The sequence below is a fragment of the Streptomyces antioxidans genome (genome assembly GCF_000968685.2).
Lineage (GTDB): Bacteria > Actinomycetota > Actinomycetes > Streptomycetales > Streptomycetaceae > Streptomyces > Streptomyces antioxidans.
This window is the reverse complement of sequence record NZ_LAKD02000004.1, coordinates 230,687-285,784: the sequence shown is the minus strand read 5'-3', so window position 1 is coordinate 285,784 and position 55,098 is coordinate 230,687. Positions and strand designations below refer to the sequence as shown.

The 55,098-nt window shown below is 71.2% G+C and carries 55 protein-coding genes and 2 pseudogenes (2 of these 57 only partly in view); 18 read left to right on the top strand and 39 right to left on the bottom strand.

Going from position 1 to position 55,098, the window contains the following annotated elements:
* Positions 1 to 407, top strand: the 3' portion of a protein-coding gene (locus tag VT50_RS03775) for an SDR family oxidoreductase (RefSeq protein WP_046085756.1). 322 nt of this gene lie to the left of the window's left edge; the window shows 407 of its 729 coding nt (coding positions 323-729); its start codon lies beyond the left edge, outside the window; its stop codon occupies positions 405 to 407.
* Positions 408 to 420: 13 nt separating this feature from the next.
* Here the strand turns inward: VT50_RS03775 and VT50_RS03770 are convergent, their stop codons facing one another.
* The 5 genes from VT50_RS03770 to VT50_RS03750 form a co-directional block, all read right to left on the bottom strand.
* Positions 421 to 3,396 (bottom strand): glycoside hydrolase family 2 TIM barrel-domain containing protein, encoded by a 2,976-nt coding sequence (locus VT50_RS03770; RefSeq protein WP_046085757.1) that lies wholly within the window; start codon positions 3,394 to 3,396, stop codon positions 421 to 423.
* Positions 3,397 to 3,427: 31 nt separating this feature from the next.
* On the bottom strand, positions 3,428 to 6,160 hold the full coding sequence (locus VT50_RS03765) for a glycoside hydrolase family 38 N-terminal domain-containing protein (RefSeq protein ID WP_046085758.1): 2,733 nt from the start codon (positions 6,158 to 6,160) through the stop codon (positions 3,428 to 3,430).
* Positions 6,161 to 6,225: 65 nt separating this feature from the next.
* Complete coding sequence (locus VT50_RS03760; protein ID WP_046085759.1) at positions 6,226 to 7,083, bottom strand: carbohydrate ABC transporter permease; 858 nt, start codon at positions 7,081 to 7,083, stop codon at positions 6,226 to 6,228.
* Positions 7,080 to 8,027, bottom strand: a complete 948-nt coding sequence (locus tag VT50_RS03755; RefSeq protein WP_046085760.1) for a carbohydrate ABC transporter permease — start codon at positions 8,025 to 8,027, stop codon at positions 7,080 to 7,082. The genes VT50_RS03760 and VT50_RS03755 overlap by 4 nt, the downstream gene beginning before the upstream one ends.
* A gap of 7 nt (positions 8,028 to 8,034) precedes the next feature.
* Positions 8,035 to 9,366 (bottom strand): ABC transporter substrate-binding protein, encoded by a 1,332-nt coding sequence (locus VT50_RS03750; protein ID WP_046085761.1) that lies wholly within the window; start codon positions 9,364 to 9,366, stop codon positions 8,035 to 8,037.
* 262 nt (positions 9,367 to 9,628) lie between these two features.
* Between VT50_RS03750 and VT50_RS03745 the strand changes: the two genes are divergently transcribed.
* Positions 9,629 to 10,630: a LacI family DNA-binding transcriptional regulator gene (locus VT50_RS03745; protein ID WP_046085762.1), complete on the top strand. Its 1,002-nt coding sequence runs from the start codon at positions 9,629 to 9,631 to the stop codon at positions 10,628 to 10,630.
* Positions 10,631 to 10,697: 67 nt separating this feature from the next.
* On the opposite strand, the gene VT50_RS03740 is transcribed toward VT50_RS03745, so the two are convergent.
* On the bottom strand, positions 10,698 to 11,144 hold the full coding sequence (locus VT50_RS03740; RefSeq protein ID WP_046085763.1) for a MarR family winged helix-turn-helix transcriptional regulator: 447 nt from the start codon (positions 11,142 to 11,144) through the stop codon (positions 10,698 to 10,700).
* A gap of 101 nt (positions 11,145 to 11,245) precedes the next feature.
* Here VT50_RS03740 and VT50_RS03735 point away from each other — a divergent pair, with 101 nt between their 5' ends.
* From VT50_RS03735 to VT50_RS03725, 3 genes are all read left to right on the top strand, one after another.
* Positions 11,246 to 11,668, top strand: coding sequence for a nuclear transport factor 2 family protein (locus VT50_RS03735; RefSeq protein WP_046085764.1), 423 nt, complete (start codon positions 11,246 to 11,248; stop codon positions 11,666 to 11,668).
* Between the two features lie 210 nt (positions 11,669 to 11,878).
* Complete coding sequence (locus VT50_RS03730; RefSeq protein ID WP_046085765.1) at positions 11,879 to 12,163, top strand: hypothetical protein; 285 nt, start codon at positions 11,879 to 11,881, stop codon at positions 12,161 to 12,163.
* On the top strand, positions 12,160 to 12,450 hold the full coding sequence (locus VT50_RS03725) for a hypothetical protein (protein ID WP_046085766.1): 291 nt from the start codon (positions 12,160 to 12,162) through the stop codon (positions 12,448 to 12,450). The genes VT50_RS03730 and VT50_RS03725 overlap by 4 nt, the downstream gene beginning before the upstream one ends.
* 32 nt (positions 12,451 to 12,482) lie before the next feature.
* Here VT50_RS03725 and VT50_RS03720 read toward each other — a convergent pair whose 3' ends face one another.
* From VT50_RS03720 to VT50_RS03675, 10 genes are all read right to left on the bottom strand, one after another.
* Positions 12,483 to 13,442, bottom strand: a complete 960-nt coding sequence (locus VT50_RS03720; protein WP_046085767.1) for an alpha/beta hydrolase family protein — start codon at positions 13,440 to 13,442, stop codon at positions 12,483 to 12,485.
* Positions 13,443 to 13,607: 165 nt separating this feature from the next.
* Positions 13,608 to 13,964, bottom strand: a complete 357-nt coding sequence (locus tag VT50_RS03715; protein WP_046085768.1) for a hypothetical protein — start codon at positions 13,962 to 13,964, stop codon at positions 13,608 to 13,610.
* Complete coding sequence (locus VT50_RS03710; protein WP_046085782.1) at positions 13,961 to 14,350, bottom strand: hypothetical protein; 390 nt, start codon at positions 14,348 to 14,350, stop codon at positions 13,961 to 13,963. Before VT50_RS03710 ends, VT50_RS03715 begins: the two co-directional genes overlap by 4 nt.
* Positions 14,351 to 14,467: 117 nt before the next feature.
* Positions 14,468 to 15,265 (bottom strand): SDR family NAD(P)-dependent oxidoreductase, encoded by a 798-nt coding sequence (locus VT50_RS03705; RefSeq protein ID WP_046085769.1) that lies wholly within the window; start codon positions 15,263 to 15,265, stop codon positions 14,468 to 14,470.
* 8 nt (positions 15,266 to 15,273) lie between these two features.
* Positions 15,274 to 16,767 carry an aldehyde dehydrogenase family protein gene (locus VT50_RS03700; RefSeq protein WP_078840672.1) on the bottom strand — a complete coding sequence of 498 codons (1,494 nt, stop codon included), beginning with the start codon at positions 16,765 to 16,767 and terminating at the stop codon, positions 15,274 to 15,276.
* Positions 16,764 to 17,645: an ATP-binding cassette domain-containing protein gene (locus tag VT50_RS03695; protein ID WP_046085770.1), complete on the bottom strand. Its 882-nt coding sequence runs from the start codon at positions 17,643 to 17,645 to the stop codon at positions 16,764 to 16,766. The genes VT50_RS03700 and VT50_RS03695 overlap by 4 nt, the downstream gene beginning before the upstream one ends.
* On the bottom strand, positions 17,638 to 18,690 hold the full coding sequence (locus VT50_RS03690; protein WP_046085771.1) for an ABC transporter ATP-binding protein: 1,053 nt from the start codon (positions 18,688 to 18,690) through the stop codon (positions 17,638 to 17,640). Before VT50_RS03690 ends, VT50_RS03695 begins: the two co-directional genes overlap by 8 nt.
* Positions 18,687 to 19,565, bottom strand: coding sequence for an ABC transporter permease (locus VT50_RS03685; protein WP_240529028.1), 879 nt, complete (start codon positions 19,563 to 19,565; stop codon positions 18,687 to 18,689). The genes VT50_RS03690 and VT50_RS03685 overlap by 4 nt, the downstream gene beginning before the upstream one ends.
* Positions 19,562 to 20,512: an ABC transporter permease gene (locus VT50_RS03680; RefSeq protein ID WP_046085772.1), complete on the bottom strand. Its 951-nt coding sequence runs from the start codon at positions 20,510 to 20,512 to the stop codon at positions 19,562 to 19,564. Before VT50_RS03680 ends, VT50_RS03685 begins: the two co-directional genes overlap by 4 nt.
* 16 nt (positions 20,513 to 20,528) lie before the next feature.
* Positions 20,529 to 22,040, bottom strand: coding sequence for an ABC transporter substrate-binding protein (locus tag VT50_RS03675; protein WP_046085773.1), 1,512 nt, complete (start codon positions 22,038 to 22,040; stop codon positions 20,529 to 20,531).
* 156 nt (positions 22,041 to 22,196) lie between these two features.
* Between VT50_RS03675 and VT50_RS03670 the strand changes: the two genes are divergently transcribed.
* Complete coding sequence (locus VT50_RS03670; protein WP_206269334.1) at positions 22,197 to 23,657, top strand: amidase; 1,461 nt, start codon at positions 22,197 to 22,199, stop codon at positions 23,655 to 23,657.
* Positions 23,654 to 24,421 (top strand): FadR/GntR family transcriptional regulator, encoded by a 768-nt coding sequence (locus VT50_RS03665; protein WP_046085774.1) that lies wholly within the window; start codon positions 23,654 to 23,656, stop codon positions 24,419 to 24,421. The genes VT50_RS03670 and VT50_RS03665 overlap by 4 nt, the downstream gene beginning before the upstream one ends.
* A gap of 38 nt (positions 24,422 to 24,459) precedes the next feature.
* On the opposite strand, the gene VT50_RS03660 is transcribed toward VT50_RS03665, so the two are convergent.
* Both VT50_RS03660 and VT50_RS03655 read right to left on the bottom strand, forming a co-directional pair.
* Entirely contained in the window at positions 24,460 to 25,179 is a 720-nt protein-coding gene (locus VT50_RS03660) for an SDR family NAD(P)-dependent oxidoreductase (RefSeq protein ID WP_046085775.1), read from the bottom strand.
* On the bottom strand, positions 25,176 to 26,006 hold the full coding sequence (locus tag VT50_RS03655; protein WP_046085776.1) for a polysaccharide deacetylase family protein: 831 nt from the start codon (positions 26,004 to 26,006) through the stop codon (positions 25,176 to 25,178). Before VT50_RS03655 ends, VT50_RS03660 begins: the two co-directional genes overlap by 4 nt.
* A 125-nt stretch (positions 26,007 to 26,131) precedes the next feature.
* On the opposite strand from VT50_RS03655, the gene VT50_RS40915 reads away from it, so the two are divergent.
* Positions 26,132 to 26,893 carry a FadR/GntR family transcriptional regulator gene (locus VT50_RS40915; protein ID WP_079343758.1) on the top strand — a complete coding sequence of 254 codons (762 nt, stop codon included), beginning with the start codon at positions 26,132 to 26,134 and terminating at the stop codon, positions 26,891 to 26,893.
* A 20-nt stretch (positions 26,894 to 26,913) separates the two neighbouring features.
* Here VT50_RS40915 and VT50_RS03645 read toward each other — a convergent pair whose 3' ends face one another.
* From VT50_RS03645 to VT50_RS03635, 3 genes are all read right to left on the bottom strand, one after another.
* Complete coding sequence (locus VT50_RS03645; protein ID WP_046089066.1) at positions 26,914 to 28,329, bottom strand: amidase; 1,416 nt, start codon at positions 28,327 to 28,329, stop codon at positions 26,914 to 26,916.
* A gap of 74 nt (positions 28,330 to 28,403) precedes the next feature.
* Positions 28,404 to 29,174, bottom strand: coding sequence for an SDR family NAD(P)-dependent oxidoreductase (locus VT50_RS03640; protein WP_046089067.1), 771 nt, complete (start codon positions 29,172 to 29,174; stop codon positions 28,404 to 28,406).
* Entirely contained in the window at positions 29,171 to 30,493 is a 1,323-nt protein-coding gene (locus VT50_RS03635; RefSeq protein WP_046089068.1) for an MFS transporter, read from the bottom strand. Before VT50_RS03635 ends, VT50_RS03640 begins: the two co-directional genes overlap by 4 nt.
* Positions 30,494 to 30,764: 271 nt before the next feature.
* Here VT50_RS03635 and VT50_RS03630 point away from each other — a divergent pair, with 271 nt between their 5' ends.
* Positions 30,765 to 32,447, top strand: a complete 1,683-nt coding sequence (locus tag VT50_RS03630) for an alpha-keto acid decarboxylase family protein (RefSeq protein WP_053048745.1) — start codon at positions 30,765 to 30,767, stop codon at positions 32,445 to 32,447.
* A 40-nt stretch (positions 32,448 to 32,487) separates the two neighbouring features.
* Here the strand turns inward: VT50_RS03630 and VT50_RS03625 are convergent, their stop codons facing one another.
* Positions 32,488 to 32,877, bottom strand: coding sequence for a cupin domain-containing protein (locus tag VT50_RS03625; protein ID WP_046089070.1), 390 nt, complete (start codon positions 32,875 to 32,877; stop codon positions 32,488 to 32,490).
* Positions 32,878 to 32,888: 11 nt separating this feature from the next.
* Entirely contained in the window at positions 32,889 to 33,494 is a 606-nt protein-coding gene (locus VT50_RS03620) for a TetR/AcrR family transcriptional regulator (RefSeq protein ID WP_046089071.1), read from the bottom strand.
* A 135-nt stretch (positions 33,495 to 33,629) separates the two neighbouring features.
* Here VT50_RS03620 and VT50_RS03615 point away from each other — a divergent pair, with 135 nt between their 5' ends.
* Complete coding sequence (locus VT50_RS03615) at positions 33,630 to 34,076, top strand: anthrone oxygenase family protein (protein ID WP_046089072.1); 447 nt, start codon at positions 33,630 to 33,632, stop codon at positions 34,074 to 34,076.
* 242 nt (positions 34,077 to 34,318) lie between these two features.
* Here the strand turns inward: VT50_RS03615 and VT50_RS03610 are convergent, their stop codons facing one another.
* Together VT50_RS03610 and VT50_RS03605 are read right to left on the bottom strand one after the other, a co-directional pair.
* The gene (locus VT50_RS03610) at positions 34,319 to 35,488 is read right to left on the bottom strand and encodes an aminotransferase (RefSeq protein WP_046089073.1); all 1,170 of its coding nucleotides are present in this window, start codon (positions 35,486 to 35,488) and stop codon (positions 34,319 to 34,321) included.
* A 199-nt stretch (positions 35,489 to 35,687) separates the two neighbouring features.
* On the bottom strand, positions 35,688 to 36,452 hold the full coding sequence (locus VT50_RS03605) for an alpha/beta fold hydrolase (RefSeq protein WP_046089074.1): 765 nt from the start codon (positions 36,450 to 36,452) through the stop codon (positions 35,688 to 35,690).
* A 428-nt stretch (positions 36,453 to 36,880) separates the two neighbouring features.
* On the opposite strand from VT50_RS03605, the gene VT50_RS03600 reads away from it, so the two are divergent.
* Positions 36,881 to 37,174, top strand: a complete 294-nt coding sequence (locus VT50_RS03600) for a hypothetical protein (RefSeq protein WP_338058304.1) — start codon at positions 36,881 to 36,883, stop codon at positions 37,172 to 37,174.
* 43 nt (positions 37,175 to 37,217) lie between these two features.
* Here VT50_RS03600 and VT50_RS03595 read toward each other — a convergent pair.
* Together VT50_RS03595 and VT50_RS40200 are read right to left on the bottom strand one after the other, a co-directional pair.
* Positions 37,218 to 37,627 (bottom strand): annotated as a pseudogene (locus tag VT50_RS03595) (VOC family protein).
* 116 nt (positions 37,628 to 37,743) lie between these two features.
* A pseudogene (locus tag VT50_RS40200) lies at positions 37,744 to 37,907 on the bottom strand (helix-turn-helix domain-containing protein); the annotation flags it as partial.
* Positions 37,908 to 37,987: 80 nt separating this feature from the next.
* Between VT50_RS40200 and VT50_RS03590 the strand changes: the two are divergent.
* A complete protein-coding gene (locus VT50_RS03590; RefSeq protein ID WP_046089076.1) occupies positions 37,988 to 38,179 on the top strand; it encodes a hypothetical protein in 192 nt (63 codons plus the stop codon).
* Positions 38,176 to 39,153, top strand: coding sequence for a carbohydrate ABC transporter permease (locus VT50_RS03585; RefSeq protein ID WP_107424718.1), 978 nt, complete (start codon positions 38,176 to 38,178; stop codon positions 39,151 to 39,153). Before VT50_RS03590 ends, VT50_RS03585 begins: the two co-directional genes overlap by 4 nt.
* 4 nt (positions 39,154 to 39,157) lie before the next feature.
* Here the strand turns inward: VT50_RS03585 and VT50_RS03580 are convergent, their stop codons facing one another.
* Both VT50_RS03580 and VT50_RS03575 read right to left on the bottom strand, forming a co-directional pair.
* Positions 39,158 to 40,267 carry a mandelate racemase/muconate lactonizing enzyme family protein gene (locus tag VT50_RS03580; RefSeq protein WP_046089077.1) on the bottom strand — a complete coding sequence of 370 codons (1,110 nt, stop codon included), beginning with the start codon at positions 40,265 to 40,267 and terminating at the stop codon, positions 39,158 to 39,160.
* Positions 40,268 to 40,281: 14 nt separating this feature from the next.
* Positions 40,282 to 41,043: a creatininase family protein gene (locus VT50_RS03575; RefSeq protein ID WP_046089078.1), complete on the bottom strand. Its 762-nt coding sequence runs from the start codon at positions 41,041 to 41,043 to the stop codon at positions 40,282 to 40,284.
* A gap of 19 nt (positions 41,044 to 41,062) precedes the next feature.
* Between VT50_RS03575 and VT50_RS03570 the strand changes: the two genes are divergently transcribed.
* Complete coding sequence (locus tag VT50_RS03570) at positions 41,063 to 42,028, top strand: ROK family protein (RefSeq protein ID WP_078840905.1); 966 nt, start codon at positions 41,063 to 41,065, stop codon at positions 42,026 to 42,028.
* On the opposite strand, the gene VT50_RS03565 is transcribed toward VT50_RS03570, so the two are convergent.
* The 5 genes from VT50_RS03565 to VT50_RS03545 are packed head-to-tail and all read right to left on the bottom strand — an operon-like array spanning position 42,015 to position 47,005.
* Positions 42,015 to 42,869 carry an ATP-binding cassette domain-containing protein gene (locus VT50_RS03565; RefSeq protein ID WP_046089079.1) on the bottom strand — a complete coding sequence of 285 codons (855 nt, stop codon included), beginning with the start codon at positions 42,867 to 42,869 and terminating at the stop codon, positions 42,015 to 42,017. The two genes, VT50_RS03570 and VT50_RS03565, sit on opposite strands and share 14 nt — an antisense overlap.
* The gene (locus VT50_RS03560) at positions 42,866 to 43,675 is read right to left on the bottom strand and encodes an ATP-binding cassette domain-containing protein (RefSeq protein WP_075200487.1); all 810 of its coding nucleotides are present in this window, start codon (positions 43,673 to 43,675) and stop codon (positions 42,866 to 42,868) included. Before VT50_RS03560 ends, VT50_RS03565 begins: the two co-directional genes overlap by 4 nt.
* Entirely contained in the window at positions 43,672 to 44,508 is an 837-nt protein-coding gene (locus VT50_RS03555; RefSeq protein ID WP_046089080.1) for an ABC transporter permease, read from the bottom strand. The genes VT50_RS03560 and VT50_RS03555 overlap by 4 nt, the downstream gene beginning before the upstream one ends.
* The gene (locus VT50_RS03550) at positions 44,505 to 45,479 is read right to left on the bottom strand and encodes an ABC transporter permease (RefSeq protein WP_046089081.1); all 975 of its coding nucleotides are present in this window, start codon (positions 45,477 to 45,479) and stop codon (positions 44,505 to 44,507) included. The genes VT50_RS03555 and VT50_RS03550 overlap by 4 nt, the downstream gene beginning before the upstream one ends.
* Positions 45,476 to 47,005 (bottom strand): ABC transporter substrate-binding protein, encoded by a 1,530-nt coding sequence (locus VT50_RS03545; RefSeq protein WP_046089082.1) that lies wholly within the window; start codon positions 47,003 to 47,005, stop codon positions 45,476 to 45,478. The genes VT50_RS03550 and VT50_RS03545 overlap by 4 nt, the downstream gene beginning before the upstream one ends.
* A gap of 95 nt (positions 47,006 to 47,100) precedes the next feature.
* On the opposite strand from VT50_RS03545, the gene VT50_RS03540 reads away from it, so the two are divergent.
* Together VT50_RS03540 and VT50_RS03535 are read left to right on the top strand one after the other, a co-directional pair.
* Positions 47,101 to 47,934: an IclR family transcriptional regulator gene (locus tag VT50_RS03540; protein WP_046089083.1), complete on the top strand. Its 834-nt coding sequence runs from the start codon at positions 47,101 to 47,103 to the stop codon at positions 47,932 to 47,934.
* Entirely contained in the window at positions 47,931 to 49,115 is a 1,185-nt protein-coding gene (locus VT50_RS03535; protein ID WP_053048747.1) for a serine hydrolase domain-containing protein, read from the top strand. The genes VT50_RS03540 and VT50_RS03535 overlap by 4 nt, the downstream gene beginning before the upstream one ends.
* Before the next feature lie 13 nt (positions 49,116 to 49,128).
* Here VT50_RS03535 and phtC read toward each other — a convergent pair whose 3' ends face one another.
* Positions 49,129 to 49,854 (bottom strand): 3,4-dihydroxyphthalate decarboxylase, encoded by a 726-nt coding sequence (gene phtC, locus VT50_RS03530; protein ID WP_046089084.1) that lies wholly within the window; start codon positions 49,852 to 49,854, stop codon positions 49,129 to 49,131.
* Positions 49,851 to 50,843 (bottom strand): substrate-binding domain-containing protein, encoded by a 993-nt coding sequence (locus VT50_RS03525; RefSeq protein WP_046089085.1) that lies wholly within the window; start codon positions 50,841 to 50,843, stop codon positions 49,851 to 49,853. The genes phtC and VT50_RS03525 overlap by 4 nt, the downstream gene beginning before the upstream one ends.
* Before the next feature lie 141 nt (positions 50,844 to 50,984).
* On the opposite strand from VT50_RS03525, the gene VT50_RS03520 reads away from it, so the two are divergent.
* On the top strand, positions 50,985 to 51,746 hold the full coding sequence (locus VT50_RS03520; RefSeq protein WP_078840904.1) for a FadR/GntR family transcriptional regulator: 762 nt from the start codon (positions 50,985 to 50,987) through the stop codon (positions 51,744 to 51,746).
* Between the two features lie 216 nt (positions 51,747 to 51,962).
* Complete coding sequence (locus tag VT50_RS03515) at positions 51,963 to 52,961, top strand: cupin domain-containing protein (protein WP_046089086.1); 999 nt, start codon at positions 51,963 to 51,965, stop codon at positions 52,959 to 52,961.
* Between the two features lie 70 nt (positions 52,962 to 53,031).
* Here VT50_RS03515 and VT50_RS03510 read toward each other — a convergent pair whose 3' ends face one another.
* The 3 genes in view from VT50_RS03510 to VT50_RS03500 are tightly spaced (at most 38 nt apart) and all read right to left on the bottom strand, a layout consistent with a single transcriptional unit that may run on beyond the window.
* Positions 53,032 to 53,916, bottom strand: a complete 885-nt coding sequence (locus VT50_RS03510) for an AAA family ATPase (protein ID WP_046089866.1) — start codon at positions 53,914 to 53,916, stop codon at positions 53,032 to 53,034.
* A gap of 13 nt (positions 53,917 to 53,929) precedes the next feature.
* Entirely contained in the window at positions 53,930 to 54,997 is a 1,068-nt protein-coding gene (locus VT50_RS03505) for a cupin domain-containing protein (RefSeq protein WP_046089865.1), read from the bottom strand.
* A gap of 38 nt (positions 54,998 to 55,035) precedes the next feature.
* On the bottom strand, positions 55,036 to 55,098 hold the 3' end of the coding sequence (locus VT50_RS03500) for an MFS transporter (RefSeq protein ID WP_046089864.1). It continues 1,179 nt past the right edge of the window; only the last 63 of its 1,242 coding nucleotides appear in the window; its start codon lies off the right edge, out of view — the gene reads right to left on this strand; the stop codon is at positions 55,036 to 55,038.

The following is a 55,098-nucleotide window of genomic DNA, read 5'->3' as shown; positions in this document are numbered from 1 at the left end:
GTGCCAAGGTGCTCCAGGAGCACATCCTCGCGACCGGGCCGATCCCGTACTCGATCGTGCGGGCGACGCAGTTCATGGAGTTCATCGACGCGATCCTGTCCTGGACCGCCGACGGTGAGAGCGTCCGGCTGCCCGCCACGCCGATCCAGCCGATCGCCGCCGAGGACGTGGCCGCCGCGGTGGCGGACGTGGCCCAGGGTCCCCCGCTGCGCGGCATTCGCGATGTCGCGGGCCCCGAGGTCTTCCCCCTGGATGAGCTGGGCCGGATCACCCTGTCCCACAAGGGCGACAACCGCACCGTCGTCACCGACCCCACCGCGGGCATGTTCGGCGCCGTCAAGGGCGACGTCATCACCGACACGGGCGCCGACCTCGCCCCCACCCGCTATGCCGACTGGCTCTCCTGATGACGAATCGCTCCTAGCCCGCCGTGAGGCGAAGCCTGATCGTGCGCGCTTGCGGGCGGAGCGCGAACTCTGGGTGCACGTCGGGCCCACAGGCCCGTGAGCCGAGCCCGTGCTGGGCCGCGTCGATGATGAGGTGACTCGTCGTCGCTTCGGGAAGCTCAAAGGCATGCCGGGCTTGCGCGATCTGTTGGGGCGTGTGGCGGCTCAGGGTGTAGCCGGGGCGGCGGCCGTGCGCATCCGGGAGTGCGTCGAGGCGCAGTACCTTGGTTCCGCCGCTCGTCAGCGTCAGCCGGCGCAGTCCGGAGCGGTGCCCGCTCTCCTGGGGACGCCCGTAGTCGACCGTGAGGTCTTCGATGGTGGAGGAGAACCGGGACGTGCGTGCCGCGCGCAGACTGTCGGGGTAGGACTCGAGCGGGCCGAGACCGAACCACTCGGCGCCGTCGACGGCGGCATCGCCGTCGGGCAGGTCGAAGCGAATCCCGATCCGAGGCCACACGGCCGTCCAGCCACGGGACGGCTCGATCTCCACGCGCAGTTCCAGTTCGCCGTCTTCCAGGGACCAGACGGACTCGACCGTCACCGATGTGGCGGAGTTCGCCGAGGAGACCCTGTCGACGGTGCACAGGGCGTCCGCGGCGTGTGACACCGACAGGCGGCGGCTGGTCAGCCGGTCGAGTCCCGCGCGCCGCCACAGTTCGGCGTTGGCCACCCCGGGAGTGCTGGCGTCGCTCCCCTCGACCCCATCAGAGGGGCTTTCGTCGTTGTCCGTCGGGGCGCGGAACAGCTCCAACCGTGGGCCCGTCACCGCCCGGCCGGCGAGCCTGACCAGGGATCCGCTGATGAACTCGGCGATGCCGAGCGTCAGCGTTCCATCGCCCGGACGCCAGTCCTTCCGCGTGCGGACAGCGGGGACGGGACGGCGTACCGAGCGGTCCAGCTGGGCGCTCGCGACCACGTGCCCTTCCGGCGCCCAGGCGGTCGCGGCCGTCAGCACCGCGTCGATCGTGAGCCATGTCTCGGCGTCGGGCGACACGTCGATATGCGGCAGCTGGACCCGTTCCGACCCGCCCGCGGGGACGACGGGAACCTTCAACTCACCGCGGGCCACCGGGTTTCCGTCGTGTTCCACGCGCCAGCGGAAACGCAGATCGGAGGTGTCGGCCGAGTGCCGCAGATTGGAGATCGCGACCGTGTCCGCGTCGAAGGCGAAGCGGACCGGCTGGACGACCGCCTTGTACTCATGGAGGCTGGGCGTGGGGGCGTCGTCGCTCAACAGCATGCCGTCCATGACGAAGTTCCCGTCGTGCACCGCCTCCGCGAAGTCACCGCCGTAAGCGTAGTACGGCGTCCCCGCCGGGGTGGTGGCCAGGATGCCGTGGTCGCGCCACTCCCATACGAACCCGCCGTGCAGCCGTGGATACGTGTGCACGAGTGCTTCGTACCGGTCGAGGGCTCCCGGCCCGTTGCCCATGGCGTGTGCGTACTCGCACAGCAAGAACGGCTTGGCGCGCTGGCGCGCGCTCTGGGCCGGAGTGCAGTCGAGCAGCGGCGAGCGGGCGCCCGGGGCGCCGATCTCCTCGGTCTCGGCCACCGATGCGTACATCCGCGAGTAGATGTCGGTGTAGTCGCCGGTGTGGTCACCCTCGTAGTGCACGGGACGTTCGGCGTCGCGGGCGTGGACCCATGCCGACATCGCCGCGAGGTTGCTCCCCGTCCCCGCCTCGTTGCCGAGCGACCAGATCACGATGCTGGGATGGTTCTTGTCGCGTTCGACGGTGCGTTGGACGCGGTCCAGATAGGCCTCGCGCCATGCGGGGTCGTCGCTCGGATTGCCGGTCCAGCCGACCGTGTCGAAGCCGTGCGTCTCCAGATCGCATTCGAGGACGACCCAGAATCCGAGCTCGTCGGCGAGGTCCAGCAGCCGTGGATGCGGTGGGTAGTGGCTGGTGCGGATGGCGTTCACGTTGAACCGCTTCATGCGGGCCAGGTCGTCGCGGGCGTGTGCCTCGTCGAAGACACGGCCGCGCTCGGGATGGGCCTCGTGGCGATTCACCCCGTGGAACACCACGCGGCGGCCGTTGACCAGGAACTGATCCCCGCGGATCTCGACCGTGCGGAAGCCGACCCGCAGCGTGATGTGCTCCGCGGCCGAGGACACGGCGGCGTCATACAGACGGGGCCGCTCGGCCGACCACGGCTCCACGCCCGCGATGTCGAGGCGTTTCACCTCCGCTGCGGTGTTCCACACCTGTTCGACGCCGAGTTCGGGGATGCGCAGGGTGAGGGGGAACGCCGCCGGACCGGCGATGACTTCCGGGTCGAGTCGCCCCCGCCCGTTGTCAAAACCGGTCCGCAGCCAGACGTCCTCGATGGCTCCGGCCGGCCGGAGGAGGAGGGTGACATCGCGGAAGATGCCCGGCAGCCACCACTGGTCCTGGTCCTCGACGTAGCTGGCCGCCGACCACTGGTGCACGCGCACCGCCACGACGTTGTCGCCCGGGTGGACCGCGCCGGTCACGTCGAACTCATGGGCGAGCCGACTGCCGCTGGCGCTGCCGATCTCGACACCGTTCACCCACACCGTGAACAGCGATTCGACCCCGTCGAACCGCAGCACGACACCGCTCCCCTGCGACCAGCCCGAAGGCAGCGGGAAGTGGCGGCGGTAGTCGCCGGTGGGGTTCTCATCCGGAACGTGGGGAGGGTCGATCGGAAACGGGAACTGGATGTTTGTGTAGATCGGCCGGCCGTAGGCCCCGTCCCCCTGGAGCACCCAGTGCGAGGGCACCGGGATGCTGTCCCAACTGTGGTCGTCGAAGCCCTCGGCGGCGAAGTCCCGCGCCACCGATGCCGTGGGTGACAGACGGAAGCGCCAGGGCCCGTTCAGCGAGAGAGAAGGGGCGTCGGAGCGCAGCCACGAGCGTGCCGGGCGCAGCGCGCCACGCCCAGGTGTGATGTCCGAGACAGACGCGGAAGGCTTGGAAGTCAAGAGGTCACAACTTTCCTGCTGGCGTCGTTGATTACCTGAGCACGACGGTGCGGATTTCCCACGGTCCGAGGACGAGGTCGAGCCTGCCGCGCACCGGCTCCGGCCGAGAGACCGGCCGGCCGAGCAGGTCCACCGTGGTGGCTTCGGTGAACCCACCGGTGATGCCGACGTTCGACGCGGTGTCGCTCATCGCGGCCAATCGCACCTCGGTTCCGGTGCCGCGCGCGTCGTCGGTGACGCGGCGGATGCTTGAGACGTGCACATCGCGGCCATCGACCCGGATGCCGCTGGTGGCGGGCGGAAGCGGGCCCGTGCTGGGCGCGGTCCCGCGGGCGACGAGGGCGTCGTTGCGGAACTCCTCGGCCAGAGCCACCGCGTTCGCCCCCTGCCAGCCCGCCGCTGAGGGCACGATGGCGAAACGGCTCTCGATGCGCATGCCGAGATCCTGCGCGCCCGGTGCGGCGATTTCGCTCGCCGCGGGCTCGTCACGGAGCGGATGGATGTTGACGCTGATCGAACCGATGGCGCGCAGCAGGGTGATGGCGAGTGCGCGGCCGCCGTCGACGAGTTCGTATTCGCCGGTGTGGTCGAGCAGGACGGTGGCGGGGCCGGCCGAGACGAAGGAACTCGCCGGAAACGTCGGGATCGGGAACTCGCCCCAGCCGCCCTCGGCGGTGAGCCCGCGCCCGGTGACGGCGAACTGTCCAGCGGACGCGGAGGTGTCCACCGGCTGGGGCAGCGGAACGTGCAGGCGCAGCCGGTGGTCGGCGCTCTGGTTCAGGAACGAGGTGGACAGTCGGACGAACGGCTCGCCCGCGCGCACCTCCACCAGCGTGTCCACCGGCGTCTGGACGGTGTGGCCGCTGCGCAGATCCCGGTCGTGGGAGAGCGCGGCGGGCCAGTCATAGACGCGGGTGACCAGCATCCTGGAACGCAGCGGTCCGCTCTCGAGGAGTCGGACGGTGATCTTCGTCGGCTCCGATACGAGCACATCCCGGGCCGGGGGAGCGTAGTTGTAGCTGTCTCCACGGTCCCCACCGTCGACGAGGCGGCCGACCCCGGACAGGACGGTGCCGTCCGCCCCCGTCATATCCAGGGTGCCGTCGTCGGCGACCGCGACCTTGACCAGCCCGTTGGCCACGGTGTCGGCCGTGGCCGTCGCGGGAGCGAGGTGGGCCGTCGCCGGGACGCCGGACCGGCCGCCGGCCGTGACCCGGAAACTGGTCAGCCCGCCCGCGGGGACATCCACGGGCACCAGCGCGGTGGCCCGGGCCTCGGTCAGCGTCCGCACCCGCCACTCACCCGGATGCGCGGCCGCTGCGGCGGCCACCTCGCGGCGCAGGGTCAGCAGGTCGAACGGCCCGGCGGGCGCCTCGGCGAGGTGGAAGACGAGTGAGCCGGGGGCGATGTCGTAGTGGTCGATCAGACGGCCGAACAGCTCGCGGCGGTGGATGCGGCGCAGCACCCGTTCGAGCTGCGACGCGTCCAGACGTTCGTCGCTGAGGACGGTCGGGGCCTGGGAGATCAGCTGTACGGGATGCGTGGATCCGTCGGCCGCGGTCGAGACCAGCGCGGACTCTTCCCGCGGGACCATGACATCCACCTCGACCAGGGCCGTTCGCTCCCAGGGCAGGGGATTGGCCACCAGGAAGCCGTCGCCCGGCACCCGGGCGGCCGGCTCGGCGAGGGCCGCGTCCCGAACGGCACGAGCCGTCTGCGCGGCCTCGGCGAGCCGTGCCGCGACTTGGTCGCAGGTCTCGTCGGTGCCGGATCCGACCACCGAATCATGCGCGGTCGACTCGATGATCTTGTGCCAGGCGAGGGCGAGGAACGGCGCGTCATCGCGCCGGGTCCACAGTGCGTTCATCCGCTCGGCGTGGTCGATGGTGCGCTCGGCCACGGCCATCCGCTGCTTGAGCCCGAGCCGCACCGACAGCACACCGGGAAGGATGTTGCCGCGCACATGGCTGCGCAGCTCACCGGTGACGACCTCGGACACCTCGTCGCGCACATGCTCGCGGATGTACTCCTCGAGCGTCGCGACGGTGATGGCCCGCTCCGCGCTGGATGCCTGCCGAAGCCACGCGGCCAGGTGCGGATCGGGCGCGTTGTGGTCGGTTCCGGCCATGGCCAGCACCGGATCTCCACCCCATCGTTCGGCGGTCATCTGCGCGTACTCGCGCAGCGCGCGGCGGATCCTGTCGGGCACCAGCAGGACGTCGAGACCGTTGTCGTAACCGTCGAAGAGGAACTCGGTGCGCACCTCGGAGCCGTCGGGCGCACGCCAGCGAAAGGCGTGACCCGCGACGGAACCGGGAACGCCGCGCCACAGCGCCGCATGGCCGATCCCAGCACGCGCCAGGATCTGCGGCATCTGCGCGATGTGGCCGAACATGTCCGGGAGATAGCCGATGGACATCGCGCCGCCCAGCTCCTGTGCGGCCGCCCAGCCCAGCTGAAGGTTGCGCACGATGGTTTCGCCGGAGCAGAGGAACTCGTCGAGGAGGATGAGCCACGGGCCGATGGCGAGCCGGCCCTCGCTGACCAGGGCGCTGACGCGGGCGCGGTTTTCCGGCCGCATCTCCAGATAGTCCTCGATCGCGGCCATCTGCCCGTCAACGGTGAACCGGAAGTCCGGGTCGGCTTCGGCCGTTTCCAGCACCGTGTCCAGGGCGGTGACCAGCCGGTGCCGGAACACCTGGAACGGCTCATACCATTCGCGGTCCCAGTGGAAATGAGGCACGAAGACGGCGGAGTTGCGCATGGCGAGAGGGACCTTCTGACCTTCTGTGCTGGCGGGCGTGGGGGAGCGGGGAGCGGGGCGGGCGGTCATTTGAGCGAGCCGGCGGTGAGCCCGGTGCGCCAGAACCGCTGGAGGAGGATGAACACGATGATCACGGGCACGATCGACACCAGCGATCCAGTGATCACCGACTCCTGGAGCAGCGGGGCCCGGGCGGTCTGGCCGTTCCACTGGTACAGGCCGAGCGTGATCGGGAACAGCGACTCCTTCTGCAGCATCACCATCGGCAGGAAGAAGTTGTTCCAGATGGCCACGAACTGGAACAGGAAGATGGTGACCAAGGCCGGTGTCATCAGTCTGAACGCGACCGAGAAGAACGTCCGGAACTCGCTCGCACCGTCCAGGCGTGCCGATTCGATCAGCTCCTGCGGGACGGCGGCGTTCGCGAAGATGCGCGCGAGGTAGACACCGAACGGGCTGACGATGCTCGGCAGGAACACCGCGAGGTAGGTGTTGACGATGCCGGTCGCCGAGAACAGCAGGAACAGCGGCAGGGCGAGTGCGGTGGTGGGCACGAGGACGCCGCCGAGGACGACGGAGAACAGCACCTCCCGGCCGCGGAAGGGGAACTTGGCCAGTGCGTAGCCGCACAGCGCCGAGATCAGCGTTCCCACGGCCGCACCCAGCACCGCGTAGATCACGGTGTTGACGGCCCAGCGGCCGAAGATGCCGTCGCTCCGGGTGAACAGGACGCGGACGTTGTCGATCAGGTTGAAGTGGGAGAAGACCAGCCCGTTGGTGGAGGCGAGGTCGCCCTGCGGCTTCGTCGCCGCGACGATGAGGAAGTAGACCGGCAGCATGAAGTAGACGGCCAGCAGGCACATCAGGGCCGTCACGGCCGTCCGGCTGACGCGGCTTTCGCGGGAGATGGATGGGTTGCTCACAGCCCGGCCTTCTTCGAGGTCAGTCGCATGAACCCGAAGCTCAAGACGAAAGTGATGACGGCGATGACCACGGAGATCGCCGCGGCCTGCTGGTAGTTGTTCCCGGAGGCCACCGCGTAGGCGAGCATGTTCGGGGTGAACGTGCTCGAGATGTTCGAGGAGATCTGCCGGAGCACGGCCGGTTCCGCGTAGAGCTGAAGGGTGCCGATGATCGAGAACACCGTGGTCAGGACGATCGCCGGGGCGATGATGGGGACCTTGACGCGCCAGGCGATCGTCCACTGGCCCGCACCGTCCAGCTTCGCGGCCTCGTAGAGCTCCTGCGGGATGGCCTGCAGCGCCGCGTACATGATCAGCATGTTGTAGCCGGTCCACAGCCAGGTGGAGACGTTCGCCGCTGACCACAGCACGGCCCCCGGGCCGAGGAAGTCGGGCTGCCAGCCGAAGCTCTCGAACAGGTCGATGACCGGGCTGAGCTGTGGGGAGTACAGGTATGACCACATGATGGCGGCGATGACACCGGGCACGGCGTACGGCATGAACGCGGTGATCCGGAAGAACGCCTTGAGCCGCAGCAGGGGGGTGTCGAGCAGCAAGGCCATGATCAGCGCGATGAACAGCATCACGGGCACCTGAACCATGCCGAACAGCCCGATGCGGCCGATGCTGGCCCAGAACTCGGCGTTCTGGAACACCTGCGCATACTGCTCGAATCCGCCGAAGGTCGTGTACGAGGTCCCCCACTGGCCGCCGGTGCGGCGCACCACGCGCAAGCTCTGCCAGAGCGCGTAGCCGACGGGTGCCACGTAGAACAGCAGGAAGGGGAGGAAGAAGGGGGTCAGGAAGGCGGCGATGGTGCCCGCTCGGGGGCGGCCGCCGTTGCGCCGGCGGCGGCCCGGGGGCGACGACACCGCGCGGGGCACACGGGTTGAGATGTCGGTCATGTGGCAGTCACTTGCCCGCCGTGGCCGGGATCGCCTGGTCCTTCATCGACTTGAGCGCTGCCGCCTGGGCGGTGGAGAGGGCGTCGGTGAGCGAGCCGTCCCCGGCCGCGGCCTTGGCCATCGCGTCCTGTAGGGCCAGGTTCACGGTCTTCTGTGTGGGACCCCAGGCGAACTTGGTGTTGATCTTCTTGGACGAGCTAGCGAAGACGTCGAAGATCTTCTCGTTGTTGTAGTAGGCGACGCCCTGTGACAGCGCGGGAAGCCGCAGCCCGGCGTTGGCCGCCGGATAGAGGCCGCCCAGCTTGTTCTCCAGTGCGAGGGCCTTCGGGTCGGTGTTGAGCCAGGTGTTGAACTTGACCGACTCATACAGGTGGCGGCTGCCCTTCATGAAGGCCACCGTCGATCCGCCCCAGTCACCGGACGCGCCGTTCGCGCCCCACGTCGGCATGGGGACGATCGACCATTTGCCGGCCTGTTGGGGCAGGTTGTCGCGGAACATGCTGTAGCCCCAGGAGGCGCCGACATAGCTGGCGACCTGGTTCTTCTGGTACGCGGCGTACATCTGGGTCGATCCGTGGGCCAGATCGGTGCGCACGAGCTTGTCGGAGATCAGCTTCTGCCAGTACTCCGCGACCTGCTTGCTCCGGTCCGACTCGACGGTGACGTGCCACTTGTCGCCGGAGTAGCTGTACATCTCGGCGCTGTTCTGCCAGAGGAGGCCGTTGAACCATTCGGCGTTGTTCGGATCGAAGAACGTCATGCTGACGTCCGGGTTCGCCTTGTGCAGCTTCTTCGCGGCTGCCGCGTACTCGTCCCAGGTCTTGGGGATCGGGAGGCCGTACTTCTTGAAGATGTCGCTCCGTATGTAGAGCGCCATCGGGCCGGTGTCCTGCGGGAAGGCGAACACGCCGGTGCCGTCGAAGCTGGTCTGCGACCAGGTCCACGGAACGAACCGCGACTTGGCCGCGGTGGCGGCCGAGCAGGCGGAGGCGTCCACGAAGGCGTTCTGCGTACGCAGGCTGGGGAGTTGGTCGTAGCCGACCTGTGCCAGGTCCGGAGCCTTCCCCGCCTTGAGGGCGTTGCCCAGGGTGCCGTACTGGTCGTTGGAGATGTTCTTCATCTGGACCCGGATGTCCGGGTTGTTCTTGTTCCACAGGGCGACGACCTTGTCCATCCCCGGAACGGTGTTCCAGTACTGGAGGGTCACCTTCCCCTTCGCGGGCGTACAGGAGCCTGCGGATGCCGGATCGGAGTCGGCGGATGACGAACACCCGGCGAGTAGCGCGAGACTGAGGGCGGCGGCGGCCGCGAGGCGGGTGCGCGTGACTGTGGTGCTCATATTTTCCGTTCCAGAGAACGACTAGCTGCGGGTGCTAGGCGGGGGCCGGTGCTGACACCTCGGGCGGATGCCAACTGGTTGGAACATGGGACTGTGAGCGGTAACGTGAGCGCTCACGGGAGCGTTCACGGTGCTGTGAAGTGATTGGGAGTGTGCGCTTCGGCGCGGCCGAGTGTCAAGAAGGTCGCACCGCGTCTTCGGCCCCGGGCATACTCGGTGCGCCCGCGACGCGGCCGCGTCGACCACTACGCGGAGGTAAGTGATGGCGTCGTCGGAAACCGGCTCTCGCCGAGTGACGATCGATGATGTGGCACGGAGCGCCGGGGTGTCCCGGCAAACCGTGTCACGGGCGCTCAATGACAAGGGCGAGATCGGCGTTTCCACCAAGCAGCGCGTCCTTGATGCCGCGCTCGAGCTCGGATACCGGCCGAGCCGGTTCGCCAGGGGGCTCGTCCGGCAGGACGCGATCAGCGTCGGGCTGGTGATCCCCGATCTCCTCAATCCGTTCTTCACCGAGGTGGCCGCCGCCGCGCTGGACGCGGCACGGGCGCGTGGCTGGCACGTCGTCGTGTACGACACCGGTGACCGCGTCGAGGAGGAGCGGGGCACGCTCGAGGTGATCGCCTCCCAAGTGGACGCCGTAGTGGGGTACCTGAGGCAGCCGGAGGACGAGGTCGACAAGCTGATGCGGGGGCTCCCCGTGGTGCTCATCGACCGGGAGCGCCGCACCGAGCGGTTCAGTTCGATCCGGATCGACGGTGAGGGAGGCGTCCATGCCGCGATCCGGCATCTGGTCGACTCGGGCCACCGGCGCATCGGAATGCTCGATCATGCGGGCCGGTCCGAGCCGAGCATCCGCCACGACTGGTTCGTCAGCGCGATGTCCGCGTGCGGACTGGATGCCGGATCGGTCAGCCGGGCGGACCAGAGCGTTGAGGGCGGGGAGAGGGCGCTGAAGGCGCTGCTCACCGATCACCCCGCCACGACCGCCGTGTTCACCTTCAATGACATCATCGCCATCGGAGCGCTGCGCGCCGCCCGCCGACTGGGGCGGCGGGTTCCCCGCGACCTCGCTGTGATCGGCTTCGACGGCCTCAGGCTCGGCTCGCTCGTCGAGCCGCCGCTGTCCACCGTCGCTCTGGACACCCGGGGGCTCGGCGCGCTCGCCGTGGAGCAGACTGCCCGGCTGCTGGCCACGAGCAGTCCGCTCAGCGGGGATGAACTGGTGGTCAGGGCGGAACTCCGGCTGCGTGAATCCGCATAGACCGCAACCGCCTCCGCCGCGGCGGCCGTCGCTGCGGAGGCGGTCCGGGGCGGCCTTCGCGGCCGACCTATGCGGTGAAGGGTCCGTGGTCGAGGAAGCGGTGCAGCTGGCGGGCGAAGGTCTGCGCCTCGCCGGGCGGCCAGGACGCGAGGGAGTCCTCGATATGCGCGGCGAGGCGCTGCCGGGTGGTGTGGATCGCCGCCCGCCCGGCCTCGGTCAGGGCGAGCAGCGTGGCGCGCCGGTCGGCGGGGTCGGGCTCGCGGCGTAGTAGCCCGGCTTCCTCCAGGCGGGTCGCGCGGCGGGTGACGCCGGAGCGGTCCAGGCCGATCTCGTCGGCGAGGCCGGCGGCGCTGCGCGGCCCGGTGCGGGCGAGCCCGCTGAGCACGGGGTAGGTCACCTCGTCCACGGCCTCGCCCAGGCCCTCGGTCAGGCGTCGGTAGATCTGTTCACGGGTGCTGCGCTTGAGCAGCGTTCCCAGCGCGTCGGCGATCTCGTGTCCCACATCGTTCGGCATGGCTCCAAGAGTAGCGTGCGCGGCGCACGCAGTATGCGGTACGGTCTAAGTGCGTGCTCGACGCACGCAGTCTTCGACCTCTCAAACCGAAGGGCACCGTCATGGCCACTGCCACGTCCACCTCCACGCCCCCCTCCCGTACCGACATCGCCACCGCCCTCACCGACCTGCTCTTCACGCCCGGTCTCGAACTGGCCGAGGCCGCCGACCGGCACTTCGCCCCCGACTACCGCCAGCGCACCGATGGCCGCTGGGACGACCGTGGCGAGTTCCTGGCCCACATCGCCCACCTGCGCACGGTCGTGGCAGACGGATCGGTCCAGGTGCTCGACGAGCTCGCGCGGGGCGACCTGTACGCGGACCGCCATGTCGTCGACGTCGTCAAGACCGACGGCTCCACCGTGCGGACGGAGGTCTACCTCTTCGCCGAGTTCGCCCCTGACGGGCGGTTCCGCCGTATCGAGGAGACCACCCTCATGCTCGAGGGCGCCGACGCCGACCGGGACCTGGGCAGCGCTCGCTGACGCCGCGGGGCCCCGTACCGCCGCGGTGATACGGGGCCGCTGTCTCCCCGCGGGCGCACGGTGGCCGGGGCCGCCCGGAAGGCGGGCCACCGGCTACCCTGATCTCCCACTACGCCCCCAAGGGCACGCGTCCTGCGAGAGAATGACCTGAGCGAAGGCGTCTCGACCGGGAGCCGCACCGTCGCCGCGACGCGGAAAGGGAACTCGGAGATGAGCGCACAGCCCGAACACCCCACCGACCGCAGGATCCCGGCGATCCCGAACACGATCAACGGCATCGGCGACGCGCTGACCGGCGCGGGCCGGGCCCAGTTCTACGCCGAGGTGCTGGCCGCCGAAGAGGAGACCGTTCCGGGCGTCATGCGCAAGTGGTGGAAGGCGGCCATGCTCGACCGCGCCCCCGGCGCCGCGGAAAGCCGCTCCAACGCCGCCGTCGGCACCCGTCTGGTCTCCGTGGACGACCTCGCCGACCGGCTTGAGGGCATCACCCGATGAACCCCCGGCCGCGCGGCGGCTGGACGGCGTGGACCGAGGAGATCCCCGCCCGGACGCTGCTCGAGATGCCACCTGACCTCTCCAAGAAGGTGGTGAACTTCCTGAGCGCGCTCGCTCTCGAGGTCGGCGGCGCGATCGACCGCGGCCGGCAGCCCCCCGGCGACCCCATGGACGACCTGGGCTCCCGGTACAGCCTGCAGATCGGTGGCGAGCCGGTCGTCTTCGAATACCTCGTGCTCCCCGAACTCCGTGAGATCCGCGTCCCCGTACTGGTCTGGTTCCGCTGAACTCCCGTGGTGGGGCCGGGGGCTGACCCGGCCTACCTCGATTCGACCCGTCCGAGCGGGCTGGACGCGGAGGCCAGCGCGTCGTACGCCGTCTGCCACGCGGAATCGCCGGGGCTGAGCTGTGTGCGCAGATAGGCCGAGGTGAGCCGCTGGACCGCGGCCACCCGCTCGGGGCTTTCGTCGGTGGTCTCGGCGACGTCATAGCCGGAGACCCCGCCGAGCCCGTGCTCCGCGCCGAACAGCGTGAGCAGGGACTTGGGGCCGGGAGAGAGGACGTACGGATCGGTGTGCCACTCCGGGCCCCGGACCGTCAGATGGGCGGAAGCGTCCTTGTCGCCGGCGACCACGAGCGCGGGCGTGGCCATCTTGGAGAAGTCCGTGGTCAGGAAGAAGGGATAGTTCTCGGCCGTGGACTCGGTGAGGGCGTCGCCGCCCCGGCCGGGCGCGGCGAGCAGCACACCCGCCGTGATCCGGGGCTCGGTCAGGTCCACCTCCGTTCCGTCGTCCGGATCGGTGAGCCGCGCACCCAGCAGCAGGCTCGCGGTGTGTGCGCCCATCGAGTGCCCGGCCACGGCCACCTTGCTCCGGTCGAGGCGCCCGGCGAGCTGTGGAACGGCGGCCTCGATCGCGTCGAGTCGGTCGAGGACGTGCGTCATGTCCTCGGCCCGCGATCGCCAGAACAGCGGCGCGCCGGGGGTGCTGGGGTCCAGGCTCAGCGTCCGCGAGCTCAGATGGGTGGGCTGGATCACGGCGAAGCCGTGCGCGGCCCAGAAGTTGACGAGAGGGGCGTAGCCGTTGAGGGAGGAGAGGTGGTTCGAGTGGCCGTGGCCGTGGGAGAGGAGGATGACCGGCAGGTCGCTCCCGGTCACGGGCGCGGAGACGCGCACTTCCAGGTCCACGGCGCGGCCCGGGGCCGGCAGCGCCACCGGGCTGACCGAGAGGACGGGAGCGGGTGAGCCGAAGGCGTCGGCTGTGTATGTCGATTCATTCATGGCTTGCGCATGTCTCTTCGATGGCCTCTGCCGCCAGCCTTGTTCGGCTGGGGAGGGGAGGCGGTGAGGAAGGTCCGCTTCCGGGCAGCGCCGAAAACGGATCGTCGTTCCGATTAATGTACGGAGCGACGTTCCGTTTTGTCAAAGGGGGGACCGTGGGGCGGCTCAGGCGGCCATCCACGGAACACGGCAGACGTGGGGCGCACTGCCCTCCGGGCACAGCGCCTTGATCACCGCCTTGCGGACCGCCCGCCACGTCCGCAGGGAACACACCACATGGACGCGCAACTCGACCGGTTCCCGCGCGCCGCCGCTCTGACCCGGATGTTCCACCGCCCACTGCTCAGCCAGCAGGTCATACACATCGGCGGTCGTCAGCTCGCTCCCGGGAAAGGCGCGCACGACGGACGTACCGGCGATCCGGGCGCTCCGCGAACCCACCGCCGCCTCGACGAGTCCCCTGACCCACGCCAGCCCCTGCTCGTCCGCGTACACACCGAACCTCAGGGTGCGCGTCCTCAACGCGTCCCCCTACGGTCTTCCACGCCTGCGAACAGGGCCCAGCCGTCCAGCTCCCGCCTCGTGGGATCGTCGGGGCGCCATCCGCGGGCCCGTGCCTCGTCGAGCAGGGCCCTGGCGGTTCCGGGCTCGTGCAGATTCAGCCAGCCGCCCTCCGCGGTGCCGACCATTCCGGAGGCCGTCGGGAATCCGCCCGGCACCGTCCTGCCGGGGCCGCCGCGGAACGCGATGCGCAGTTCACCTCTCGCCCGGAACAGCCGGAGGACGAGGGTTTCGCAGCACTCAGTGTGCCGTCCGTCGTCCAGTGTGCGGTGGGTGTGGCGCAGGGACCACAGAAAGGTGTCCCCGCCGACGACCAGCCGCCGGGCCTTTGTGCCGTTGCGAGTCATCCGCGGATCGTAGCCGCAGTGTCCCCGGGGCAAGAAGTGTGTTTCCGCCCCCCGTACCACACCGGGGCCGTCGCCGTGGCTCGCCACCGCCGCGCGGATCCGCGCGGACGCCACCGGTCAGCTGGGCGGTGTGAAGCGTCCGTCGATCGCCGTCCAGCCGCCGTCCACGAAGAGCTGGCTCCCCGTGACGAAGGACGACGCGTCCGAGGCGAGGTAGACCACGGCGCCGGCCAGCTCCCCGGCCCGGGACCAGCGGCCCAGGGCGCTCTTGCTGGCGTAGGCCTCCGACCACTCCGGCACCGCCCTGATCTGCGCGGTCAGCGGGGTGTCCACGACGCCCGGGGCGATGCTGTTCACCCGCACGCCCGAGGGGCCCAGTTCGGCCGCCGCGGTCCGCAGCAGCTGGACGAGTCCGGCCTTGGTGGCCGCGTACACCCCCTGGCCCGGCTCGACGGCCACCGCGCGGATCGAGCTGAAGCCGATGATGCTTCCCCCGCCGCGTTCGGCCATGCCACGGCCGAACGCCCGCACCAGGTCGAAGGAGGCGCGCAGATTGAGCGCCACGACCCGCTCGAACTCCTCCGCCGTGTAGTCGAGCAGGAGCTTGCGCACATTCGTCGCGGCGGTGAAGACGAGCACGTCGACGGGGCCGAGCTCCTCCGCGGCACGCGTGACCGCCCCGCCGTCGAGCACATCGAGGGCGTACGCGGTGAGGCCGGGCCCCATCGACGCCGACTCCTCGGCCGCCGTCAGATCGCGGTCGGCGCACACCACCGCGGCGCCGTGGGCCGAGAGCGCCAGGGCGCTCTCGCGGCCGATTCCGCTGCCCGCGCCCACCACGACGGCCTTGCGGCCATCGAGCCGGAACAGCCGGGAGTACGCGTCCACCGCATCGGTGTGGTCCTGTGCTCGCACTGTGGTCCTCACGGCTTCTTCGTCGTCGGGCGGATCACTGCCATACGGGTCACGGTGAGCTCGTCGATGGCGAACCTCGGGCCCTCCCGTCCGGCCCCGGAGTCCTTCACACCGCCGTACGGCATGACATCGGACCGGAATCCGGGAACCTCGTTGATGACCACTCCGCCCACCTCCAGGCGGTCGACAGCGGTGAACGCCGTGTCGAGGGCGCTGGTGTAGACGCTCGCGTGCAGTCCGTAGCGCGAGTCGTTGACCAGGTCGAGGGCCGTGTCCAGATCGGGGACCGACCGCACCGCGACCACGGGGGCGAAGACCTCCTCGCTCCAGACGGGGAGGGCGCGGTCCACATCGAGTAGCACGGTGGGCTCGAGCACCCCGTCGGTGACACCTCCCCCGGCCACGAGCGAGGCCCCCGCCGCCACCGCCTCGTCCAGCCATGCGCGGACCCGCTCGGTCGACCGTGCGTCGATGAGCGCCGAGACGCGCGTCGCCGGATCGCGGGGGTCGCCCACGGCCACCTGGGTCACCCGCTCCGTCAGCCGGGCCATGAACTCCTCGCGCACGGCGTCCACCACGATGACCCGCTGCACGCTGATGCACGCCTGGCCCGACGCGTAGTACCCGCCGCGCACCACCGCGTCGGCGGCGGCCTCGAGGTCGGCGTCGGCGGCCACCACCAGGGCGGCGTTGGAGCCCAGTTCGAGCAGCACCTTGGTGGGTGCCGCGTCCCGGGCGATCCGGTGGCCCACGTTGGCGGAACCGGTGAAGGACACCGCACCGATCCGGCGGTCGGTGGTCAGCGCGGCACCCACCGCCGGGCCCCCGGTCACCAACTGGACCGTGGCGTGCGGCGCGTCGGCGGCGCCAAGGGCCTCGCGGAGGAGGTGCACCAGCCACAGGGTGGCCAGCGGCGTCTGCGGCGCGGGCTTGACGATGACCGGGCAGCCGGCCGCCAGGGACGGTGCGACCTTGTGCGCGGCGAGCAGCAGCGGGTAGTTGAACCCCGCGATGCCCACCACCACACCGATCGGCTTGCGGGTCCAGAAGCCGAGCAGCCCCTCGCCCGACGGCAGCAGGTCGAGCGGCACCGTCTCCCCGTGCAGCCGGGCCACCTCCTCGGCCGCCGTCAGCAGGGTCAGCAGGGTGCGGTCCACCTCGACGCGACAGTCCACCAGCGGCTTTCCGGTCTCCAGGACCAGCAGCCGCTCGAAGTCCGCGCGCCGGGCGGCGATGGCCTCGTGCGTGGCGAGCAGCGCGGCCCTGCGGATGTGCGAGGGGAGCCGTCCGACCCGGTCGCGGACCGCGAGGGCGGCGTCCACCGCCTGGTGGGCGAGACCGGTGTCCCCGACGGGGGCCCGGGCGATGAGCGTCCCGTCGTAGGGGAAGCGGACGTCCTCGGTGGCGGGTGCCCCGACCCAGCGGTCGCCGACGGGAAGGCCCTCGGGAAACTCCTTCCCCACGGGGGATTCGCCATCGGCGGGTTGGACGTGGGTGGTCACGGTCGCTGCTCCCGGTTGAGGTCGGCCGCCGACACTCCGGACAGTGCCCTGCCCAGGGTCGGAACGGCGGCGATCAGCCTGCGTGTGTAGGAATGCCGAGGGTCCTCGTACACCTGCTCCGTGGACCCGGTCTCCACGATCTGCCCGGCGTGCATGACCGCGACCCGGTCGCACACATGGCGGACCACGGACAGGTCGTGGGAGACGAAGACCAGCGTGAGGGACAGCTCGTCGACCAGGTCGGCGATGAGGTTGAGCACCTGGGCCCGTACGGAGACGTCCAGGGCGCTCACCGGCTCGTCGGCCACGATGATCTTCGGCCGGGGGGCGAGGGCGCGCGCGATCGAGATGCGCTGCCGCTGGCCACCGGAGAACTGGTGGGGATAGCGGTCCGCCGCGTCGGCCCGCAGGCCGACGGCCTCCAGCAACTCGGCCACCCGCTCCCGGCGGTTTCCGTGCCCCTGTGCCACCAGCGGCTCGGCCACGATGTCACCCACCCGCATCCGCGGATCCAGCGAACTCATCGGGTCCTGGAACACGAGCTGCAGCCGCTCGCGGACGAACGTGAGCCGTCTCTCCGGGAGCCCGGTGAGGTCCCGGCCGTCGATCGCGACACTGCCGCTGGTGGGACGGTCGAGCCCGGCCAGGATCCGCAGCAGGGTGGACTTCCCGCACCCCGACTCGCCCACGATGCCGAACCGCTGCCCCTGGGGGATGGCGAAGCTGACACCGCGCAGGGCGTGCACCGGCGGGCTGGCGCTGCGCAGTGAGGTACGCGGCCGTTGGTAGACGCGTGTGACGTCGTGGACGCTGATGGCCTCCGTGGGGCCGGTCCCCGGCTCGGGCGCGGGAGGGGCGCCGGTCGGCTGCTCAGCCACGGCCGGCCTCCTGGTTGGTGGGGGTGGTGGCGCCGGGAGCGGCGCTCCCGGGCACCGGGTGGAAGCAGGCGTAGCCGGAGTCCGGCCCGGTCGGGATCCATTCGGGTCTGGTGGCGCACACCTCGGTCGCGTGGTCGCACCTGTTCCTGAACACGCAGCCGGCGGGGAACCGGCCCGCCGGTGGAACGGATCCACGGATCGTGGCCAGCCGGCCGCGGTCGTCGACCACGGTCAGATCCGACGCCCCGATCAGGCCCTGGGTGTAGCGGTGCCGGGGGCGTGTGAACACCTCGCGGACCGGTCCCGACTCGACCAGCCGCCCGCCGTACATGACCATGACCCGCTCGCAGGCGGTGGCCACCACGGCCAGGTCGTGGGTGATGAAGAGCATCGCCGACCTGCGGTCCTGGACACCCCGCACGATCAGGTCGAGCACCCGCGCCTGCACCGTGACATCGAGCGCGGTGGTGGGTTCGTCGCACACCAGGAGCGCGGGGTCGTTCGCGAGGGCGATGGCCAGCACCACCCGCTGCCGCTGGCCCCCGGAGAACTGGTGCGGATAGGCCTGTGCGGCGGCGCCGGGGTCGGGAAGCCCCACCTGGGCCAGGAGTTCCACGGCGGCGGCACGGGCGGAGGCGCGGTCCGGCCTGGTCCGGTGGATCAGCAGCACCTCGGCGATCTGCCGCCCGACCCTCATCGTGGGGTTCAGGGCGGTCATGGGCTCCTGGAAGACCATGGCGATCTCCTTGCCCCGCACCCGGGACATCCGCGCCTCGTCGGCACCCACCAGATCGTGGTCGACTCCGGCGAGCCGTACCGAACCCGAGGCCCGCAGCCCCTCGGGCAGCAGGCCCATGACGCTCAGGGCGGTCAGCGACTTGCCCGACCCCGACTCACCGATCAGGCCGACCCGCTCACCCGCCCGGATGGTGAAGCCGACGTCTTCGACGAGCGTGCGGCCGCCCACCGTGACGTCGAGGTTCCGCACGGCGAGGACGTCGTCCTGTGTGGCGGCGGCCGGTGCCGTCCCGGGTGCCGGGGTCATCGGCGGTCCTCCAGCTTGGGGTCGAAACGGTCGCGCAGGCCGTCACCGAGCAGATTGAACCCGAGCACCGCCACCGCGATCGCGACGCCCGGGAAGACGGCGAGCCGCGGGGCGATCGACAGCAGCTCCTGGCTCTCCTGGAGCATCCGGCCCCAGGACGGGGTGGGGGGCGGGGTCCCGAAGCCCAGGAAGGACAGCGCGGCTTCGGCGAGTACGGCGATGGCGAAACCGACCGACGCCTGCACGATGACGAGACCGCTGACGTTGGGCAGTACGTGCCGCACGGCGATGGCGAACGGCCCGCGGCCCGCCGCGCGCGCGGCGATGACGTACTCGGTCCGCATGATCTGCAAGGTGCCGCCGCGGATCAGCCGGGCGAAATGGGGGATGGACGCGATACCGATGGCGACCATCGCGACCAGCGTCCCGGCGCCGTACACGGCCGCGAACATGATGGCCAGCAACAGCGCCGGGAAGGCGAGCAGCAGGTCGTTGCCGCGCATCAGCAGCTCGCCGCACCAGCGGGGCGCCATTCCGGCGACGATGCCGAGGGGCACACCGATCAGGGCGGCGACCCCCACCGCCACGAAGCCGACGAACAGCGTGGTGCGCGAGCCCACCAGGATCTGGCTGAACACATCGCGGCCGAACTTGTCCGTGCCGAACCAGTAGTCGGACGACGGCTCCTGCAGCCGCACCGAGGGATCCACCAGCGTCGGGTCGTGCGGGGTCCATACGAACGACAGCAGCGCCATGCCGATCACGGCCGCCACGATGAGACCGCCCACCAGGAGGCTGCCCGTGACCGGGCGGCGACGCTTGCGGTCCGCGGACACCGCGGAGGCGACGGTGGCCTCCCGCTCCTGAACACTCATGACCCACCTCCCCTGAGCCGTGGATCGATCAGCAGATAGACCATGTCCACCAGGAAGTTCACCAGCAGCACCGCCATTGCGATGATCATGACCACGTCCTGCACCACGATGAGGTCCCGGTTGGCGACGCTGTCCAGCAGCAGGCTGCCGAGCCCGGGGATGACGAAGACCCGCTCGATGACGACGGAGCCCACCAGCAGCGTGGCCAGCTGCAGGGCCAGGACGGTGACCACGGGCACCGCCGCGTTCCGCAGCCCGTGCCGCAGCAGGGCCCGCGTCGGGCGGAGCCCCTTGGCGCGGGCGGTGCGCAGATAGTCCTCCCGGAGCACATCGAGCACGGCGCTGCGCACATAGCGGGTGACCACCGCGGCCTGCACGATGCCGAGGGACAGCGCGGGCATCACCAGCTGTTTGAGGAACAGGACCGGATCCTGATCCGGAGGTGTCCAGCCGTTCGCCGGCAGCCACCCGAGCCCCACCGCGAACACGGTGATCAGGAGGATACCGGCGAGGAAGGCCGGGATGGCCACGCCGACTTGGGACAGGGCCGAGAGGACCAGCCCGGACGGCTTGCGGTGGCGTACCGCCATGAGCGTGCCCAGGGGGAGCGCCAGAAGGCAGGCGATCACCATTCCGGTGCCGACGAGCCACAGGGTGACCTGGAGGCGGTCGGCCAGCTGCGGGCCGATCGGCGCGTGGGAGATGTAGGAGTTCCCCGGGGCGAAGGTCACCAGCCCGCGCACCCAGCTGAGGTACTGGGCGACGAGCGGCCGGTCGAGCCCGAACTCCTGGCGCAGCTGCGCCACCGCCGAGTCCGACGCGCTGGTGCCGAGGGCCACCCGGGCCGGATCCCCCGGCAGCACCGCCATGAACGCGAACACCAGCACGGAGCTCACGGCGAGGCTGGCCAGGAGGATCGCGATCCGCTGGACCAGACGGACGATCATCGGTTGGGGCCGCCTTTCATGACCGGCCCAGGCCGGTGAGATCCAGTGACTCGGAGACGGAGTTCACCGGCAGGCCGGTGATGTCCGCGTCCGCCACCATCAGATTGGGCAGCAGGAACAGCCAGTCCGCCGCGGCATCCTTGGACAGCAGCCGGGCGGCGGCCCGCATGGAGGCGATCTGCTGCTCCTGGCTGCCCTGGTCCGCCTTCCGCAGCAACGCGCGGAACTCCGGGTTGTCGTAGTGGGTGTAGTAGCTCTTGTCCCCGAACACCGTCTGCATGTCGCGGGGTTCCACATGGCTGATGATGGACAGGTCGTAGTCGGAGTTCTTGAACACGGTGGTCAGCCAGGCCGCGGGAAACTCCAGCTGGTCGAGCTTGACCGTGAACCCGGCCTGTTCGAGCTGGCTCTTGACCACGGTGCCGCACGCGGTGGCGTAGGGCAGCGCCGGAATCCGCAGCCGCAGCGTACGGCCGGATTCGCCGGACTCCTCCAGGAGCCTCCTGGCCTTGTCGCGGTCGTACGGATAGAGGTCGGTGAGGTTCTGGTACCACGGGTCGGTCGGCGGGACCATGCTGCCGATGGGCTTGCCGTGCCCCGCCCAGCAGGTGTCCACCAGGGCCTTGTGGTCGATGGCGTAGCGGACCGCACGGCGGGCCCTCGGGTTCTTCATCGGGCCCGAACCGTTGTTGAGGGAGAGGACCACCTCGCCGTTGGTCGTGCCCTCGATGACCTTGTACTTCGAGTTGTTCTGGAACCGGTACAGGGACTCCGGGGACTGCATCTGGCCGATCACATTGATGGTGCCGGTGAGTAGTGCGTTGTTCATGGCCGTCGGGTCCTTGAAGTACTTCAGGGTGACCGAAGCGAAGTGCGGTGTGCGCCCCCAGTAGCCCTTGCGGCGGGCCAGTGTGATCGAGTCGCCGCGGTTCCAGTTCCGCACCACATACGGTCCCGTGCCCACCGGCTCGGTGGCCAGCTCGCGCACACCGGTACGGCTGAACATCGCGCCGACGCGGGTGGTCATCCGGTACAGCCAGTCGTTGCTCGGCTTCTTCAGGGTGACCTCGAGCTCGGTGGGCGACACCGCCCGCACCCCGTCGACGACGCTCATCTGGGCCTTCTGCGCCACCGTCCAGGCGGAGTTGACGCGTTCGATGGAGAACTTGGCGTCCTCGGCCGTGAACCGTGCGCCGTTGCTGAACGTGGCGTTCTGCACCAGGTGGAACGTGTATGTCCTGCGGTCCTTTGACAGGCTCCACGAGGTGGCCAGATCGGGCCGTATCTTCCCGGACTGGTCCAGTTTCACCAGCGTCTCGTAGACGTTGTCGAGCAGGGCCTGCGGAATGGCGGCACCGTCGGTCCTGGTGAAGTCGAAGGTGGCCGGTTCGGCGGTGAGGCCGATGGTCAGGCCGTTGCCGGTGCTCTTCCCCACCGATGTGGACCCGGCCGAGCAGGCTGCCAGCGACAGACATGCGAGCACGGCGACGACCGTTCCGGGGTGCCGCACCGGCCGCTTGTGCGTCATGGACGCCACCTTCCGCTATGACTGGCCTGACCAGTAAGCTCGCTTGGCAGGTACCGTGGCGACTGAAGCTGTACTTGTCAAGGGGAAGCTGTACTCATCAGGGGCGCGGTTCAAGGACCCGATCGCCCCGGGGAGTGCGAGCGGAGGAGGGTGCGGGTGCTCAGGGAACAGGGCCTGGCCGCCATGCCGGCCGTCGAGATGGTGGCCGGATTCGCCGACCGCACGTTGTCACCGGTCCAGGTCCACGACGCCGTCCAGTCGGTGATCGAGGCGCGCGAGAGCGTGCTCAACGCGTTCTGGGTGCGGGATCCGGACGAGTCCCGCAAGGCGGCACTGGCCAGCGAGGCCCGATGGGCCGCGGGGGAACCGCTCGGGCCCATCGACGGCGTGCCGGTGACGCTCAAGGAGAACGTCGCCCGCAGGGGCGTCCCGATGCCCTCGGGCAACGCGGGAACCGCACCGGTCGTCCCCGAGGCGGACGCGCCCATCACCGCGCGGGTCCTCGAATCCGGCGGGGTGGTCCTCGGATCGACCGTGATGCCGGACTGGGGCATGCTCTCCTCGGGCGTCTCCAGCCGGCACGGCATCTCGCGCAGTCCCTGGAACCCCGGCTGGACGACGGGCGGTTCCAGCTCCGGCGCGGGGGCCGCGGCGGCCGGGGGATACGGTCCGCTCCACGTCGGCACCGACATCGGGGGATCGATCCGGCTGCCGGGCACCTGGCTGGGCCTCGCCACGCTCAAGCCCAGCTACGGGAGGATCCCGCTGGACACCCCGTACCTGGGCCGTGCCGCGGGCCCCCTCACCCGCACCGTGGCGGACGCTGCCCTGTTCATGCGCGTCCTGAGCCAGCCGGACCCCCGGGACTGGTCGAGCCTGCCGCCACAGGACATCGACTGGTCGGCGCTGGACGGCGGGGTGCGTGGGCTGCGGGTGGGGGTGCAGCTGGACGCCGGGTGCGGGGAGCCGTGCGACGCCGAGATCCTGGACGCGGTGAACCGCGCCGCCGCGGTCTTCGCGTCGGCCGGAGCCGTCGTGGAGCCGGTCGGGCCGTTCATGACCCAAGAGCTGCTGGACGACCTGGATCTGTTCTGGCGGGTGCGGTCCTGGAACGACTTCCGCGCCCTGGAGCCCGGGGCCGGACTGCGCGTCCACCCCCACATCATCCGGTGGTGCCAGGGGGGCGCCGATGTGCCGGGCACCAGGGTCCTCCGCTGCTACCAGCAGATCATGGGCATCCAGGCGCGGACCGTGGCGGCGACGCTCCCGTACGATCTGGTGCTCTCGCCGGTGGCGCCGGTGGCGGCGTTTCCCGCCGAGCAGCCGATGCCCTTCGCGGGGGACGCGAAGACCATGGCCCATATCGGCTTCACCGCGCCGTACAACATGTCGGGCCAGCCGGCCGCGACCGTCAACTGCGGCTTCACCGCGGACCGTCGGCCCATCGGGGTGCAGATCGCGGGCCGCCGATTCGACGATCTCGGCGTTCTGCGGGCGGCGGCGTGGTACGAACGGAACCGGCCCGCCGAGGCGGTACCGCGCTGGCCGGACGGCGCCGCTGGGGCGCCCGCGGGGGAGCAGACGACACCGACCACGCCCGGAGGGGAGAAGCCTTGAGCGACGGGGCACAGTTCCGGCAGGTCTCGCCGGTACGGCTCTACCAGCGCATCGTCGAGCAGATCGAGCAGGCGATCGTGCGCGGTGACCTCAAGCCCGGTCAACGGCTGCCGAGCGAGCGGGTGTTGGTGGCGCAGTTCGGGGCCAGCCGTCCCACCGTGCGTGAGGCGCTGCGCGTGCTGGAGAGCGAAGGTCTCGTACGATCGCGCCCCGGCGACCCGAACGGCCCGGAGATCCTGCCCTTCTCATCGGCGGGTCTGACCAAGCAGATGACCCGGCTCGTCCAGTTCGACAACGTCTCGATGGCCGAGCTGATCTCGTTCCGCATGATCCTCGACGGCTCGGCGAGCTCACTGGCGGCCCGGCTGCGGTCCGAGGAGGAACTGTCCGCCATGGAGCGGACGATCGCCGTCATGGCGGACGCCATCGAGGCGGGGTACGAGCAGTTCAGCAAGGCCGATGTCGCGTTCCACGAGGCGGTGGCCGTGGCCAGCCGCAACTCCCTCATCGAGGTCTGCAACCAGGTGGTCAGGGGGGCGGTCCTCGCGCTGATCTCGGACAAGGTCGCCCATGCGCCGAACGGCGCGGCGCTCATGCGGGAGTCGCTCCGCCACCACCAGGAGGTGCTGGAGGCGATCCGGGCGGGGGACGGCCTGGCGGCGGCGCGCATCTCGCGGCGCAAGCTCTATGAGTACTACGCCGGTTACGTTGCGGAGAGCGAGCGGGAGCCGCTGCTCGCGCTCGTGGACGACGAGGAGCGCTGACCCCCGCGGGCTCCCTCCCGGCGCGGGAGCCGCGTCCCTCAGTGCAGCGATCGGCCGCCGTCGACGGCGAGCGTGGACCCGGTGAGGTAGCCGTTGGTCCCGGCCAGCACCACCGCCTCGGCGATCTCCCCGGCCGTGCCCGCCCGGCCGATCAGATAGCCGCGCCGCTCGTCCACGAGTCCCCGCTCGCCCGGCGAGCGCTGTTCCTGAGCCGCCCTGGCCAGGGGAGTGTCGACCAGACCGGGGCACACACAGTTCACCCGGATCCCCCGGGGAGCGAGGTCCAGGGCCATCGAACGGCTCAGTCCCACGGCCGCGGACTTCGACGCCACATAGGCGGCCATCTCGGGGATCGGCCGCACCCCGGCGGCGGATGAGACGACCACGATCGCCCCGCCCTCGCCCATGAGGGGCAGCAGCGCCCGGCTGACCGTCCACACCCCGGTCACGTTCACGGCGAAGGTCCGCTGCCAGTCCTCCTCCGCCGTCCCTGACGTGGTGTCGACCGCTCCCACGGCGACCGCCCCCGCACAGTGCACCAGCAGGTCGAGGCGGCCATGGGCACGGGCGACCCGTTCGGCGAGCGCGTGCACGGACCCGGTGTCGGTGACGTCCACCGGCTCCTCCCCCGTGGCCGGGGCACGGTCCGCCACCACCACGGCGGTGCCTCCCGCCCGCAGCCGCGCGACCACGGCGGCGCCGATGCCACTGGCGCCGCCGGTGACCACCGCGACGCCCGGGGCGGTACCGGCGCTCATGCGGCGTCCCGCTCCGCGAGGAGCCCCGGCCGAACGCGCTCGGCGTAATCGGCGCAGGACAGGAACTCCGCGCGCCCGGAGGCGAGTACGTGCCGGACCGTCTGCTCCAGGACCCACATCCGGGACGGCCGTCCGATGATCTGTGGGTGGGTGGCGAGCATGAAGTGCGTCCCCGGCTCCTCGACCAGGCCGTCGAACTCCCGGGTCCAGGTCTCGAGGACCGCCGAGGGCGCCGACATCACCCGTCCCGCCACGCGGTTGGTGTACATGAAGACCGGGGTGTCGACGAGGGCCCAGGCGAACGGGAGCTCGACGATGCCGGTGGTGCGGTCGTGGGCCTGAAGCAGATGGGCCGAGTCGGAGTCGAAGAGGTTGGAGGAGAACCGCATGCCGTGCTTCTCCATCAGCTTCACCGAGTGCGGGGTCAGCTCAGCGGCGGGCGAGCGCCAGCCCCGGGGCGCCCGGCCGGTCGCCCGTGTGATGGCGTCCGCGGCGAGCTGGAACTCCTCGGCCTCCTGCTCCTCGCTCAGGCTCTCCGACCAGGCGTGGGTGTGGCTGTGGTGCTCGATGGTCAGCCCGGCCTCCAGGATCGCCTCGATCTGGGCGGGGTAGCGCTCCACCACCTGTCCAGGGACGAAGAAGGTGGCCGTGATGTCGTAGCGGCGCAGCAGCGCGAGGATCCGGGGCAGCCCCACCTTCGGGCCGTAGTGTCCCTGGGACACCCAGACCGGCTTGTCAGCCCCGGCGGGGTCGCGGGCCGTCCAGAGGAGTTCGGCGTCCATGTCGAAGGTCAGCAGGACGGGCGTGGGCAGAGCGGGCGTGGTCATCGATGTGCTCCTGGCTGGATCCGCGCGGGACGTCCGTCCCTGCGGGGATTTGTGGTCTGAACAGCTGCTAGGTTGAGTATGTGGCCGTGGGGGCGCGGCCCGGGGGACGACGGGACTGGGGAGCGATGTTCACGCAGGTAGACAAGAAGCGGGCCTTCGAGGCGGTCGTCCAGCAGATCGAGTCGGCGATCTACTCGGGTGAGTACGCCCCCGGTGACTTCCTTCCGCCCGAGCGGACGCTGGTCGAGGACTTCGGGGTGGGCCGGTCCACGGTCCGCGAGGCGCTGCGGATCCTGGAGAGCATGGGCCTGGTGAGGACCAGTCCGGGCAGCCGGAGCGGGCCCGAGGTCTGCGGTTCGGTGACCCCGGGCCTGACCCGGATGCTGCGGGGCGCGGTGCGGATGGAGGAGATCCCGGTGGTGGACCTCGTCCAGTACCGGATCATCGCCGGAGCCGCCGCCAACCGGCTCGCGGCGCAGCTGCGGACCGATGAGCACCTGGAGCGGATGGAGGCGGCGATCGAGGCGATGGAGGCCGCCACCGACGCCGCCACCTTCGCCGCGGCGGACGACGGCTTCCACATGGTCGTCCGGGAGGCGGCCGGGAACCGCGTGCTCGGCATCGTGGGCGGTGTGATCCAGGACGCCACCCTCGATCTGGTGGCCGGGGCCGTCGACCCGTCGGCCGGTGCGTCGCGGATGCGGCGGGAGTTCATCGCGGACCACCGCCGCATCCTCGACGCGATCGCCGGCCGCGACGGCGACACCGCGGCCCGGCTGGCCAGCCAGACCCTGTACGACGCCTACTCCGGCGCCCTCGACGAGGACCAGCGGCGCAGGCTCGCGGTGCTGCTCGAGCCGGATGCGCGGACCGCGCGCGACCTCTGAGCCCATCCGTCGGGACCGCATCACCCGGCCGTGGCCGACGCGATCGGCCACGGCGCGGGGCGCGGCGGGAAGACATACCGCTGCACCGCGTCGGCCACGTCCAGGAGCCGGTCCTCGGCCCCCGGGCGGCCCAGCACCTGCAGTCCCACCGGCATTCCCGCCACCGTCCCGCACGGCACCGTGACCGCCGGGTAGCCGGTGTAGTTGGCCAGGAAGGTGTACGCGACCAGCTCGCGGCGGGCGACCTCGGGCAGCGCGTCGGACGGGCCGCCCGCGCCTTCCGGTGCGATCACTCCCGTGGTGGGCGTCAGCAGGAAGTCGACGCCGTCGAGCAGCGTGTCGAGGTGGTCCGCGGCGGCGTCCGCGCAACCGAGCGATTCCGAGTACCGTGCGCCGCTGACCTCGGCCGCCCGCTCGAAGTGGTGGCGTGCGTAGCCGGAGAGGAGATGGCGCGAGGCCGCGTCGGCCATCATCCGGTCCCCTCCGGTGGCCAGCCGGTCGGCCATCATGGCGTCGTAGAAGGGCTCGGCGAACCGGGGGGTGTCCAGGCCGAGTTGGCCGTCGTCCACCTCGACGTCGTCCAGGAGGGCGAGCCGTTCCACCGCGGAGCGGACCGCCCCGACCACCTCGGGGGCGGCGTCCCGGCCGCTGTCGGCGATCCAGCGCAGCCGCCACCCGGTGTGCGCGGACCGGATCGCGGCGTCGCGGTCGACGAAGGTACGGGTGCTCCGCTCGGTGTCCCACGGCCCCCGCATGGCGTGCCACATCGCACGGGCGTCCGCGACCCACAGCGCCAGGGGGCCGGGGACGGAGAACCGGCGGGTGCCGATGAACCCGCCACCGGCCGGTGTGGCGCCACGGGACGGCTTGAGTCCGACCACACCGCACAGGGCCGCCGGAATGCGCACCGATCCTCCTCCGTCACTGCCCAGGGCGACCGGGGTCAGACCGGCGGCGACGGAGGCCGCGGCGCCTCCGCTTGACCCGCCGCAGATGCGGCCCGGATCCCACGGGTTGACCGTCTCGGGCTGGAGTTCATTGACCGTGCGGATGTAGATCGCGAATTCGGGGGTGTTGGTCTTGCCGACGAGGATTCCCCCCGCGCGCCGGATGCGGGCGACCACGGGGGCGTCCCGCACCGGTATGTGCTCGGCGAACACCGCGGAACCGAATGTCGTACGGACGTGGCCGGTCGGATAGGTGTCCTTGACCGAGAAGGGGATCCCCCGCATCGGCCCCGGCCGGTCCGGTGCCGCGTCGGCCGCCTCGGCGTCGGCGAGCGCCCGCTCGGGACAGACCGTGAGGAAGGAGTGGAGTGCGGGATCGCGGTCACGGATCCGGTCCAGGCTCTCCCGGGTGGCCGCCACGGCGGACCGGGCCCGCCCCGTCGGCCGTGCGTCCTGCCGTACGTCGGGGGCGCTCGCCAAGGTGTTCACTCCGATCGTGGTGGGGGAATGACCGGGGCGGTCATGGCCAGCCGCCTCGTGGTTCGGTGATGACCGGGGTGCGGTCATGACCAGCCGCCGAAGATCGACCAGCCGCCGTCAACGGCGAGGGTCTGCCCGGTGACATAGGACGCCTCGGCCGAGAGCAGGAAGCGCACCACGGAGGCGACCTCGCCGGGCGACCCCAGGCGGCCCATCGGGGTACGCCCGAGGACGCCCCGCTCATCGAGCAGCCCGCGGGCGAAGTTGCGCTCGACCAGCGGTGTGCGGATGGTGCCCGGGGCGACCGCGTTCACCCGGATCCCGGCGGCGGCCCACTCGGCGGCGAGCTGGCGGACGAGTCCTTCGAGCCCCGCCTTCACCGCGCCGTACCCCGTCCGGCCGTGCAGCGCCCGGCCCGCGGCCAGGCTCGACATCGCCACCGCCGCGCCCCGGGTGGCGGCCAGCATCGGATGGGCGGTGCGCAGCAGCCGGGCGGCGGCCTCGACATGCACCGCCCACAGCTCGTGCCAGCCAGCGTCGTCGATGTCGAGGAACGGGCGGGTCATGCCGGTCCCTGCGTTGCTGACCAGCCCGTCGACGCGTCCGAAGGCCGACTCCGCGGCCTCGACGAGCGCCCGGGTGGTCGCCGGATCGGCGACGTCGCCCGCCACCGCGACGCAGCCACGGCCCTCGGCCCGCACCTCCGACTCCACCCGCGCCAGGTCGCCGTCCGTGTCGCGGCCGTGCACGACCACGTCCCAGCCGGTGCGGGCGAGCGCGAGGGCGCAGGCCCGCCCGATGCCCGACGACGAGCCGGTCACCACCGCCGCGGGCACTCCCTCCCCGGCGCTCATCGGTCCCGCAGCGGTTCGAAGGCCGTCTCGCGCATCCGCAGATAGACGATCAGCGTCGGGATCGCGGCGGCCATCGCCCAGAACGCCGGAGCGAGCGGGGTGCCGAGCCAGGCGATCAGACCCGTCGCGATGAACGGCGCGGTCCCGCCGAACACCGCCGAGCTGAGGTTGTACGGCAGGGCCATGCCGGAGTAGCGCAGCCGGGTCGGGAACAACTCGGTCAGGCCCGCCGTGCCCGGACCCGAGTAGCACGCCATGATGCACATCGCCGGGAGCTGGGCGACCAGCGCGGCCCAGAACGAGCCGTGGGACATCAGCAGGTAGATCGGGATCGCCGCCACGAAGAACACGGCGGCGTGGGCGATCAGGATCGGCCGCCTGCCCACCCGGTCCGACACCCGTCCCATGACCAGGGTCAGCACCGCGTAGGCGATCATCCCGACGACGTTGGCCAGATAGGCGTCGCCGAGGCTCAGACCGGCCTCGTTGTGCAGGAACGTCGGGGTGTAGGTGAGGAACGTATAGAAGCCGATGTTGGGCAGAGCGGTGTAGAAGAACGCGGTGAACATCGCGCCGCGCTGCGTCCGCACCGCCTCGGTGGCCGGTCGCTCGGCCACCTCACCGGCCTCCCGCAGGGCCTGGAAGTGGGGCGTGTCCGCCATCCGGAACCGGATGTAGAAGCCGATCGCGCCCAGTGGAAGCGACAGCAGGAACGGGATGCGCCAGCCGCCGCTCTCCAGTGCGTCGGCCGAGCCGAGATTGGTGATCGCCGTGACGACCAGGACACCGGCCAGTGTTCCGGTGATGACGCTGAACTGCTGCCAGCTCGATACCCGGCCGCGTCGGCCGACCGGGGCGTTCTCGGTCATCACCGTGGCCGAGCCGGTGAACTCCCCACCGGCCGAGAAACCCTGGAGCAGACGCAGCAGCACCAGCAGCGACGGCGCCGCGACCCCGGCGGCGGCGTACGTGGGCAGCAGCCCCATGCCGAGGGTGCTCGCCGACACCAGGATCAGGGCCCACGCCAGCGCGGTGCGCCGGCCGCGCCGGTCGCCCAGGTGCCCGAAGAACAGTCCGCCCAGCGGCCGGACCACGAAGCCGACCCCGAACACCGCGAACGTCGACAGCGTCGAGGCCACGGTGGACTCGCTCGGAAAGAACAGCGACGAGATCACCGGGCTGAGCGCGGCGTAGACGCCGTAGTCGTACCACTCGATGAAGTTGCCGATGCCCCCGGCGACGACCGCACGGCGTGAGCTGTGGCCGGACGGCACGGCACGGGTCTGCGCCACATTCGGGGGTCTGGCGGTTGCGGACACGTGAGCCTCCCGGAGACCTGGTTTACGCGACCTAGCTACTGGTCGGACCAGTAGCAAAGTAGGTCACCCGCGCCAGAAGTGTCCAGGGGCGCGGTGGCCCGAAGGTCATCCGCCTCTCCGAGCCGCGGCCGTCGCCCGTTCGGCGGGGCGCGTCCCGGAGCCCGGTGGCCCGGGCCGGCCACCGGTGACAGCATCGTCACTGGCGGGCCGGACGGGCAGTCCGGTGTGCGGCGGGCGATCCGGGATCCAGAGCATCATGAGAGGTCGCGGCATGGGCATATGCACCGTGGGTGACTACCTTCTGCGCCGACTGCGGGAGATCGGGGTCAGGCATGTCTTCGGCGTGCCCGGCGACTACCAGCTGGAATTCCTGGACCAGGTCGAGGCGATGGACGGCATCGAATGGGTCGGGAACTGCAATGAGCTCAACGCCGCCTACGCCGCGGACGGCTACGGCCGGCTGAACGGGATCGCCGCGCTCGTCACCACCTTCGGCGTGGGGGAGTTGAGCGCCCTCAACGGCATCGCCGGCGCGTACGCCGAATCGGTGCCCGTGGTGTCCATCGTGGGGACACCGGCCACCTTCGTGGTGGAGGGCAAGCAGAAGGTCCATCACACGGCGGGCGACGGCGACTTCACCCGCGCCGCGAAGTGCGCGGGCGAGTACACGGTCGCGCAGGCGGTGCTGACCCGCGACAACGCCGCCTCGGAGATCGACCGGGTGCTGCGCTTCTGCTGGCTGCTCAAGCGCCCCGTGTACATCATGCTGCCCTCGGACGTCGCCTACGAGACGATCGAGGCCCCGGCCGAGCCCCTGGCCCTGCTGGAACCCTCCAGCGACCCCCGCAAGCTGGAGCGGTTCGCGGGCCAGGCGCGGGACGTACTGCGTGCGGCCCGGTCGGTGGCCGTCCTGGTCGGCCCCGAGGCCGACCGCTACCACCTCACGGGCCAGCTGAGGGAACTCGCCGAAAGGACCGGCTGCCCGGTCGCCTGCCTCAGCAACGCCAAGGGTGTCTTCCCCGAGGACCACGACCAGTTCATCGGCGGCTACGCGGGCAAGCTCAGCGACGCCTACGTCAGGGAGACCATCGAGAACGCGGAGTGCCTGCTGGCCGTTGGCACCCAGTTCACCGACTCGGTCACCGGCGGGTTCTCCCAGAACATCGACCCGTCACGGGTCATCGCACTCCATCCGACCGCAGCCGCCATCGGCGACAGCCAGTACGCCCACGTGTCCATGAAGGACGCGCTGCTGGCGCTCGTCAGCACCGGCATCCACAAGCCCGCCGCCATCACCCCCCTCTTCGGGCGCCGCGCCGCGGGGCAGGAGCGTGAGCCCGTCCGCTCGGCCCGGCTGGTCCAGGAGCGCTTCTGGGCACAGCTCCAGGCGTTCCTCGAGCCCGGCGACGTGGTGATCGCCGACCAGGGCACCTCGTACTACGGCTGCGCCGAACTCCCGCTCCCGCACGGCTGCACCTTCATGGGCCAGCCGCTGTGGGGGTCGATCGGCTACACCCTTCCGGCGCTGCTGGGCACCATGCTCGCCGCGCCCGGCCGCCGCCATGTCCTGCTGATCGGCGACGGCTCCTTCCAGCTCACCGCGCAGGAGCTCTCCACGGTGCTGCGGCACGGACTCCACCCCGTCATCTTCCTGATCAACAACGACGGTTACACGGTCGAGCGCTGCATCCTCGGTGCGGACGCGGGCTACAACAACATCGCCACCTGGCGGTACGACCGGCTGGTCGAGGCCTTCGACCCACAGAACCTCGCCACCACCGCCAAGGCGGACACCGAAGACACCCTCGCGGCAGCGCTCGAGACGGCCAGGGGCAACCGCGACCGGCTCGTGTTCATCGAGGCGGTCATGGAACGCCTCGATGCCCCGGAAGGCCTCGTCAAACTGGGCAAGGCATTCGCCGCCGCGGACTACCACCACGCACCCGTCTCCTGACCGGCGGTTGTGGCTGCGGTTGCCCGCCGCGCAGCCGTGCTCAGCTCCGCGGTGGCCCTCCACCGTGCTCCGCCACCGCGTAACCGGGCACGGACGGCCATCGGACGGTCAGCACCACCGACTCCTCCTCCGCGAACCACGAATGGTCGACTCCATGGCCCCACACGACGTAATCGCCCTGCTCCTCCAGTAGGACGTCGCGGCCGGGGAGTTCCACGCGGAATCGGCCGCTGATGAGAACCAGCAGGGCCGTGCGCTCCTCGCCCCTCACCCACTCCGCCCGTTCGTCGCCACGAGGGTGGACGCCCCATTTGATCTCCACGGCCTCGCTGTGGCGCGGATCGCCGACCTCCTTGAAGTGGCCGAGGAGCCATCCCCGGTCCAGTGCCGCGTCCTTGCCCGCATTGCCCACGTACACGCTGTCGCTCACGGTGCCGGACGCTAGCAGCTCCTGGTGTGCGCATCCGGGCATCCCCGCCCCGCGAACCGGTCCACCAGCACGTCGAGCCGCCGTGACGCCTCCTGCCGGGGGAGGCGGCCCGAGCGCGTGAGGCTGACCAGGCCGTGCAGGGCCGACCAGAAGACCTCGACGAACAGGGCCGGTTCGGCGGACCCCGCGAGGGCGCCGAGCGTGTTGAGCAGCGTCTCGAACCCCTCGCGCAGCGGCGCCGGAGTCGCCTCGTCGGCGAACGGCAGACCGGTGTCGAGGAGGAACATCGCGTCGTAGAGTGCGGGGTTGCGCTCGGCGAAGTCGAGATACGCCCCGGCGAGCGCGGCCACCGCGGCGCGGCCCTCCGGCCCGTTGGCCACCGCCTCCCGCATCGTGGCGGTCAGTTCGGTGAATCCCTCCAGGGCCACGGCTCCGACGATCTCGCGCTTGCCGCGGAAGTGGCTGTAGAGCACGGGCTGGCTGTACTCGATGCGCTCGGACAGCCGACGTGTGGTGACGGCGTCCCAGCCGTGGGCCTCGGCGAGTTCCCGGGCCGCCGCGACGATCAGCTGATGGCGGTGGGCCCGTTCGCGCTCCTTGCGTTCCTGTACGGACATGCCCTGGATTCTAGCAGTGCTAGACATCCGAGCGGCACTCTGGCTAGCATCACATGGAAATCTAGCGATGCTAGAAACGTGCTGGAGACGCGCTGGAAACGCGCCAGTCGCGCGCTCGGAGACTCAGGAGGGGACATGCAGAACACACTCGCCATCGCAACGATCGTGGTCGTCGGCCTGCTGGTGGGCGTCGAATTCGCGGTGGCGGCCTTCGTCAACCCGATCATCAGTCGGCTGCCGAACGACGGCGGGCTCGCGGCCCGCAGCGACGGAGCGCGCCTCCTCGGCAGGGTGATGCCGTTCTGGTACATCGGCTCGGTCCTGCTCAGCGTCTGCTGGGCGGCCATGGCGCGGGGCGGCGCGGGGGCGGGGCTCATCGTCACGGCCGCCGCGCTGCTGGTCCTCAGCGTGCTGATGTCGATCGCCCTGCTCGTCCCGATCAACTCCCGCGTGGCCCAGTGGAGCCGGGACACCGTCCCGGCGGACTGGAGGGAGCAGATCGGCCGCTGGGACCGGTTCCACTACCTGCGCGTCGGCGTCATCATCGCGGCATTCGTCCTGCTGGTCACCGGCATGGCGTGACGCCCTCGGACCCTCCCCGGTACTGGCGGTCTCGGCGCCGACGACCGTTGGCCTGCCGTCCCGTACGAACAGCGGCGCGCCGGGCTGGCGCTCCAGCGTCCGGATCTGCGCGGGCCCGGCGCTCCGGTGCGATCGTCCAGCTGAGCAGCATGGGCGGCCAGACAACACCGGCGCCAGCGAGGAGATCGCCGACTACGCCGACACCGTCGGGCCCACCCGGCGGATGACCAGACCGCCGGGGGTCAGCCGCGGAGATCCCGGGCCATCAGCGCGAGGCGCTCGGCGAATTCGGTGAGTCCGGCCTGGTCGACGTTGCCGAAGCTGACCCGGAACATCCGGCGGTCGTCGGGCAGGAAGGCGGTGCCCGAGAGGACGAGCGTGTCATAGCGGGTGATGAGGTCGCGCACCACCTCGTCGGTGGGGCGGCCGGCGAAGGGGTGGCGGATCCAGCCGAAGAACCCGCCGCTGCTGATCAGCTCGAAACCGCCCGGCCGACCGGCCAGCGAGGTCTCCAGCCGGCGCCGCTTGTCCGCGATCTCGTCCGCCCGCGCACGTCGCCACTCCTGGGCCGAGGTCAGCCCGGCCCAGGCGGCCTCCTGCCCGACGCGCGGCGGACAGATCGCCACGCAGTCGAGCAACTTCATCACCTCGCGGTTCAGCTCGGGTGAACCCACGACCGCGCCCACCCGGTAGCCGGGCATCGCCAGGTCCTTGGAGAAGCTGTGCAGGCTCACCAGGGTCCGCTCCCAGTCCGGGTCGGCGAACAGCTCGTGTGCCGGTCGCCCGGTGTCGCGGAACGAGCGGTAGGTCTCGTCCAGGATCAGCGCGATATCGTGCCGCTTCGCCAGCGCGTAGAACTCCGCGAGCACATCCGGCGGAAGGGTGACGCCACTCGGGTTGCCCGGGGTGACCAGCACGATCGCCCTGGTGCGCGGCGTGATGAGCGCTGCGGCGGCTTCCGGGTCGGGCACGAGATCGGGGCCGGGCTCCAGGTACCGCGGCACGACACCGTTCATGCGCAGCCACATGTCGTAGTTGAAGTAGTAGGGCAGGACTTCGATGACCTCGTCACCCGGCTCGGTGAGCGACTGGGCGACCAGGCAGAACGCCTGGTTGCACCCGGCGGTGACGACCATCTGGCCGGCCCCCACCGGGCTCTGGTAGGCGCGGCTGAGGTCGGCGGCGAACGCCTCCCGCAGCCGGGGCAGCCCGGGAGCCGGTACATAGGCGGCGCCGTTCGGCTCGTGGGCGACCTTGGTGACATGCTCGATCATCTCGGTCGCGGGCGGGTAGCTCGGCGCGGCCTGGGCCAGATCGAGTAGCGCACGCTCACCGCTGCGGTCCGCCACCAGGGCATAGGTCGCGCCCATCGGTGAATCGATCTCGTGCACGGTTCGCGGGCTGAGTCGCACGTCGGCGCTCCTTCACGGGTCGGCTGTCCGCTGGCGGTCGACGCCGATGCTATCGGCGTGCTTCGCCCACCAGCCGGGCCACGGGAGACGGTGACGCATAGACGAGGGTGCCGCCCGGATGCCGGACCGCACCCTCCGCGACGGGGAGCGGTATCGGCGCCCGGCGCCCGCTCGTGGCCGGGCGCCGATACCCGCGACATCAGGCCGGTGTGGGGACGGCCCGGCCGAGGTGCCGGGCGAAGAACCGGACCGCGCTGTCGGCCTCGAACCTGGGTACCTCCTTGTGCCGGCCCGCGTTGGCGTGCAACGTCTTCTCCTCGGAGGCGAAGGCGTCGAACAGCGCCATACCGGATGGGCGCGGGATGTGCTCGTCGTCCCACTGGAGCACGAACTCGACCGGGATGGTGATCCGCTTCGCCGTCTCGGCCAGCGACTCGTGCCAGAAGACGCCGAAGACCGCTGCGGTGATCCTGGGGTCGGCCGCGGTCAGCGGTACCCCGATCGCGGTGCCCATGTTCAGACCGAAGTAGCCGACCGGCCCCTCGGTGCCGATCTCCGGCAGCTCCTGGAGGGCGTCCAGCGTCGCCCGCCACTCCGGTACGGCACGCTCGGCCAGGTGGGCGTTGTAACGGACGACGATCGGGCCGACCGGCTCGCCCGCCGCCGTCGCCCGCCGCATCGCCGCGACCTCCCGCTCGTCGTGCGCCGTACGCGGACGGCCGCCGTGGCCGGGCGCGTCGATGACGGCGACGTGGAAACCGCAGCCGGTCACCAGGCGGTGCGCACGGCCCGCCATCGCCGGAGCCTTCTTGTGGGTGCCGCCGCCGTGGCCCATGAGCACCAGCGGCGCGCGACCGGGGCCGGATGCGGGCGACCAGAGCACACCGGTGACCTCACCCACGGTGAAGTCGCGTTCGGTGACACCGTCGGACGATGCCTTGGCGGTGAAGCGCAGGGAATCCATAGGTTGTTTCCTTTCGGAAGTGCCTTGTGGTCCAGGCGCTCCCGGCGACACCTATGTCAATCGCCCGACCGTGTTGAAGAGGGGAGCACCCCTACGAAAACTGCGTTCACGGGTCTCACCTCCTGGCTGGACGTCACGGGCTCGCCAGGAGGCTAGCAACCCCGGCGTCATCCCGCCCACCGCTTTTTCCCCGCGCCGGGCTTCACCACCGGCGGCCGGGGAAACACGCTGTCCGTGCCGACATGCCCAAGCCCCGCCGCTCGGACGGGAGTTGTTCCCCATCGAGATCAAATCACTGCTTTAATTGGGTAGCTGATCTTGAGCCCCGGCCCTTCGGAAAGGCAGCCTTGATGTCCCCGGTCCGCCCCTCCTCCCGCTCCCATTCCGAGGTCCCGTTCGAGGCTGCCGACGCCGGTGTTCTCCGCGCCATGTCCAACTCACGCACTCCGGTGTTCTGCACCGTGCGCGCGAGCGGACGGCGCCGGTACGGCTACTGGCAGCCGTACGACACCGTCACCAACAGGGGAGGCTGCTACGTCGCGCTGCCCACCCCGGTGTGCGACAGGCTGTACGCCCAGGGGCGGATCACCTTCGGCGCACCCCTGGTGGACCCGGCCAAGACCACGTACCGCGTGTGGCCCGCCCATGGCCCGGTCGCGCCGGTACGCATCCCGGTGGCGCCCCTGCCCGCGACGGCGGTGGCGCAGGTGCTCGCCGCGTGAGCCGGACCGTGCCGGGGACCGTGAAGTGGCCCACCGGGGGGCCTCAGACCGCCGGTTGGGAGAAGCGGATGCGGTTGCCGAACGGGTCGCGCAGGCCGCAGTCGATCCCGTACGGGCGCTCGGTGGGCTCCTCGGTGAACTCCACGCCTCGCGCCAGTAGCGTTTCGTAGGTCTTGCGGCAGTCGGCGGTGGTCAACATGAGCCAGCCGCCCATCACCCCCTTGGTCACCAGCTCACGGACCTGCTCCGCCGTCTCCTCCGACATCGCCGGGGGCCAGGCTTCTCCAGCAGGATCTGCCGCTCGGGATGACCGGGAACGCTGACGGAGAGCCAGCGCATAAAGCCCAGGTCGACGTCGGCGGCGACCTCCAGGCCGAGCGCGCCGACGTAGAAGTCGAGGGCCTCGTCCTGGTCGAGGACGGAAATCTGCGATTGCGTGATGGCGTTGAACATGGGGCTCACGCTAGCGAGCGGACCGGAGGAAGACTTATCCGAAACTGCTCACCCGGCGGGCGGCTGACACCGGCACGGTACCGCTCACACCGGCACGGTGCGGACGCGGCGGACGGTCAGGCACGCGGCCGCGTCCACGCCATCGTGAAACACGTCGGCACGCCCGTGGCCACCGCCTCCTTGCGGTAGTCCCGCGCGATCGGCCGACGATGCCGCGGAACGTGCGGCCGAAGGTGCCCGGGCTGCCGAAGCCGACGTAGAAGCAGATGTCCGTCACGCTGCCCGCGCTGCGGCCGGTGCTCTTTCGTCCTCACCCTGGGCACGATCGCCACCTGGCAGGTCTTCGACCAGGTGTATGTGATGGGCCAGGGCGCTCCGGGCAATACGACGCTGACCCCTGCCTTCCTGTCCTACTCGACGGCCTTCGACGGCGCCGACTTCGGGCAGGGCGCGGCCATCGCCTTCATCCTGCTCGCGCTGATCCTGCTCATCACCGCGCTGCAGCGCTGGGCGCTGCGGGAGCGCGGGCCCCGCCCCGGGAGGTATCGATGAACGCCACGGCCACGGTCGCCACCAAGGCCAAGGCCACGGCTTCCGGTCCGGCGCGGGGGCGTCCGGTGCTCGGCCGGTTCCCGCGGCCGCTGCGGGTGCTGGGATACGCCCTGGTGGTGGCGGCCGGGCTGATGTACCTGCTGCCGTTCGCGCTCCAGCTGGTGACCGGGTTCAAAACGGACCCGGACGCGGCGGCGCATCCGCTCCGACTGGTGCCCACCACCCCGACGACCGCCGCCTACCAGCGGCTGTTCGGGCTGAGCCGGGCCGGGGGCGGGGTGCTGTTCCTGCGCTGGCTGGGCAACTCGACCCTGGTCGCGGTCCTGGTCACCGCCGGGCGGGTGCTGTTCGACTCGATGGCGGGATACGCGCTGGCGCGGCTGCGGTTCCGGGGCCGCTCGCTGCTGTTTGGCTTCGTCGTCGCGGTGATGGCGATGCCCGGGGTGGCGCTGTTGATCCCGAAGTTCCTGGTGCTGAACACGTTCGGGCTGTTCGACACCTACACCGGCATGGTCCTTCCGCTGATGGTGGACGCGGCCGGGATCTTCATCATGAAGCAGTTCTTCGAATCGGTTCCCCGGGAGGTCGAGGAGGCCGCGTGGGTGGACGGCGCGGGGGTGATCCGGACCTTCTGGTCGGTGGTGCTGCCGATGGCCCGGCCCGCGCTGATCGCCCTGACGATCCTGTCGTTCCAGGGCTTATGGAACGAGTTCACCCACTTCCTGGTGGCCACGCAGTCCGGTCTGTACGAGACCTTGACCACCGGGCTCGCGCGGTTTGTCTCGGGCGGTCTTGGCGGCGGTACGCAGTACCCGCTGAAGCTGGCGGCGGCCCTGCTGGCGACCGTGCCGGTCGCGGCGCTGTTCTTCTGCTTCCAGCGCTACTTCGTACAGGGGGGCGAACTCGGGGGCGGTCAAGGAATAGCTCCGCCCCCGCTCGCCATCTGCCCGATCCGCGGCCCGCGGCCCGGCTAGGACGTCATCCCGTGAGATCGCCCTCCCGCTCGTTCACCGCCGAGTAGTGCCGCAGCTTCTCCTCGTCGACGCGTACGCCCAGGCCCGGGCCCTGCGGGACGGTGAGTCGGCCGTCGGCGAGCGGTATCGGGTCGGCGATGTCATCGGCGTGCAGGTAGTACATGCTGTCGATGGCGCGGCCCAGCACCGGAGTGCTGGCGACCACGGCGAGGTGGGCGGCGGTGGCGATGCCGAGTTCGCCGCCGCTGTGGAGGTTCATGCCGAGGCCGAAGGTCTCGCAGTGGGCGGCGAGCGCCTTGGTCGGCGCGATGCCGCCCCACTTGTAGACATCGCCGTGGACGACGTCCACCGCGCCGAGCCGTACCGCCGGAGCGAAGTCCTCGAAGCGGACGACGCACATATTGGTGCACAGCGGGATGCGCACCTTGGCCCGCACCTGGCTCATGCCCTCGATACCGGGGCACGGGTCCTCCAGGTACTCCAGGTCAAGCTCCTCCAGCTTGATGCCCGCACGCACCGAATCCGGCACCGACCAGGCGGCGTTGGGGTCGACGCGCAGCTCGGTGTCCGGCAGCGCGGCACGCAGCGCGCGGAGGTTGGCGACATCGCCGTCCACGTCGCCGGTGCCCTTGAGCTTGACCGCATGGAAACCGCCCTCGGCCACCACCCGGGTGGCGTGCTCGGCGAGCGCTTCCGGGGTGGCGCCGTCGGCGCGGGTGACGAGCGCGGTGAGCGGGACGGTGTCGCGTACCGCCCCGCCGAGCAGGTCGGTGAGCGAGTGGCCGGTGGCCTTGCCCATGGCGTCCCAGCAGGCGACGTCCAGGGCGGCGATGGCGGCGTAGCCGAGGTAGCCGTGGAAGAACGGCACCATGTGCTGTTTGCGGTGGAAGGCCTCCAGGGCGAACGGGCTGGTGCCGATGAGGTCGGGCGCGAGCTTGCGGACGAGCGCGGCCACCGGCTGCCCCCACATCGTCTCGCCCCAGCCGTCCACCCCCTCGTCGGTCCGGATCCGGACCACGGTGCGGGTCTCGCCGGTCTTGGTCTCGAATGAGCTGGTGAACGGGGAGGTGAGGGGGAGGTTCACAACCCAGACGTCGATGTGTGTGACCTTCATGTACGAGGTCCTCCTCAGATGGCACCGGGGGCGGTCGCTTCGGCGAAGGCCCGGATCGCCCGGGCCAGTTCGGTGGCGCGGATGGACAGCTCGCCCGGATCGGGGCGGGCCGTGGACGGGTCGTCGGTCATCCCGCCCACCCGGGCCCACTCGCCGTGCCGCTCGGCGGTGAGGCCGGGGTGCGGCGGGGCGTCGAAGAGTGGCGGGGCGCCGGTGGGGCGGTGCGGTTCGATGGGCGTACGGACCAGGTCCGGGTGGGCGGCGAGCATGAGGGAGGTCTCGTAGCGGCCCGCGTGGCCGGGGTTCTCAGGCGCCTCGCCGAGACTCCAGTAGGAGCAGGCCGCGAACGTGCCCTCGGCACGGAGGGCGTGTTCCTTGACCGCCAGGCGCATGATCTCGTCATTGCCGCCGTGGCCGTTGACGATCATGATGCGCTGGAAGCCGCTCTCGGTGAGGGACCGCAGGAGGTCGGCGAGGACCGCCGCCAGGGTGCTCGCCGAGAGTGACACCGCGGCCGCGAAGAGGTGGTGCGGGCTGTGCCCGTACGGCAGGGCGGGCAGTCGTACGACCGGTGGCCCGGCATCCGCCAGCAGCTCGGCCGCCCGGTCCACCACCGCCGTGACCAGCAGTGTGTCGGTGCCCATCGGCAGGTGGGCGGAGTGCTGTTCCTGCGAGCCGATGGGCAGCAGGGCGATGGCGTCCGCGCCCGCGGCCCGGGCCTCGCGCCAGGTGAGTTCGGTCAGCCGGAGCAATGTGGTACTACCTCCTGGGTTCATGCCGTGGCAGAGTCTGCGCATGGCCGCACTCGCCCCCGACGGCGGACGCCCCCGGCTCCACCTGGTGCCCGACCCCCCGGTCACCTCCGCACGCCCGCTGCTGGGCGCGGTGGAGGTGCTGCCCGGGCAGGTGCGCGCGGCGCTGGTCGACCGCTCCGGAAGGCTGCTGCGGCGCACCGCGGCCGGGTTCGACCCGGCGGCGCGGGAGGCGGCCGGAGTGGACGCGGCGGTGCGACAGGCCGCCCGGGACTGCTTCGACGGGTGTGAGCTGACCGGGGTCGGGGTGGCCGCGGCCGGTCTGGTGGACCCGGAGCGGGGCACGTTCATCGAGGTCCATGACGTTCCGGCGCTGCGCGGCTACCCGGTCGCCGAGGTGCTGCGGGGGGTGCTGGAGGTGCCGGTGTACATCGAGCACCGGGCCCGGCTGCAGGTGCTCGGCGACCGGTGGTTCGGCGCGGGCCGGGGCCTTCGGTCCTTCGCCTCGGTGTCCACCGGCGAGGTGCTGGGAGTCGGGGTGTTCCTCGACGGCGAGCTGCTGGCCCCGCACGGTGGCCGCAGCGGTGCTCATATGACGGTGCTGGCCGGTGGCGAGCCGTGCACCTGCGGGGCGCGCGGCTGCTGGAAGACCGTGGCCACGACGCGCTGGCTGCGGCGGCGGGCGCAGGCGGCGGGACTGGGCACCGGAATGACGCTCGAGGGGCTGGTGCGGCGCGGGGACGGTGGCCGGCCGATCGTCGAGGAGTACGCCGACAACCTCGCGCTCGGCCTGGTCAACATCCAGCAGCTCTTCGCCCCCGGCCTGTTCGTGCTGCACGGCGAGGCCGTCGAGGGCGGCGAGGGGTTCCGGGCCCGGGTCGAGGAGCGGCTGCGGGGGGACAGCGGCTGGTCGACGGCCGCCCCGCCGCGGGTGGTGCTGGGCGCGACGGACCGTCCGGACGACGTGGCGCTGCTCGGGGGCGCCGGGCTGGTCCTCACCCACCGGTAGTCCCGCCGCCGGTCCTGGTCCGGTACGCGTCGGGGCGTGGCACGGCGGCCAGCAGCTCGCGGGTGTACGGATGCTCTGGCGCGCCCAGCACGGCGGCGGTCTCCCCGCACTCGACCACTCTGCCGCGCCGCAGCACCGCCACCCGGTCGGCGATCCGCTGGACCACGGCGAGGTTGTGCGAGACGAAGACGTAGGTCAGGCCGTGCTGGCGCTGCAGCTCGGCCAGCAGGTCCAGGACCTGGGACTGGACGGAGACATCGAGGGCGCTGGTCGGCTCGTCGAGCACCACCAGCCGCGGCGAGGACGCCAGCGCACGGGCGATGGAGATGCGCTGGCGCTGCCCGCCGGAGAACTCGTGCGGGTACCGGTCCTGCACCCGGTCCGGGAGACCGACCGACTCCAGCAGCTCGCCGACCCGCTCCCGAAGCCGCGGCCTGGCGCGCCGTCCGCGGTAGGTGAGGTCATGGGTGACCAGCGGCTCGGCCACGATGTCGGTGACTTTCATGCGCGGGTTCATGCTCGAGTACGGGTCCTGGAGCACCACCTGCATCCCGGCCCGCAGCGCGCGCATCTCGGCCGGTGACAGCCCGGCGAGGTCATGGCCCTCGAAGCGGACGGTCCCGGCGGTGGGCTCCAGCAGCCCCAGCAGCAGCCGGGTCAGGGTCGTCTTCCCGGACCCTGACTCACCGACGAGGGCGAGGGTTTCGCCGTCCTCGACGGTGAGCGTGACATCGTCGACGGCGAGGGTGCGGGTGGCGCCGGGACCGGCGAACTCCCTGGACAGGCCGTCGAGTTCGAGCATGGGCCGGTTGGCGAGTGGCTTCGCCCCGGTGGTCGTCATGAGGTGGGCTCCAGTCGCGGGGTGGCGGCCAGCAGGTCGCGGGTGTACTGCTCGCGGGGCGTCTCGAAGACCTCGGCGACCGAGCCGTGCTCCACCACCCGGCCCGCGTTCATCACCACGACCCGGTCGGCGGTCTCCGCGACCACCCCGAGGTCGTGGGTGACCAGCACCACCGCCATGCCGTGCCGGGCGCGCAGCTCGGCGAGGAGGTCCAGGATCTGCCGCTGCACGGTGACGTCCAGGGCGGTGGTCGGCTCGTCGGCGATGAGCACCCGGGGCCGTCCCACCAGCGCCGTCGCGATCATCACGCGCTGGCGCAGCCCGCCGGACAGCTCGTGCGGGTACTGCCGGGCCCGCAGCTCCGGATCCGGGATGCCGACCTCGTCCAGCGCCCGTACCGCCTCCTCCCGGGCCCCGGCGCGGGAGGCCCCGCGGTGCCTGCGCAGCACCTCGGCCACCTGGTTGCCGACCCGCTGCAGCGGGTCGAGGCTGGTCATCGGGTCCTGGAAGATCATCGCTATGTCGTTGCCGCGCACCTCGCGCAGCCGCTTCTCCGGCAGTGCGAGCAGATCGCGGCCGTCGAGGAGGATCTGGCCGCCGGGATAGGCGCACGGCGGCTCGGGGTTGAGCCGCAGCGCGGCGAGCATGGTGGCCGACTTGCCGCTGCCGGATTCCCCGACGACGGCCAGGGTCTCTCCGGCGTGTGCCGTCAGGCTCACCCCGCGCACGGCGTGCACGGGGCCGGTGGCGAGCCGGAAGTCGACGTGCAGATCGCGGATCTCGAGCACGGGAGCATCTGTGGTCATCGGCGGTACGCCTTCGGGTCCGCGACGTCGCGCAGCGCGTCGCCGGTGATGTTGATGGCCAGGGAGGTGAGCATCAGCGCCAGTCCGGGGAAGACCGCGACCCACCACGAGGTGCCGAGGTAGAGCTGGCCGTCGGCGAGCATCGAGCCCCAGGTGACGGTCTCCTTGGGCACACCGAGCCCGAGGTAGCTGAGCGAGGCCTCGGCGACGATGGCCGCCGCGATGTGCAGCGTGGCGATGGTGGCCAGGTGCGGCAGGACGTTGGGGAGCAGATGGCGGCGCATGATGGTGAGGTCCGTGACCCCGGTCGCCCGGGCCTGGGTCACATAGTCCCGGGTGCGCAGCGACAGCACCTCGGAGCGGACCACGCGGGCGTACGCCACCCAGCCGGTGAAGCCGAGCACCAGGACCACGTTCCACAGTCCTGAGCCGAGGAAGCCGACGATGGCGAGCGCCAGCAGCAGCGAGGGGAAGGCGAGCTGGATGTCGGCGAACCGCATCAGTATCCGGTCCGGCCAGCCGCCGCGGAACCCGGCGAACAGCCCGCACAGGGCCCCCACCACACCAGCGAGCAGCGCCGCCCCGATGCCGACGAGGAGTGAGACCCGGGAGCCGTAGATGACGCGGGAGAGCACATCGCGGCCGAGCTGGTCGGTGCCCAGCGGGTGGGCGAGGCTGCCGCCGCCCTCCCAGGCCGGGGGCGTGAGCCGGGCGAGGAGCTGCTGCTTGGCCGGGTCGTCCGGGGCGAGCAGCGGCGAGAAGACAGCGGCGATCACCAGCAGCGCGAGGACGCCGAGGGCCGCCAGGGCGAGCCGGTTGCGTACGACGGTCATGACTGTGCCCGCACTCTCGGGTCGAGAAGGCTGTAGGAGAGGTCGACAAGCAGGTTGACGATGACGAAGGCGGCGGCGAAGAACAGGACGGCGGCCTGCACCAGCGGGAAGTCCCGGTGCGAGATGGCCTCCACGGTCAGCCGTCCGATGCCCGGCCAGGAGAAGACCTGCTCGGTGAGGATCGCCCCGCCGAGCAGCCCGCCGAACTCCAGGCCGATCACGGTGACGGTCGGCAGCGAGGCGTTGCGCAGCCCGTGGGCGAGCACCACCTTCGCCGGGCCGAGCCCCTTGGCCTTCGCGGTGCGGATGTGGTCCGAGCCGAGGACGTCGATGAGCGAGGAGCGCAGCAGCCGGGCGATGACCGCGATGGAGTAGACGGACAGCGTGACGGCGGGCAGTACCAGATGCGCGAAGGTGCCGTAGCCGGAGGCCGGAAGCACCTTGAGCCGCACCGAGAAGAGCAGGACCAGCAGGATGCCGACCCAGAACGGCGGGGTGGACTGGCCGAGCAGCACCGCCGTCATCACGCCCGTGTCACCGGCCCGGCCACGGCGCGTCGCGGCGTAGATCCCGGCCGGGATGGCGATGACGAGGCTGAGCACCAGGGCACCGGCGGCGAGTTCGAGGGTGGCCGGGACCCGGTCGGCGATCACCTGGCTGACCGGCTCGTGGTAGACGAGCGAGTCGCCGAGGTCAAACCGGAGCAGCCCCCACAGGAAGTCGCCGTACTGCGCGATCAGGGGCTGGTCCAGGCCGAGTTGGGAGCGCAGCGTGGCCTCCTGGGCGGCGGTGGCGTCCGGTGGCAGCAGCTGCTTGACCGGGTCGCCGGAGAGCCGTACCAGGAGAAAGGCCAGCGTGGCGGCGGCGAAGAGCACACCGACGGCGGTGGCGAGGCGGACCAGGACATGGCGCAGCAGGCCGGACTTCGGCTTCCGTACCGTGACCGGCGGCTGGACCGAGGTGGCCGTCATGCCCGCACCTCCGCGCTCTCCATGGCCAGCGAGCCGTTGACCACCGGTGTCCAGCGCACCCGGGTGGTCCGGGCGAGGATGATGTCCTGCTGGTAGAGCGGTACGAACGGGGCCTCGCGCTTGATCAGGCGCTGGAGCGCGGTGAACGCGCGCTGCCGGTCTTCGGGGTCCATGGACAGCTCCTCGGCGTCGATGAGCCGGTCCGCCTCTTTCGACACCCACCGGCTCTGCCGGCGGTCATGGCGCACGTTCGACTGCACCATGGACGCGCCGTCGAGCGTCCAGGCGGTGGAGGCGGCGAGGTAGATGGGGCCGAGCGCGTGCCGGTTGTCGGAGGTCAGCCGGGCGGAGAAGGTGCCGGGGTCCATCAGATCGACCCGGGCGTGTATCCCGGCGCGGTCGAGCAGCCCGGAGATGGCCTCGGCCACCTGGGCGTCGTCGTTGGAGGCGGCGAGCGTCGTGGTGAGGCCGTGCGGGTGACCGGCCTCGGCGAGCAGCCGCCTCGCGGTGCGTATCGAGCGCCGGAAGGGCTCCACCGAACCGTCGAAACCGACGACGCCGCGCGGCAGCATCGCGGGCACCTCGCGCGCCTTGCCGTCCAGCACCGCCTTGATGAGCAGCGGCACGTCGACGGCGTGGTTGAGCGCCTGCCGCACGCGACGGTCGCGCAGCGGCCCGGAAGTGGTGTCGAGATTGAGGTACGCGGTCCGCACGCCCCGGTGGCTCTCCAGCTCCACGCCCGCGTAGCCGGACAGCTGCCGGGCGGCGTCCGGGGTGAGCCCGGTGACCAGGTCGACCTCGTCGCTCTGCAGCGCGGCCAGCGCGGAGGCGGGGTTGGGCAGTGCGCGGAAGACGAGGCGTTCGGGGCCGGGGGAGCCGTGGAAGTGGCGGCGGTTGGCGCGCAGCCGCAGCTCGCGGTCGCGCCGGAAGGATTCGAAGATGAACGGCCCGGTGCCGACCGGCCGCTTCGCGAAGGCGGCGTCGCCGACGTCGGCGAGGTACTTCGGCGGCACGATCACCCCGCCGAAGAGCGACAGCTTCGCGGGCAGGATCGGGTCGTGCAGTGTGGTGTGCACATCCACGGTGTGGCGGTCGACCACGCGGACCGAGGTCACGTACCGCAGCTCGACGATCGGTGACCGCGTCTTCGGGTCGAGGACCCGCTCGATGGAGAACTTGACGGCGTGGGCGTCGAACTCCTCCCCGTTGTGGAAGCGCACGCCCTCGCGGAGGCGGAAGCGCCACACGGTCCTGGAGCGGGGCTCCCAGGAGGTGGCGAGCCGGGCGGCGAGCCGCCCGCGGACATCCCGGGTGGTGAGGGTGTCAAAGATGTTGATCAGGACGTTCATGGTGACCATGTCGCCCTGTTTGTGTGGATCGAGCGTGGTGGGGTCGGTCGGCTGCGCCACCCGGAGCGCGCCGTCGCCGCCCGCGCCCACGGCCGTACCGCATCCGGTGAGCGCTGCCGGCGCGGCGATGGCGGGGAGCGCGAGCCCGCCCAGCCGAAGGGCGCTACGGCGCGACATTGATGGAGGAGTCACGATCTGCCCTCCGCGTGATGTTCCATCGAACAGTGCATTCGTTCCGGGAGACGGAACGTTGATGCGCTAAGCTAAGCGACATGCCGAAGCCGGTCAATACCTCCGCCGCCCCCCGCGAGGAGTCGCCCGCCGCCGCGACGGGTCCCGTGGACAAGGCACTCGCGGTGCTGGACGCGCTGGTCCAGCCCGACGCCCCGCACCGCCTGGCCGACCTCGCCGCCCGTACGGGACTGCCGAAACCGACCGTCCACCGCCTGCTGCACACCCTCGCCGAGGCCGGGTACGCGGTCCCGGGCCCCGGCGGCACCTATCAGGCCGGGCCGCGCCTGCTCGGGCTCGCCGCCACGGCGCTGGCCGCCAGCAGCGAGCTGCGTCTCGCCCGCCCGGTCCTGGACGACCTGCGGCTGCGCACCGGCCACTTGGCCCACTTCTCGGTGCGGGACGGCACCGTGGCGGTGCACGTGACGCAGTCGGACCCCTCGTCCACGTACCGCGTGCCGCTGGCCGCGGGCGGTGAAGTCCCGCTGTACTGCTCGGCGGTGGGGTGGGCGATGCTGTCGGCCCTGCCGCCCGCGACCGCGGCGGAGCTCCTGGGCGCCGACCCGCTCCCGGCCCGTACGCCACGGACGGTGCGGGACCCCGGGGCCGTGCTGGCCGCCATGCCCGCGGTGCGCGAGCGGGGCTACGCGGTCGATGACGAATACGCGGAGCAGGACGTCCGCGCCATCGCGGCCCCGGTGCTGGGGCCGGGTGACCGGGTCGCCGGAGCGGTCGGCATCGTCGGGCTGACGTTCACCCTGGACGAGGAGAGCGTGGCGGTGCTGGGGCCGATGGTGCGGGCCGCCGCGGGGGCGGTGTCGGCGTCGCTGCGCGGCGGGGCGGGGGCGCTGGGGATCGTACGGGGGCGGCGGTGAGCGGGGCCGCGGGCGGCCGGACCAGACGGGGCGCGGAGCCGGGGGGAGCGGCCGGCCCGCTCCCGGCGGACCGGCCGGCACGGCTCGCGGCACTCCTGGCGGCCGGCCGCCGGGCCGGGATCTACTCCGCGGCCGCCTGGTCGGTCGGCACCCCGGCCGGGCCGGAGACCCATGGACACCTGGGCACCCGCCGTTGGGGCGGGGCGGAGCTGAACGGCACCGAGCTGTGGGATCTGGCCTCGGTGACGAAACCGATCGTGGGCCTGGCCGCACTGCGGCTGGCGGAGACGGGAGCGCTACGGCTGGAGGACACGGTCGGTGCCTATCTGCCGGAGTACCGCGGCCTGCGCGGCAAGGCGGACATCACCGTCACCCAGCTGCTCAGCCACACCTCGGGGCTGCCCGGCGGTACCCCGCTCTGGCGCGCCCACCCCGACCGGGACGGGCTGCTGACCGCCCTCCGCGGGCTGCCGCTCCGCGGGGCGCCGGGCACGGTGGTGGAGTACTCCTCCGCGGGCTTCGTGCTGCTCGGCCTGATCCTCGAACGGGCCACCGGCACCGGCCTGGACGAGCTGGTGGCGCGGCAGGTGTGCGAACCGCTCGGCATGCGCGAGACGGTCTTCGCACCGGGCCCGGCGGCCCGTGAGCGCGCGGTCTCCACGGAGCTGTGCACCTGGCGCGGCCGCCTGGTGACCGGCCAGGTGCACGATGAGAACGCGGTGGTGCTCGGCGGAGTCTGCGGCCACGCCGGTCTGTTCGCCCCGCTGACCGACCTGGACCGGTTGGGCCGGGCGCTGGCGGCGGGCGGCGACGGACTGCTGAGCGCGCCCGGCTTCGCCCGCATGACCGCCTGCCATACGGAGGGTCTGCCGCTGCGCCGCTGCCTCGGCTGGCAGGGGCGGGACCCGGTGGGGTCGCCGGTCGGTACGGCGATGGGGCCGTCCTCGTACGGCCACACGGGCTTCACGGGGACGAGCCTGTGGGTGGAACCGGCAGCGGACGGGGCGGAAGCCCGCTACTACGTGCTGCTCACCAACCGCGTCCACCCCAGCCGCGATCCCCGCCGCTTCCCCGCGGTCCGCCGCGCCTTCCACCACCACGCGGCGGCCTTCCCCGGCCGGACGGATACGGAGGCGGCCACCGTGGCGGAACCGGCTCGGGGCGTGCCGCGCGCGGGGTGACCGCTGCGCGCCGTCAGAGCCCCAGGCCCGCGTGTTCCAAGGCCGCCACATGGCTGTTCCACACCAGCGTGTCGTTGAACCCGCCTCCCAGGTCCGGGAGTTCGGCGATGTCCTCCGGTGGCAGAGGGGAGGGGAGCGTGGGGCCGGAGGCCGAGCGGAGGGTCATCACCGCGAGCGATTCGACCGACAGGGCCCGTACGACCGCTTGCTGTACGGAGTCCCCGGTGGCGACGATGCCATGGCCGCGGAGGATCGCGACCGGGCGGTCGGCGAGGGCCGCGGCCACCTCCCGGCCGAGGTCGGCCCGGGTCACCAGGACCGCCCTCGGGTAGACGGGGATGCCGTCGAGTGCCATGCGCAGGGCCGGGATGTCGTACGCGCCGACGATGGGGCGCAGGGGCAGCCCGGCCAGGTCGGCTGCCACCACATGGGGCGGGTGGACGTGGACGACCGCCGCCGCGTCGGGGCGGGCGCGCAGGATCTCGCGGTGGATGGGGAGTTCGTTGGGGACGCGGTATCCGTCGGGCGGCGCCGGTTCGCCGTCCAGGGGGACGGGGTGGACATCGGATGCCTCGGTGTTGAGCAGCCCCCGTTCGTGGGGGCCCCGGCACCGCACGTGGAGGGCACCGTCGCCGCGGCGCAGGGAGATATGGCCGAGGATGTCGGCGGCCAGCCCGCGGAAGGCGAGGATCCGGCAGCCGAGCGCGATCAGCTCCTGGGGAGCGGGCGCGGAGGTCACAGGACGAAGGTGTCGGAGGCGGACGCCGCGACCAGTTCCTCCGCCGTGCGGCGGCGGGAGACCAGGTGCTGTTCGTGCTGGTAGCGGGCGAAGGTCTCCAGCGTGGTGCGGTTCTTCTCCAGGCCGTAGTCCCACCAGCCCTCGCCCAGCGCCTCGGCCGTGGCGGTCACGTGCTGCTGCAGCCACGGCAGCATGACCTTCAGCGCGCTGCGGTACCGCAGGTCGTCGTAGGCGATGCGAAGGGACTCCTCGAAGGCCTTGGTCAGTGAGCGGGCGATCCACGGGTGTCGTTCCACGAGGGTTCCGCGTACGGCGACCACGTGCATGATCGGGAAGATGCCGGTACGGGCGTAGTAGTCGCGCTCGACGGCCGGGAAGTCCTCGAAGAGATGCCGGATGTGCGGGTCGCGGCCCATGCAGGACGGCTGGCTGGCGCTGTAGATCGCGTCGAGCTCACCGTCGGCGAGCATCTGGGAGAGGGTCTGCCCCGGGCCGATCGCCGTGATCTTCACCGTGGCGGGGAGGTCCAGCGGAAGCTTCTCCGGGCGGCCGGGCTGCTCGATGCCGCCGGTGAAGTAGTGGACCGACTCGACGGGCACCCCGTACTCCTCGGCGAGGATGCCGCGCTGCCACACGCCGGCCGTCATCTGGTACTCGGGCGTGCCGACCCGCTTGCCGACGAGGTCCGCGGGCTGCTCGATGCCGCTGCGGGCGTTGACGTAGATCGACTGGTGGCGGAAGAAGCGGGAGGGGAAGACGGGCAGGGCGACGAAGGGCGGATCGTCCTGGTCGAGGGTCATCGCGTAGCTGGACAGGCTCAGTTCGCTGATGTCGAACTCGCGGTGCCGGAGCTGCCGGTAGAACGTCTCCTCCACACCCAGCGGCAGGAAGGTGAGGTCGATGCCCTCCGGCCGCACACGGCCGTCCTGGAGGGCGCGCACACGGTCGTAGTCACCGCAGGCGAAGGAGAGGTGGAGGCGGCGGGTCATCGGGGCTGCTCCTTCGGTCACACAGGGGAGGGGACGGGCGGAGGATCTCCCCGAGGGCCTTCGCCAATGGTTTATTGGTATGACGTTATTCCGTTGGTCACAATGAGGTCAAGCGTCGCCCTCTCATGGGAGAATGCCCCTATGTCAACCCGAGCGAGTCAGACTTCGGAGAACGAGGCGCAGTCCGGGCGGGCGGCCGTCCCGCAGGAGCTGTTCAAGGCCGTCTCCTCGAGCCGTGTCTCCCAGGTGATCGTCGAGCAGATCCGGCGCCTGCTGAAGGAGGAGCGGCTTCAGCCGGGCGATCGCCTGCCCAGCGAGCGCGAGCTGTGTGTGCAGTTCGGCGTCAGCCGGGTCACCATCCGTGAGGCGCTGCGCATCCTGGAGGCCAATGGCCTCGTCGAGATCAGAGTCGGCGCGCGCGGGGGTGCCTTTGTGACGGCGCCGACCTCGAGCCGGGTCAGCGAGGGCCTGGCCGATCTGCTCACCCTCTCCCCGCTCACCGCCTCCCAGGTCACCGAGGCCCGTCTGGTCTTCGAGTTGGGTGTGGTGCCGCTGGTCGTGGAGCGGGCCACCGAGGAGGACATCGCCGATCTGCGTGCCATGTGCGACGCCCACGCGGAGGCGATGAAGGAGGGGGAGTACACCATGGAGCTCTCCACCGCCTTCCACATCCGGTTCGCCGCCTGTACGCACAATCCGGCGATCGAGATGCTTGTGCAGTCCTTCCACGGTCCGATGCTGATGAGTCTGCGGGAGGCCCAGGCCATCGAGCCGAAGATGGGCCGCCGCGGCACCAAGGAGCACCGTGAGCTCGTCGAGGCGATCGCCGCCCGCGACGCCGAGGCCGCGACCGGGATCATGCGGACTCATCTGGAGCGGACCGCCTACCGGGTGAAGGACTGAATCACATTCCCAACAGCGCCCCGGACTCCAGGAGTTCGGGGCGCTTTCGTATGCCCTGGCGGCGCCTTGGCGGCGGGGGAGTGGCGGATACGGAGGCGGGGGCGGCGGATACGGCGGCCGCTCCGGCAATCGCCCCGTGCGGAAGGGTTGGCACTCTGCCCAGTCGGTATTATGGTCAGACCGTTAGCCTGTTGAGCTGCCCTCTAGGAGGACTTCATGGCAAAGAAGGGGCGCACCTTCGTCCGCGGCCTCACCTCTGAGACCTACGGACTCGGCGAGTTCCGGACCCGGCAGTTGGCCTCCAAGCGTGTCCGGGACGACACGGTGGTGGTCGACGACGCCAAGGTCGCCCACTCCGGCGACAGCGAGAAGTCCCGCACCTGGTGGCGGATCGGCCCCGGTGACGAGGAGTTCCTCACCCAGACCGTTCAGGTCCACTTCGTCCAGCTGCCGCCGCGGTCCAGCAACCACGGCCACGGCCACCAGAACGAGGCCGCCTTCTACATCCTCGAGGGCCGCGGTTACGAGATCCACGACGACCAGCGCTACGACTGGGCCAAGGACGACTTCGTCTTCGTCCACACCGACTCGGTCCACCGCCACTTCAACCCCTACGACGAGCAGGCCACCGCGCTGGTGGTGAAGGCCAAGAGCACCTGGATGTTCATGGGTCTGTGGCAGCAGGGCCGCAGCGGCCCGATCGACCGCCCGGAGGAGTTCGGCCCCCGCGAGGACTGGTCGCGGGTGTGGACCCCGGGCGTCCTGGACCGCAAGAAGGTCATCTCCCCGGCCGACACGACCTGGGAGACCACCCCGCTCGGCCGCCAGCGCGTGCTCACCTCGCCCGAGCGCACCGACGCCCGGCTGTTCTCCGTCGACGCTTATGAGCTGGACATCCCGACCGGCAGCCGGTCGGGCAAGTACTGGAAGATGGCCGACGAGGTGCTCTACATCCTCGACGGCGGTGGCTACGCGCTCCAGTGGGAGGTCGAGGCGGAGATCGCGGAGAAGTACTACGCGCGCGTCGCCCTCGAGCCGACCCGGCACGAGATCAAGAAGGGCGACACGCTGTATGTGCCGCAGAACCACATCTGCCAGCTCTTCGCCCACGACGGCACGCCGTTGAAGGTCTTCTCGGCCCAGAACCGGATCTTCAAGCACCTGGGCTATGACACGGTCCACTATCTGGAGAACGCCCCCGAGTACGAGGGCTGATCACGGTCACACGTCATACGGAGGAGGCCCGGAGCGCGACGCGCTCCGGGCCTCCTCCGTATGACGACGATCAGCGGAGCACCGCCGCCGCCTCCTCGGCCGCCGCGACCAGGTCGTCCGCCGTCAGCAGGGACGGGTCGCGTGCCGTGGCGACCCGCAGGGCGAGCGCCCCGTGGACGGTCTTGCGGATGCGGCGCCCGTCGAGCCCGTGCAGCAGCTCACCCACTCGGCGGTGCACCGAGGCGTCCGCCGCGAGCGCCTTCAACTCCGCCCACTGGGCGGCGAGTTCGCGCAGCGAGTCCGCGACGATCTCCGGGACCACCTCCTCGCCCGGGACCTCGGTACGGATCACCAGGTCGGCGCGGGAGAGGAACGCGTCGTCCACCGCGTCGGCGAAGTTCGTCGTCGCCACCAGAAGTGTCCCGGGCCGCTCGGCCCGCAGCGCGTCGAGGCCGCTGAGCACGGCGTCCGTGGCGCGGTGCACATCCACGGGGTTGGTGTCGAACGACGCCGAGTGCCGGCGGACGGCCAGCGCCTCCACCTCGTCGACCAGGACGACGGTGTGCGGCCGGCGCGCCGCAAGCTCCGGCAGCGTCTCCCGGAAGAGACGGGACACCTGCCGCTGGCTCTCCCCCAGCAGCTCGCTGGGGAAGGCGTGCGGATCGACCTCGACCAGCGTGGTCGCCCCGTGCGGGGCGAGGGTGCGGGCGGCGGCCTGCGCCAGACCCTGCGCCAGTGTCGACTTGCCCGTCCCCGGCGGCCCGGCCAGCACCACCAGACCGTGCGGGGCGACCGCCGTCCCCGCGAGCCGCCGCCCGTGCCGCAGCACCAGGACGGCGGTCGCGAGAAGCCGCTCCTTGACCGACGGGTCGATGAGCACCGCGTCCCAGGGCCCGTCGTGGTGGTCGGCCGGCAGCGCGTGGACACCGGCCACACCATGCGGGAGCGCACTCATCCCGTCACCCCGCTCACGGCCACGTCGGCCGGGTCACCGACGGCCACTCGATCGTCGACGGATCCCCGGCCTGCGCGTCGCGGATGTGCTCCGGCGGCTCCTCGAAGAGCACCAGCGGGTCGCACAGCGCCCGCATGGTCTCCAGGAGGCTGTCGAACATATGGATCCGCACCACCTTGGCGGTACGCTCCGGGTCCGTGTTGATGTGCTGGTGCCACAGGAAGTGGTCGACGACGATGATGTCGCCCTTCTTCCACGGGTGGCGGTCGCCGCCCTCCGGCTCCGGGCCGAGGTAGCTCTCGCCGGATCCCTCGACCACGTACAGCCAGGCCTCGCCCGGGTGGCGGTGCATGGACTGGGCCCGGCCCGGGCCGATCTCGAACATGGCCATGGTGATGCCGGACGCCTGGTAGCCGATCGCCCGGTCCAGGAGGAAGGTGGTGCGGGTGCCGCGGGGGGTGTTCCGCAGCTCCAGTTCGTCCCAGTCGGTGTGCAGACGGCCGGAGCGCCGGGCGTCCTGGTCCCGGGCGAGGCGCCGCAGCCGCGCCGCGTACGGGTCGGAGCCGTCCCGGCCCGCCGAGTACGGCGGACGCGGCGGGAGTTCCGCCACCGGCGTGTGCCCGGCGTCCTCGATGATCGCCATGCCCATGGTCTCCAGCAGCGGCTCGCTGGAGAACGACAGATAGCGCACGGTCTCCCCGGCGTCGTTCCCGCCGCGGTGCCAGGCCCATGCCGGAATGTGCAGGGAGTCTCCCGGGCCGTACGCCACACGGTGGCCGTCGATCTCGATCCAGCCGCGACCGGCCACGACGAAGAGCATCGCGTCCCAGGAGTGCCGGTGGACCGTCGTGGTGACCCCCGGGTCGATCTCGTGGGCGAGCGCGTCCATGGTGCGGGTGGTCCGGTCGCCGTCGGCACCGACGTACACACCGATGCGGCTGCCGCGCTCCGTCTCCCGCATCGGGACGTCCTCGAGGGCGACAACGGTGCGGTGGTTGGCCCGCCAGTCCTCGAGGAACTGGGCTCGTCGCCGCTTCTGCACGTGGTAATGGGTGGTCTGGGTGGAGGTGTGCACACTCATGGGGAAGTTCTCCCTCTGACGCGGAACTGACAGATTGCTCAAGAAGCGGCCGACGGCGCCTCTTTGGGTACGTCGAAGGCGCGAATCTGGCCGCCCCGGAC

Coding starts and splice junctions, on each gene's coding strand:
- VT50_RS03640 (WP_046089067.1), bottom strand. CDS start 29,174: ATGAGCGCCGGGGAGGGAGTGCCCGCGGCGGTGGTGACCGGCTCGTCG.
- VT50_RS03765 (WP_046085758.1), bottom strand. CDS start 6,160: ATGCGCAACTCCGCCGTCTTCGTGCCTCATTTCCACTGGGACCGCGAA.
- VT50_RS03735 (WP_046085764.1), top strand. CDS start 11,246: ATGGCCACTGCCACGTCCACCTCCACGCCCCCCTCCCGTACCGACATC.
- VT50_RS03555 (WP_046089080.1), bottom strand. CDS start 44,508: ATGACCGTCGTACGCAACCGGCTCGCCCTGGCGGCCCTCGGCGTCCTC.
- VT50_RS03520 (WP_078840904.1), top strand. CDS start 50,985: ATGTCAACCCGAGCGAGTCAGACTTCGGAGAACGAGGCGCAGTCCGGG.
- VT50_RS03655 (WP_046085776.1), bottom strand. CDS start 26,006: ATGACCACGCCCGCTCTGCCCACGCCCGTCCTGCTGACCTTCGACATG.
- VT50_RS03615 (WP_046089072.1), top strand. CDS start 33,630: ATGCAGAACACACTCGCCATCGCAACGATCGTGGTCGTCGGCCTGCTG.
- VT50_RS03750 (WP_046085761.1), bottom strand. CDS start 9,366: ATGAGCACCACAGTCACGCGCACCCGCCTCGCGGCCGCCGCCGCCCTC.
- VT50_RS03725 (WP_046085766.1), top strand. CDS start 12,160: ATGAACCCCCGGCCGCGCGGCGGCTGGACGGCGTGGACCGAGGAGATC.
- VT50_RS03745 (WP_046085762.1), top strand. CDS start 9,629: ATGGCGTCGTCGGAAACCGGCTCTCGCCGAGTGACGATCGATGATGTG.
- VT50_RS03680 (WP_046085772.1), bottom strand. CDS start 20,512: ATGATCGTCCGTCTGGTCCAGCGGATCGCGATCCTCCTGGCCAGCCTC.
- VT50_RS03675 (WP_046085773.1), bottom strand. CDS start 22,040: ATGACGCACAAGCGGCCGGTGCGGCACCCCGGAACGGTCGTCGCCGTG.
- VT50_RS03755 (WP_046085760.1), bottom strand. CDS start 8,027: ATGACCGACATCTCAACCCGTGTGCCCCGCGCGGTGTCGTCGCCCCCG.
- VT50_RS03660 (WP_046085775.1), bottom strand. CDS start 25,179: ATGAGCGCCGGTACCGCCCCGGGCGTCGCGGTGGTCACCGGCGGCGCC.
- VT50_RS03545 (WP_046089082.1), bottom strand. CDS start 47,005: ATGTCGCGCCGTAGCGCCCTTCGGCTGGGCGGGCTCGCGCTCCCCGCC.
- VT50_RS03620 (WP_046089071.1), bottom strand. CDS start 33,494: ATGTCCGTACAGGAACGCAAGGAGCGCGAACGGGCCCACCGCCATCAG.
- VT50_RS03505 (WP_046089865.1), bottom strand. CDS start 54,997: ATGAGTGTGCACACCTCCACCCAGACCACCCATTACCACGTGCAGAAG.
- VT50_RS03730 (WP_046085765.1), top strand. CDS start 11,879: ATGAGCGCACAGCCCGAACACCCCACCGACCGCAGGATCCCGGCGATC.
- VT50_RS03710 (WP_046085782.1), bottom strand. CDS start 14,350: ATGACTCGCAACGGCACAAAGGCCCGGCGGCTGGTCGTCGGCGGGGAC.
- VT50_RS40915 (WP_079343758.1), top strand. CDS start 26,132: ATGTTCACGCAGGTAGACAAGAAGCGGGCCTTCGAGGCGGTCGTCCAG.
- VT50_RS03585 (WP_107424718.1), top strand. CDS start 38,176: ATGAACGCCACGGCCACGGTCGCCACCAAGGCCAAGGCCACGGCTTCC.
- VT50_RS03565 (WP_046089079.1), bottom strand. CDS start 42,869: ATGACGACCACCGGGGCGAAGCCACTCGCCAACCGGCCCATGCTCGAA.
- VT50_RS03540 (WP_046089083.1), top strand. CDS start 47,101: ATGCCGAAGCCGGTCAATACCTCCGCCGCCCCCCGCGAGGAGTCGCCC.
- VT50_RS03720 (WP_046085767.1), bottom strand. CDS start 13,442: ATGAATGAATCGACATACACAGCCGACGCCTTCGGCTCACCCGCTCCC.
- VT50_RS03575 (WP_046089078.1), bottom strand. CDS start 41,043: ATGAACCCAGGAGGTAGTACCACATTGCTCCGGCTGACCGAACTCACC.
- VT50_RS03510 (WP_046089866.1), bottom strand. CDS start 53,916: ATGAGTGCGCTCCCGCATGGTGTGGCCGGTGTCCACGCGCTGCCGGCC.
- VT50_RS03690 (WP_046085771.1), bottom strand. CDS start 18,690: ATGACCCCGGCACCCGGGACGGCACCGGCCGCCGCCACACAGGACGAC.
- VT50_RS03550 (WP_046089081.1), bottom strand. CDS start 45,479: ATGACGGCCACCTCGGTCCAGCCGCCGGTCACGGTACGGAAGCCGAAG.
- VT50_RS03740 (WP_046085763.1), bottom strand. CDS start 11,144: ATGCCGAACGATGTGGGACACGAGATCGCCGACGCGCTGGGAACGCTG.
- VT50_RS03605 (WP_046089074.1), bottom strand. CDS start 36,452: ATGGATTCCCTGCGCTTCACCGCCAAGGCATCGTCCGACGGTGTCACC.
- VT50_RS03580 (WP_046089077.1), bottom strand. CDS start 40,267: ATGAAGGTCACACACATCGACGTCTGGGTTGTGAACCTCCCCCTCACC.
- VT50_RS03590 (WP_046089076.1), top strand. CDS start 37,988: ATGGGCCAGGGCGCTCCGGGCAATACGACGCTGACCCCTGCCTTCCTG.
- VT50_RS03570 (WP_078840905.1), top strand. CDS start 41,063: ATGGCCGCACTCGCCCCCGACGGCGGACGCCCCCGGCTCCACCTGGTG.
- VT50_RS03685 (WP_240529028.1), bottom strand. CDS start 19,565: ATGAGTGTTCAGGAGCGGGAGGCCACCGTCGCCTCCGCGGTGTCCGCG.
- VT50_RS03525 (WP_046089085.1), bottom strand. CDS start 50,843: ATGACCCGCCGCCTCCACCTCTCCTTCGCCTGCGGTGACTACGACCGT.
- VT50_RS03515 (WP_046089086.1), top strand. CDS start 51,963: ATGGCAAAGAAGGGGCGCACCTTCGTCCGCGGCCTCACCTCTGAGACC.
- VT50_RS03560 (WP_075200487.1), bottom strand. CDS start 43,675: ATGACCACAGATGCTCCCGTGCTCGAGATCCGCGATCTGCACGTCGAC.
- VT50_RS03600 (WP_338058304.1), top strand. CDS start 36,881: ATGTCCAACTCACGCACTCCGGTGTTCTGCACCGTGCGCGCGAGCGGA.
- VT50_RS03630 (WP_053048745.1), top strand. CDS start 30,765: ATGGGCATATGCACCGTGGGTGACTACCTTCTGCGCCGACTGCGGGAG.